The organism is Hydrogenophaga sp., assembly GCF_026125785.1.
Lineage (GTDB): Bacteria > Pseudomonadota > Gammaproteobacteria > Burkholderiales > Burkholderiaceae_C > Hydrogenophaga.
In genome coordinates this window covers 1-54865 of sequence record NZ_JAHCKL010000020.1, presented here as the reverse complement: position 1 = coordinate 54865, position 54865 = coordinate 1, and the positions used below count along the sequence as shown (strand labels likewise).

The window sequence follows — 54865 nt, the reverse complement described above, 5'->3', positions numbered from 1 at the left end:
TCTCGCGCGGCTGCAGGCGGTAGACGCAGTCGTCCGTGAAGAACTCGGGCCACAGGTCCCACTGGCCGGAGTCCACGGCGGCGGCGTAGTCGGCATAGAGCTGGGTCAGGGCCAGCCAGTCGTCGAAGTTCATGGCGGCGTTGCGGCTCATTCCGGGGCCTCCATCACCTCGCGCCAGTAGCGGTACATGCCGCGGATCAGCGTCTCCGTCACCATGTGCTCGGTGTTCTCCACCTCCTTGCCACCCAGCTCGGCGACCACGCGGTGGAAAGGCTTGCTCTCGAAAGCCTGCTGCGAGAACTCGATCACCTCGCCGTCGTCCGCGCTCACGAAGCCGGCCGGGCCGAACAGGTTGGCCTGGCGCAAGCGGCGCTGCGTCATCTCCTCGGTGTCGTCCTCGAAGCCGAAGTGCGTCCACACGAAATCGAAGCTGCCGTGGCCGTTGGGCTGGATGTGCCGGGTGGACACGCTGTTGACCTGCTGCTGCAGGATCACACTGGGAAAGATGGTGGTCATCACCGCCGTGGGGCCGCCCCACCAGGGCTCGGGCACGATGTCCAGGAAGCTCGCGTCGTGCAGTTGCATGCTCTCCTTGAAGCTGGACACCTGCGTGACCTGCTCGGCCTTGCCGGCGGTGCCGCGCGTGCTGATCATGGCCGCGTGGCGGAAGCGATCGTCCATGCGCAACTGCGACTTGTTGTCCGCTCGCCAGAGCCCGAAGGTGACGAACCAGGTGTGCAGAAGGCCCGGGTGGTACGGGTCCTTGATGTTCTCCTGCATCAGCTTCCAGTTGCCCGGAATGCGCTGGCGGTTGTAGCCCAGGATGGTGAGCCTGCGGCCGTTGAACAGGCGGTCGAAATAGCCCAGGATGGCCGGCCCCAGGTAGTCCTCCAACGGTTCCACCTCGGGGTCGAACGAGGCGAACACCACGCCGCCACGCACCGCCACCTGGAGTTTGGTGAGCCCGTGGTCGGCGGTCTTGAAGTCCGCCGGCATGCCACCGTGCACCTGGCCGTCCTGCTTCACGCCCCGGCGGAACGGCACGCCCTGCAGGTCGCCCTTGAGGGTGTAGCTCCACTGGTGGTAAGGGCAGACGAACTCCTTGCGGTTGCCATGGCGCTCGCGGCAGAAGCGCATGCCCCGGTGGGCGCAGACGTTCTCCACCACGTGGATCTCGCCGTCCGCATCGCGCGTGAGGATGACCGAGCGCTCCCCCACCACGGTGCGCTTGAAATCACCCGGTTTGGGCACCTCGGCTTCCAGGCCGACGTAACACCAGTGGCCCTTGTAGAAGAAGCGTTCCAGCTCGCGCCGGTAGAGTTCTTCGTCCGTGTAAGCCATGAAGGGAATGCGGTGCGTGCCTTCGGTCTCCCATTGGGGCTGCCGGGGAAACACCGGGCTGCTGGTGCGGGTGTCCATCGTGGTCTGTCTCCTGTGAAATCGGGGCGAAATCGTGGGTGGCTCAGTGGCCTTGCGGGTAGAAAGCGTCGGCGTACACGTGCTCGGCGGCCATGCCTTTCTGGCGCACCACGCGCGTGGCCGCCTCCACCATGGGCGGCGATCCGCACAGGTAGCCGCGCCAGCCCGAGAGCTCGCCCAGGTCCTGTTCCATGGCCTGCGTCACCAGCCCGCTGCGGTGCACCGCCGGGTCCGCACCGCTGGCCACCACCACCTGCACGCGCAGCGCGGGGTGTACCGCCTGCAGTTGCGCCAGCGCGTCCAGGCCGTAGACGTCGTGCGGGGAGCGCACGCCGAAGTACAGGTGAACGGGATTGGTCATGCCGCCCTGCACCGCGCCCCGCAGGATGGACAGGATGGGCGCCAGCCCCGTGCCGCCCGCCACGCAAAGCATCGGGCCCTCGTGCTTACGGCGCAGATAGGCCGAACCCAGCGGGCCGCTCACGCGCACCGCGTCGCCCACCTTCAGCGTGTTCGCCACATAGTGCGTGACGCGGCCGTCCGGCACCAGGCGCACATGGAATTCAAAGCTGCCGTCTTCGCACAGCCCGGCCATGGAATAGGGGCGGATGTGCTCCGGCGTGAACTGGAGCTGCACGTACTGCCCCGGCGAGAACACGATGGGCTTGGCCGGACGCAGCACCAGCCGCAGGATGTCGTGCGTGAGCGGCTCCACACGCTCTACCGTGGCCTTGACGATGCGCGCCGGGTGCACCACCACCTCGTCCGGCTCGGGGATCTCTATGGTGCAGGGCTCGGTGAGAAAGGTCTGGCAGGCCAGCACGTAGGCGTCGCGCCCATGGGCACCGGGCTGGCCCGCGCCCTGCGCGCCGCCCTCCAGCACCTCGCCATCCAGCAGCTTGCAGCGGCAGGTGCCGCAGCGCCCCGCCATGCAGGAGTACGACATCGGGATCTGCGCCGCGCGCAGCGCATCCAGCAGGTTGGCACCGGGCTCGACCTGGATGGTGCGCTGCAAAGGCTGGACAAGAACTTCCATGGCGTGGCGTGGGGCTGTCGGGCGGGCTGTCTCCGTGGACCGCATGATCCCTGTCCACACGCAATCAGCCAATAGAATCCCGTGAATGTTCATCATCACATCTGGTGATGGTCGAAAGCGAGGCGCCACCCCACCATGGAACTGACCGACATCGACCTCAACCAGCTCGTGCTGTTCCAGCAGCTCATGACCGAGCGCAAGGTTTCCCGCGTGGCCGACAACCTGGGCCTGACGCAGCCCGCCGTGAGCAACGCCCTGGCCAAACTGCGCCGGGCCCTGGGCGACGAACTCTTTCTGCGCACGCCCCAAGGCATGGTGCCCACGCCCTACGCCGAACAACTGGCCGAGCCCGTGGGCTACGCGCTGGGCATGATCCACAGCGGGCTCAACCAGCAGACCCGCTTCGAACCCGGCAAGGTCAAGGGCAGCATCACCATCGCCATGACCGACATCGGCGAGATCGTCTTCCTGCCCGCGCTGGTGGAACGCCTGGCCCGCGAAGCCCCCGGCCTGGTGGTCAACACCGTGCGCAACACCGCGGTGAACCTGCGCGAAGACATGGAGTCCGGCCGCGTGGACCTCGCCATCGGCCTGCTGCCCCAGCTCAAGTCCGGCTTCTTCCAGCGCCGGCTGTTCATGCAGCGCTACGTGTGCCTGTTGCGCAAGGGCCATCCGCTGGCGGTGGCAGCGGCCGCCAGGGCCAGGAGCCAGAAGAAGGCCCAGGCCCCGTTGAGCCTGGCCGAGTTTCGCGCCGCCGAACACCTGGTCATCGTCTCCGCCGGCACCGGCCACGGCAAGGTGGACGACGTGATGCGCCGCGCCGGCATAGACCGCACCGCCCGCCTCACCGTGCCGCACTTCGTCAGCGTGGGCCACATCCTGCAAGGCTCCGACCTCATCGCCACCGTGCCCGAACGCCTGGCCCACAAGCTGGCCAAGCCCTTCGGCCTCGTCGCCCTGCCGCACCCCGTGAAGCTCCCCGACATCGCCATCAACGTCTTCTGGCATGCCAAGGTGCACCGGTCGCCTGCGCACCAGTGGTGGCGGGGGGTGTTGTTCGATATGTTTGGAGAGGGTGGCGGGGGTTGAACCAGCGAATGAATGCCTGGGCGGGCGGATGCCGCGCCGCCGTTGGATGCGCCAAGCCCTGCGCACCCGTTGCATGCCGGCGCCATCGCAGGTAACCTCGCAGAGCGATGTGATCCGGGGTGTTTTCTCAAACATGCTTTTTTCCAGGGAGGGACCGATGCGCAAAGGCTTTCTTCATTGCTGTGTGGCCATTGCATTCGTGGCATGGGGTACGGTCGCGCACGCGCAGACCTCCCCCACGAGCCCGGGCCTCCCGAACGCCGCTGACGACGCCGACAGCCGCCTGCGCAGAATCATGGAAGCGACCCAAAGGGTGGGCCAATCACCCGGCGGCAACTGCGAAACCTGCCCGCAAGCCTGCGAGACGCGCTGCGCCCAGCCAGGCGATACGAAGTGCGAGGCCGAGCTGCGCAAGGAGAGAGCGAAAATGTTCGCGGCCTGCCGCGCCAACAAGAAGTACTGACGGCGCCACCTCTGAACCCCGTGAGATCCAGATGAAAACGACTTGGGTGATCTTCTTCTTGAGTCTCTTGTTCATGGCGCCACTACAGGTGGCGACGGCCAGTCCAGTCGCCAACATTCCCTGGGCCATCCAGAAGGCGCATCAACAGCAAGCCGCCGAAGATCTCGCGGCATGGAAATCGCAGTGGCCGCTGGGCTACAACCCGGCGGCCAGTGTCGTCATGCTGCCGCTGACACCCCTGTCACCCACCTCGGCAGAAGAGTGCAGCCGGTACAAAGACAACAGCACGGACATGATCAAGGACGTGGCGGTGCACCACGCGGCGTGCCTGAACTCCACCGCCTCGGACAGACGCCCCTACTCCTGGACCGACTTCAAAGAGCGCGAGTGCTCCAACTCGAGGTGCGAGTCGCTGCACAGGGCCATGGGCAGGTTGTCAGACCAGGCCAACGCCGGATTCGAGAGGTGCATGAAGGCGTTGCAGGGTCGCCGGTAGCCGCACCCAGAAGCGCGAGGCGCGCCATTGAAGGCGGGCATGCCTCGACACAAGACTACCGAACCCAGACACTGCTGCCAAATACCAAGGGCTCGCCATCGGGGCACGCGGTCGGGTAGCCAAGCGTGACCCGCACCGTTCGTGGCCGCGCCCCGCCCACCAACTGCAACTCGGCATGAATGTTCACCTTCAGCCGGGTTCTCGATGAACTTTGAAACCCGTAATCGGCCGGCGGCCCCTCGTCCACCTCGAGTTTGAGCAGCCCCCCCTCGTTGGACCGCTCCAGCGACTGCCCCCATTTGTTGATGTCCGCGAGGACCCGCCGCATGCCACTCTCCAGCAAGCTCAAGCCCATCGAATTGCCCGTCCCGCATCGGATGTTGGAAGGCTGTTCGCAACCTCCGGGACCGCACTGAAGAGACTGCCGTATGGGAACGGCCCGCGCCAGAAGGGTCAGCGAAAGGGCCCTGGCGGCGGCCTCTCGGACGGATCGGTCATCGGAATTCACGCGGTCCTGCGCTTCAAACATCAGCGCGTAGGACCCGCAGGTAAACGCGGTGGGGCTGTTGATGCACAGATCGACATGGCGGTACGGATCGTCCAGGAACCGCAACTCCTCTGGCGACAGATCCTGCGCATGCACGGCCGTTGTCATCGCATGCACCGCCACTGCCGCCCACAGGAACCGCTTGATGCTTTTCATGGCAAGACCCTCCGTCCGAAAGTTGTGTCGATTTCTCTGGCTCGCTACCGTAGCGGATTCGTCGAGAGAAGTCCACGAATTTGGGCAACGCCATGGCCAACGGCCCGCAGCTTGCCCTTCGCCCACTTGATGAAGCCAAGCTGCACCGGTCACCCGCGCCGCCCGTACGGCGACCGATCCACCACACAGTTGCGACCGTGGAAGAAGCTGTTGCACGCGCTGGCCATACACCGTGCCAGCCGTTCCGCTGTGCGCGCAGCAAGAATTCGTCGGACGCGGCGTTGATCATGGATGCGATGGAGCGTATCCAGCGGCGCTGCGTGGAGGGCCTCTGCATCGTGTCTTCGGACAGCGACTTCACCGGGCGAGCGGGCGCGGGAGGCGGGGCAGGCGGTGTATGGCTTTAGCCAGCGGGAGACGTCGCTGGCGTTCGTGGCGGCATGCGATGTGTTCGCGCTCCTGGACGAGGCCAGCACTGCGGCGGAGGCTGCTGCCACAGACACCGCCGCCGCGGCCACCCGATGGGCGGCACAGGGCGGCGTGGGTGCATGCATGGCTCAGCGCAGGACGCCAGCGAAGAAGGCCGAGAGTTCGTCGTAGCCGTTGAGGGGCAGCACGTTGGCGATGTACTGGTCCGGGCGGACGACGATGATGCAGCCGGTGTCGCGGTTGATGCCGCGCATGTCGAAGATGTCGCCAAGGCCTTTGTGGTCCACGCAGAAGATCTTTTCGTGGTCCTGCAGGCCGAGGCGGCCGGTCTTGGGTTTCAGCAGGGAGGGCATGTGCTCGTAGGCGAGCTGCTCGAAGGTCTGCTGGAACACGGCGCGGAAGTCGATGATGGCGTCGACGTCTTCACCGGGGCGGGTGTGCCTGACCACGGGGGACTTCGGGTTGGTCTCCAGCCAGTCGGCGAGCTGGTGGATGGCCGAGCCGGGGTTGGAGCTGTCCGCCCTGGCGGCGAAGGCGTAGATGCGCCAGCGCGCGTCGGCTTCGGCCACGTGGCCAAGCTGCATCTGCTTGGCGTCGGACAGGCGCACGACCGGCGCAGAGTGGAAGCGGCGGCCGATCTCTTCGCCTCGGGCGAGCGCCTGGTGCTGGCCGGTGCCGATGAGTGCGGAGGGGTCGTACTTGACGGCGTTGCCGCCGGTGAATTCCAGGTTCTGCTTGAACTGGCGGATGATGCGCGGCTCTTCGGTGCCGTCGCGTTCGGCCTGGGTGGTGGGGGCGGACATGACGCGCGCCCACTGGTGGTCGGTCTCGACGAGGCGCTTGGCTTCGGTGAGGCGCTCGCGGGAGTAGGTGCGCAGCAGGCTGGCGTCGGCACGGCCCTGGAGCACGTGCACCAGTTTCCAGCCGAGGTTGAAGGTGTCCTGCATGGAGACGTTCATGCCCTGGCCGGCCTTGGGTGAGTGGGTGTGGCAGGCATCACCAGCGGTGAACACACGGGGGTTGCGGTTTTCGCCGGGGGGCACGTCGTCGAACTTGTCGGTGATGCTGTGCCCGATGTCGTAGATGGACCACCAGACGACTTCCTTCACGTCGATGGCGTAAGGGCGGATGATGCGGTTCGCGGCGGCGATCATGTCGTCCTGGGTGAACTTGCGGCTGGCGGCTTTTTCGTCGGGCCGGAGTTTGTCGAGTTCCACGTACATGCGGAACACGTAGCCGCCCTCGCGCGGGAGGATCAGCACGTTGCCTTCGTTGGCGGAGGAGATGAGGCACTTCTGCCGCACGTCGGGGAAGTCGGTGTTGGCGAGGATGTCCATGACGCCCCAGGCCTGGTGCGCGGCGTCGCCGTGCAGCACGCCGCCGATGGCCTTGCGCACGGCCGAGTGGGCGCCGTCGCAGCCGACCACGTAGTTGGCGCGCACGGTGCGGGTGATGCCCCAGTTGATGCCGGTGGCGTCCTTGAGGGTCACCGTCACAGGGTGGTCGTCGGTGGTGGTGTCCACCGTCAGGCCCACGATCTCCCAGCCGTAGTCGGGCTCCAGGCGGGACGGCGAGTTTTTCATCACCTCCAGAAAGAGCTCGTGCAGGCGAGCCTGGTTGATGAGGATGTGCGGCATTTCCGAGCTGTCGTCGGCCACGTCCTGCACCCGGCCCACGCGCTTGATGTGGTCGGGGTTGGCGGGGTCGGGCATCCAGAACGCGGTCTGGTTCACCCAGTAGGTTTCGCGCTTGACCTTGTCGGCGAAGCCGAAGGCCTGGAACATTTCCATGGTGCGCGTGTTGATGCCGTCGGCCTTGCCCTTGATGATGTTGCTGGGCATGCGCTCGATGATCATGGTCTCGATCTCGGGGAACTGCGAGAGCTGCGCGGCCAGGCACAGGCCGGCCGGGCCGGTGCCAGCGATCAGCACGTCCACCTGCTCGGGCAGCGGCTCGTGGGTACCCCGGTTGCGCCGGTTGGGCGCCGCCTGCCTGATGTCGGGGTTGCCGCCCCTGAAGCCATTCTTGTAGAACTGCATGACGCGTCTCCTGGATATGAATGAACTGCGCCATGAGCGACTGCCGGCGCTAGGCCAGATAATAACTACACTTATCATCAGACGTCAACATGATATGTATACTTATCAGAAAGCGCCCCGAGCGGCGCTGCCTCTATGGACTTGACCTTTGAGATGGAGCACGGGGATGGACTCACTCGACATGGCGGGGCACCTGATTCGGCGCATGCACCAGCAGTCCACCCAGGTGTTTGCCCAGCGCACCCAGGCGGCGGGTTTTGACCTGACGTCGGTTCAGTTCGCCGCGCTGGACGCGATCCACACCCAGCCGGGCATAGACCAGGCACGGGTGGCGGAGATGATCGGCTACGACCGGGCCACCATCGGCGGCGTGATCGACCGGCTGGAGCAGAAGGGCTGGATCCTGCGCGTGGTCAGCGAACGCGACCGGCGTGCGCGCGAGCTGTCGCTGACCGATGAGGGCGAGCGCATCCGCTCGGCGCTGCTGCCCATCGTGCGCGACCTGCAGGACGAGATCCTCGCGCCGCTGGGCAGCGCGGACCGTGCGCGCTTTCTGGAGCTCGCGCGTCAGGTCGTGCGGCCTTAGCCCTGCCCGGCCTCAATCCGGAAAGGGTTCGGTGTGCGTCTCGCCCTTGCGGCCGAAGTAGGTCACATGGCGGCCAGCGATCCAGACCGTGTAGCCCGTGCAGCCAGCGCGCTGTGACAAGCGTTTGAATTCGGGGTACATCACCCGGCCCTGCTGAGCGCCCAGGATGGCCGCGCGCACGGCGGCAGCGTCGAAAGCGTCGGGGATGTCCTCAGGCCGCGACCGATCGAAGCCCAGGTCCAGGGTGGCGCCGTCGGGCAGGTAGCAGGTGGCACGGCCAGCGCGGTAGTCGACGTGATAGGACTCGACCTGCACCTCCATGAGCCGACCGACCACCTCGCCGAAGTGAAGGCGGCCTTGGTTGGAAGCGTCGAAGGTGGCCTGCAGGGTGGCACGGGTGTGTTCGTTCATGCGGTGGGGAGCTCTTTGAGCTGGTGGTGCCGCACCAGGGCCTGCATGGCGTTCATCAGGGCCTGGCGCTCTGCGGCGGGGAGGTGGCGAAAAAAATGCTCGTCGTTGGCGTCGGCCAGCTTCGCCAGTTGTGGCACCAGAGCCTGGCCCGCAGAGGTCAGCACCACAGCTTGGTCGCGTGCACCTCGGCCTTCGGCCAGTTGGCGTTCGACCAGGCCTTTCTCCTCCAGCCGGGACACCACCTTGGAAGCAGCGCCCTTGGTCAAGCCTAGGGCCTGGATGAGGTCGGCGTGGCTGCCATCGGGCCGTGCCCACAGTGTGCGCAACGCCACCCATTCGGTCACGGTCACGCCTTTCTCCTCCAGCCGTTGTCGAAAACGCATGGACACGTGGTTGGAGACGAAGCGCAGCCAGAAGCCGAGATGGGCTTCGAGCGGAGCGGGCGAAGGTGTGCGGGGTCGGGTAGCCACTTGGTTTCCTTGGAAACTTTCTTCAGTCTAGTTTCCACGGAAACCCGTGTCAAGCCGTCTTCAGAGTCCGCTCCCGCGGGTTGCCACGCGTGCGGCCTCAGGGTTGAGCGGGCGGCTTGAGGATCTGGTCGCGCGGGCCGGCGGCGACGATCCGCCCTCTTTCCAGTACCACGATGCGGTCGACAAAACCCAGCAAGGCCGTGCTGTGGGTGGCCATGACGACGGTCTTGCCCTGGGTCAGGCGTTTCACGGCTTCGGCCAGCCGCTGTTCGGTCTGTGCGTCGACGCCGACGGTGGGTTCGTCCAGCAGGACGACGGCGGCGGGCGAGGCCAGTGCGCGGGCGAGCGCGATCATCTGCCGCTGCCCTCCCGAGAGGCCATAGCCACCGGCCGTCACGGCCTGGTCGCGCCGCAACTCGCCGCTGCGCAGTGCGTCGAGCAGGCCGGTGAGCTCCAGCGCGGACACCGCGGCAGCGGCGTGCTCGCCGTTTTCGGCGGGGAGATCGTCCTGCAGCGCGGGGCCGATGAGCACCGGATCCTGCGGCTTGTAGGCCAGCCACTGGGCGCGTGCATCCGCCGGCACGGCGCCGATGCGCGTGCCTTCCACCAGGACCATGCCGGCGTCGGGGGTCTGCACGCCGGCCATGCAGCGCAGCAAGGTGGATTTGCCGGAGCCGGGGCGGCCCACCACGGCCACGCGCTCGCCGCGCTGGACCAGGAGGCTGAGGTCGTCCAGAACGGCTGCGCCGGCGTCGTCGTGGCACGCGAGGTGCTGCACGGTGATTTCCAGTGCGTCGGTGGCGGGCAGGGTGATCCCCTGGACGGGCGGCGGGTCTGCCGGGGCCTTTTCGGGTTGCGCGGCGGCGTCCAGTTCGGCCTGCGTGCGGGAGAGGTCGCGCCAGCAGGTAGTCAGGGCCGCCACAGAGGAGATCTGCACCATGGCGCGCAACTGGACCAGGGAGCACGCGATGAGGGCGCCCACGCTCATCGCGCCGGCTTCGATGCGGTAGACCCCGGCCACGAGCAGGGCGACAGACGCCAGCCCTATGCACAGGCCCGCCCAGGACTGGGCCAGTGTCTGCCAGTAGCGCTGGCGCCCGCGCAGCAGGGCGGCTTCGGAGGCCTGGGTCTCCCAGCGGTCGGCCAGGGTGTGGCGCAAGGGCGTGGTCTGGAAATAGGGCAGGCCCCCGACGAGCATGGCGAGCAAACCGGTCTTGCCGGCGGTGGCGGTCTGGCCGAGCACGCCGTAGTCGCGCTGGGGCCGGTACAGCAGCCACTGCCCGGCGAGGAGCGGCACGGCGCTGACCACGGCCACCAGAACAAGAGGGCCGCCCATGAAGGCCAGCGCACCGAGGAAGAGCAGCAGGAAGGGCAGATCGGCGGCCAGCACGGCGTACTGCGAGAACAGGGCGTCGCGCGCGCCGGTGCTGTCCCGGTAGCGGGACATCAGCACGCCCGCGCCAGCGGTCCGCGCGGGGTTGGCCTCGAGCAGGCGGTCGAACATGCGGGCGTCCATGCGGATGTCGGCGATCGCGGCGAGCCGCTCCACGGAGTAGCCCCGAATGAGACGCAGGCAGAACTCGAGCAGCAGCACCAGCAGCATGCCCGTGGCGAGTGCCCACAGGGTCTCGTTGTTGCCGTTGCCGACGACCTTGTCGTACACGAGCATCGAGAAGACGGGCATGAGCAGGCCGCACCCGTTGATCAGCAGGCTGCTCAGACAGATCTCCACCACATGCGGCCCGAGCGCACGGACCAGCCGGAGGTAGCGCGGCTGCACGGGGTCGGCGGGTTCAGGCTGTGGTGACATTGAGCTGGGCTATCTGCGTGGCGTCGCCCAGCGTGGGGTCCGAGTTGTAGAAGGCATAGACCACGCCCGAGCTGCCGGCGTTCACGGCGTAGTGTTCGCCGGCCTGGATCACGATGCGGTCGTTGGCGTCCAGCCGCAGCGTGAGGACGGAGCTGTCGCCCTGCCCCACGATGCTCTGGATGGCGGCGGAGCCCACGGAGAGGAATTCGCTGACCGAGTCCTTGACGTCGATCGTCTCGGTGTTGGTCACGCGGCCTGTGAGGCTGTTGAGGTTGAGCACGGTGTTGGCCACCAGGCCGGTGATGCGCAGGGTGTCGGTGCCGTCGCCGCCGTCGGCGCGCGCGCCGAGGTAGTTGTCCTTGTTGAAGACCATGATGTCGTTGCCGCTGGCGCCAAGCAGCGTATCGGCAAAGGTGCTGGCGGTGAGCACGTTGTCCAGCGCATTGCCGGTGAGCGTGCGGGCCGCAGCGTTGGACGCGACGGTGGCGTTCTCGACGTTGGCGGCCAGCGTGTAATCGATGGACGTGTAGACGAGGTCGGTGCCTGCTCCAGCAGCCTCGCTGACCACGTCGAGGGCGTTGTCGACGTAGTAGGTGTCGTCGCCCGCGCCGCCGGCCATGACGTCGGCGCCGGTGCCGCCGTCCAGCGTGTCGTTGCCCGTGCCGCCGTTGAGGGTGTCGTTGCCGTCCATGCCTTTGAGGCTGCTGCCGGCGTTGTTGGCGGTGAGCACGTTGTCCAGCGTGTTGCCGGTGGCGACCAATGCCGCCGTGGCACCGGTGAGCGTGAGGTTCTCGACGTGGGACGACAGGGTGTAGGACACGGAGGAACGCACCAGGTCCGTGCCTTCCGCTGCGTTCTCGGTCACCACGTCGAGCACGTTGTCGACGACATACACATCGTCACCCTGGCCGCCGATGAGCACGTCCGCGCCGGCACCGCCATCGAGCGTGTCGTTGCCGTCGCCGCCGGTCAACGTGTTGGCGGCGCTGTTGCCCAGGATGAGGTTGTTCAGTTCGTTGCCGGTGCCGTTGATGGCGGACGAACCGCCCAGGGTGAGGTTCTCGACGTTGTTGCCGGCGGCGAGCACGTAGGTGATGGTGGCCACCACGGTGTCGGTGCCCTCGCCGGGCGCTTCGACGACGACGTCGCCAGCCGCGTCGACGTAGTAGGTATCGTCACCCGCGCCGCCGGTCATGAGGTCGTTGCCGGTGCCGCCATCGAGCGTGTCGTTGCCATTGCCGCCGATCAGCGTGTCGTTGCCGTCCATGCCGCGCAGGCTGCCGGCGATGTTGCTCGCGGTGAGCACGTTGTCCAGCGCGTTGCCTGTGGCAACCATGCCGGCCAGTGTGGCAATCAACGTGAGGTTCTCGACGTTGGCCGACAGGGTGTGGGAGACGGTGCTGTAGACCAGATCGGTGCCGAAGCCGGCCGCTTCGACGATCACGTCTCCTACGTTGTCCACGTAGTAGGTATCGTCGCCCTGGCCGCCTGCCATGGAGTCGCTGCCGCTCCCGCCATCCAGCGTGTCGTTGCCCGCACCGCCCAGCAGCGTGTCGTTACCCAGATCGCCGCGCAGAACGCTCCCCACGCCGTTGGCGATCAGCACATTGTTCAGCGCGTTTCCGGTGCCGATGAACCCCCAGATGTCGTTGCCCGCTCCGCCGTTGAGGGCGTCGTTGCTGGCCCCACCTTCCAGCGTGTCGGCGAGGGTGCTGCCGGTCAGCGTGTCGTTGCCCGCCAAACCTTTGAGCGTATTGGCGTAGCCGCTGAGACCGGTCATGGTGTCGTTGCCGGTCGTGCCGCTTTGCACGAGCCGGGCTATCAGGTCTGCGAACTTCCAGTTCACGCCTTCGGCGAAGACCACGGTTTCCACGGCGTTGGCGGTCACCACCGTGCTGCCGTTGAACACACCCTTGACCGTGATTGAGTCGGTGGTGTTGCCGGTCCACTTGAGCACCATGTCGTTGCCCGCACGGCTGACCTCGGTCTTGGCGACCGTAAGGCCCGTACCCAGGCGCAAGGTGTCGTTGTTAGCCGCTCAGGCCAGCCATGGTGTCGTTGCCAGTCGTGCCGCTCTGCACCAGCTTGCCCATCAGGTCCGCGAACGTCCAGTTCACACCTTCGGCAGCAAAGGCCACGGTTTCGACGGCGTTGGCGGTGATCACCGCGCTGCCGTTGAAAACGCCCTTGACTGCCTGTGGTGGCGTCGGCGTCGGTGATGCTGTCCGCACCGTCACCGGCATTGAAGACGTAGATGGTGCCCGTGTCGTTGCCGTCCGCTCCCGCCAGCAGGCTGCCGGCGTTGTTGGCGATGAGCACGTTGGCCAGGCCGTTGCCAGTGGCCGTGAGGCCGGCGGTGCTGCCGGTGAGGGTGAGGTTTTCCACATTGGCCGACAGCGCGTGGCTCACGGAGGCCAGCACGAGGTCGGTGCCTTCTCCTGCGCTCTCTGTCACGGTATCACCCACGTTGTCGACGACGTAGGTGTCGTCGCCGCTGCCACCGGCCATGGCATCGGCACCGGTGCCCCCGTCCAGCGTGTCGTTGCCGCCACCACCCGACAAGGTGTCAACGCCTGCGCCGCCCGACAACAGGTTCGCGCCGTCGTTGCCTATCAGGACATTGATGTCGTCGTTGCCCGTGCCGTTGACGTTGTTGCTGCCCGTCAGGATGAGGTTTTCGACATTGCTGTCCTGTGTGAGGGTGTAGCTGAGCCCGGTCATGACCGTGTCGGTGCCCTCGCCTGGCAACTCCAGCACCACATCACCCGGGTCATCGACCACATAGACGTCGTCGCCCCGGCCGCCGACCATGAGGTCCTCGCCGGTTCCCCCGTCCAGCGTGTCCGCGCCCGCACCGCCGTAGAGGCTGTCGTTTTCGGCGCCGCCCTCCAGACGGCTACCGGCGTCGTTGGCCCGCAGCACGTTGGCCTGCGCGTTGCCCACCGCGTGCAAGCCAGAAGCGGCGCCCGTCAGCGTCAGGTTCTCGACGTTGTCGGACAGGCTGAAGCTCACCGAGGACAACACCAGGTCCGTTCCTTCGCCGACCCGTTCGATCACGGTGTCGCCGATGTCATCGACCACATACGTGTCGTTGCCGGCACCGCCGGCCATGACGTCCGCGCCTGCGCCGCCGTCCAGCGTGTCGTGGGCCATGGCGCCATACAGGGTGTCGTTGCCATCCCCTCCCTCGATGACGTTGGAGAGACCGCGCGCGGGCAGCACCAGGGTGAAGTGGGTGTCCGGCGAGTTGATCAGCAGGTCGTTCGCCGTGTTCACGTCCTTGACCATCACGGTGACCGTGCGGGTGTAGTGGATCGAATCGCCCTTGTAGCCTGTCACGACAAGGTCGATGGACAGGATGAACGACTGGGCGAGCCCGGATTCGTCCATGGCCAGCGTGGTGGGGTAGAGCAGCTTGTTCGTGATCGCGTAGGTGCCCTCGAAGTTCTCCGTGGTCACCGTGGCGGGCACCTCCATGTGCCAGACGCCGCTGGCATCGCGCGTGCCGCCCTCAAAGGAGAAATCGTCGGGCATGCCCGTGATGGTGTAGCTGTTGACGCTCTTGGAATTGCCCACCGTGAGCGTCATCATCTTGGCGAACCCGGCGCCCAGACGGGTCGGGTCGTCACCGTACAGCACGTCGTTTCCAGCCGTGCCCTGGAGATGCTCGGCCGCCGCCTGCACCCGGGCGCTGGCGTCGGTGGCGGAAATCGCATCGCCGCCGGCACCATAGAGGGCAGCGCCCTCCTGGCGCTGGCCCGTGACGTTGGTCAACGCCAGGCTCCGGAACTCGGACCCTCCCATGAAGCCAATGGCCACGGGAATGCTGCCGGGCCGTTCGGGCGGCGCGGAGATCTGTGCGGGTTGCGCGGTTTCGGCGATGGAGGGAGGTGAAATGGCCTCCGCACGGCTGACCTGTTTTTCCACCGCCTGCAGCGACTGGGCCACCACGTCCTGCTGCGACGCCACGGGCAACTGGGCGGTCGCGGCGTCCGCATCGGTTGGTGCGGCGGCCGGATCGACCTGGGGCGTCGTCGCACCCTGCTCGCCCGGCGACTCCTGCGGCGACTGGCTGGACTGCGGCGTGGTCAGGGGCGAGTCGGGTGTGGAGACCGACGCGGAAAACTCAGGGACCTGGCGCAGAAGCAGGTTGGCAGACACCACACTGCCGTCGGCGAACACGATCTCCGGCGGCTGGCCCGACATGGCGTCGAGCGCACCGCCCAGGAGCACCACCCGTTCACCGTTCTTGAGAACGAAGACCAGATCGATGTCCGACACGGACACCTTCCCCACGTCCTCACGGCCGATGGCGAGCTTGAACTGACCGCCTTGGCGATTGACTACGGAAACTGCAGGATGGGCCATGATCAACCACCGTTGGGTTTGTTACGCCGGATCGGCTTGCGTGTCGCGGAGAACCTCGCGCTGGGTCGCCAGGACGGCGGAGATGCCCACCCTGACTTCACGTTCGAGGCGCTCGGTGGCGCGAACGACCTCCCGCACCAGCTTCGTCTCGGCATCACCGATGCCCATGGAAGAGAGGGTCGCGAGCACACGCTCGCCCCTCACGCGCTCGTCCTCGGCCGACTTCGCCACCGTCTGCATGAGGTCGCGCACGGCCTGGGAGTGGCGATCGGCGGACTCCCGGAGGTCCTTGATCACCGAGGACATCGAAAGACTGGTCTCGGAGAACGCGGCCAGCATCTGCTGTTGCAGGTCACGCTGGGCCACCGCGGAACGCTGGTCGTCCTGCGCACGCTCGCTGTCTTTCTGCTGGGAAGCAAGGCGCTGGTCGATCAACTCTTCAAGCGCCACACGGGAGGCGCGAGCTTCGTCCTGCAGGCTGCGGTCGATCCGCGCGGAGAAACCAATCATGTTCTCCACCAGGTCCTTGGCGAACGCCTGGCGCTGCACCTCGGCCAGCCGGTTCTTCTGCGACATGGTCTCCATCCAGAGGCTCACGGTGCGACCGGCCTGTTCCACGGCGCTGAACAGGCCGGGCAACGCGGCCAGGTGCGCGGCGGCGTCGGTCGACCGGCGCTCGCCGTCTTCGAGCAGCAGAAGGACGCGCTCCATGGTGGTTCCCAGGACGCGCTGCCGATCCTCGTTGGCGCGCGACTGCGCGGCAAGCTCCTGCAGGTGGTCGTTGATGGCCTGTTGCGAGTCCTGCAGTTCGGCCATGCGGTGGTCCCACAGCGCGTGGATCTCCGGATCGGCCCCAGGCGTGGCTGCGGCGGCCGGCGCCACCAGCAGGCCCGCGGTGACCTGGTCGACCACACTGCGCGCGGACTGCAGGAAGTCGGTCTGGAAGGCCCGGACGGAAAGCATCATCAAGCCCAGGGTGAGCGACCCCAGCAGGCCGAACATGGACGCACTGAAGGCCATGCCCATCGCGCTGAGCGGGTACTGCAGGTTGCCCACGAGCTTCGTCAGAGCGCCGTCCAGGTCGGTGATCTGCCCGGCGTTGGCGAACCCGCCGATGAGGTCGCCGACCGCCACCAGGGTTTCGAGCAGGCCGATGAAGGTCCCCAGCAGCCCCAGCGCGATCATGAGGCCGACGACGTATTGCGCGACCTCCTGGCGGCTCTCGAGCACGCGGCGCACGTCCTCCAGCTCTTCCTGGATCTGCGTCTGCTCGACCGCCGTGACGCGGCGCCGCGTTCGGGCCGACGCCAGGTGGCCCAGCAGGCGGGTCGCATTCGCGTGGCTCTCCAGGTAACGCTCGTCCCCGTCATTGGCGGCGAAGCTCTCGAAGAGCCGCCACTCCCGCCGAACCGACCAGATGCGATGCAGCATCAGTGCCGCACCGATGGCCGCCGTCGCCAGGATGATGCCGTTGAGCACCACGTTGGTCCGGATGGCGTGAAGAACAAACGTGTGGAAGCTCAGCGCGCCGCCCGCCGTGACCAGCAGCGGAAGCGCGACAAGCAACAGGTACTTTCTGTAGATCGTCTTGGGCGTTCTCATGATCATCTTCTCCTTCAGAGGGGTTCACTCAAAGCGGCACGCGAAATGCGGTTGAGGGGGGACAGCAGATAGGCCAGCACAGTCCGCCGGCCGACGACGACCTCGGCGGTGGCCACCATGCCGGGGACGATGGGACGGCCCGCGAACGGATGGCGTTCGCCATCGAGCGCGACCCGGATGCGGTAGAAGCGGTCGCCGCGTTCGTCCGGCATGGTGTCGGGGCTGACTTCGGTCAGGCGCCCTTCGGCGACCCCGAAGGACGCGTAGTCGTAGGCGGACAGGCGGACGTGAACAGGTTGCCCCGGGTGCAGCTCGGCGCGGTCGGCGGGCCGGACCTTGGCCTCCACGAGGATCTTCTCGTCCGCCGGGGTGATCTCCACCACCGCCTCGCCGGGGCGGATCACGCCGCCCACGGTCGTCACATTGATCCGGTTCACGACGCCGGCCACGGGCGCACGCAGTTCCGTCCGCTCGACGCGGTCGCTGCTGGCCTTGAGCTCTTCGGCCACGCGCTGCAGGTCGGTCTGCGCGGCGGTCAGCTCCGTCCGGGCATCGGCACGAAACCGCGACTCGATCTCGCGCGCGCGGCCTTCGATCTCGGCGATGGCGGCGCGCACGCGGGGCGAGGACGCGTCCACGTCGGCGATCATGGTGCGCAGGCGTTGCACCTTGGCCTGGGCATCCAGGTGCTCCAGCTTGGAGGCGGCCTCGCGCTGCACCATGTCCGCCGCGATCTGCAACTGCCGCTGGGCCAGGTCCAGCTCGGCCAGCAGGTGCGTCCTCCGCGAACCCAGTTCGGCCAGCTCGGCGCGCTTCTGCGCGATCTGTTCACCGGCGACGCGCAGGTCCTGCTCGATGCGCAACCGCCTGGCCACGAAGGCGTCGTGCTCGGCCCGCGCGACGGCCGTGCCGCCGGTCCCCACCGTGTTCAGCGTGCCGGCTCCCGTGGCCTCGGCGCTGAGCCGGGCCACCTTGGCCCGCAGGGCTTCCTCGCGCACGCGCCGCTCGCCCATCTGCGAGTTCGCCTGCACGTCGCTCACACGCGCCAGCAGGTCGCCCTGCCGGACCACATCGCCCTCGGCCACGTTGATGGAAAGCACCACGCCACCTTCCAGGTGCTGCACAACCTGGTTGCGTGTGGAGGGCATCACCCGACCTTCGGCCCGCACGATCATGCTCAAGGGAGCGTAGGCCGTCCAGGTCACCGCCAGCAGCACAATCAGGGCGAGACAAAGAATCCACCGCCGAGGCGCGCGCAGTTCGTGCAATGCCGCCGCGATGCGCTGCTCGCGTTGCGCGGAGCGCTCGCGCGAAGCCGGCGATGTGAAGGTGTTCACGGCAGCTTCCTCAGTTCCACCGACACCTGGCTGCGGCCCATGGTGCTCGGGTTGTCGAGGATCACCGTCTCGATGCGGGCAGGATCGACGCCCCGGGCAACGAGGTGATCGCGCAGGACCGCGAGCCGGTAGAAGGCCAGGCGCCGCGCCTCGCTGGGCGAATCCTCGGCCATGCGCGCCTGCATCCTCACCTGCCAGGCTCCGGCCCCTTCGTAGCCGGCCACGGCGCCATCGAAAGCCTCCAGCAGCTTTTTCTCCAGAGTGGTCACGCCGGCCGCGTAGCTCACCAGAATGGACGGCGAGGCACCCGAGATGGTCACCGGCGGCAACTCGGCCGGCGACCGCCGCGGCGTGGCGGGCTGCCCCCCGGCCCGCACCGCTTGAGCCGGCGGTGTTCGCAGCGATACCGTCAATTGCTTGAGCTGCTGCTCAAGCTTTTCCGCGCGCCGCCGCTCCGAATCGACCTCCGCCAAGGACTTGGACAGGCGCTCGTCGGTCGCCTGCAGGCGTGCTTCCGCCTCTTGCACGCGGGCGTCCGCCGTCCGGATGTGGTTCTCGACCTGCGCCTCCACCTGCGTCTTGATCTGGAGTCTGGCCAGCTTCATCGTCCCGGTGAGCATGGAGATGGCAAAGATGACGACCACGAGAACCATCACCAACACCACGTTGGTGAGGGCGTCGACAAAACCGGGCCAGAAGTTTTGTTCTCTAGACGTGCTTGCGGCTGCCATGTGTCACTCCTTGGTGTCGGTCCCGGCCTCGGCCACGCGCCATTGCCCGGTGAGGCGCAGAACCTGGTGGTTCAGCAGGATGGCCTGGACACAGGTCCTCAGCAGGTCCATCTGGGACTGGTGGTATTGCTGGTACGCGTCGAAGACGTCCAGCAGGTTGCGGCTGGCGGCATTCAGCTGCGCGTCAAATGCCTGGACGACGCGGGCCTGTGCCTGTGCCTGGTGGCGCAGAGAGTCGATCTTTTGCCTGGCCAGCGTCAACCCGTTGAACGCGACCTCCAGGCCATGCCGCGCGCTGCGCTCAGCCTCCTGCCGCTCGAACGCGTACTGCTCCTGCCTGGCCAGCGCGGCGCGCTGGCGGAAGTAGTCCCCGCCGCCCGAGAACAAGGGCATGGAGAGGATCACCATGGCGCGCTTGTCTTCCTTCCAGCCCATGATGCCGCCCGAGTTCTTCGACTTTGAGTTCGACAGCTCGAACTTGACGGTGGGGGAGAACCGCGCGAGTTGGGCCCGGCGCTCTTCACGGGCAGTCTCTTCATTGGCCATCGCGGTCACCACCGCGGCGTTGCCCGAGGACACCAGGGTGAGCGCATCCTCCAGCGAGGCGATGCCCGGTGCGTCTTCCGCGTCGGGGAGAACGACGGCGTGCGGCGCGACGCCCGTCAACCGGCGCAGCGACAGGCCCGCCTGCGTCAACTGCGCGGTGGCGTCCTCCACGGAAGCCTGTGCGGACAGCATGCGCGCGCGAATGCGCTCGCGGTCGGCCACACTGGCACCGCCTGCGTCGGCCCGGGAGGAGACCCAGTTCCAGAGGCGGTTCAGGCGATCCAGCTGGTTCTGGGTGAGCTTGAGCGCCAACGAAGCTTCGATGGCGCCAAAGTACGACGCCGTGAGTTCGTAGCCCAGGTCACCACGCACACCGACTTCGTCGGCCAGAGAGGCTCGGTGCGCAGAACGGGCACGGCGAAGCTCCGCCACGGCCGCCAGGTCGAACAGGGGCTGGCTCAGCACGGCGTAGGCCTCGCCACGGCTTTGGGAGCTGGTGGGCAGCGGCTGCCCGGTCAAGGTGTCCAACCGTGAGGAAGGGGTCGAGGTCTCGTGGCCGGCCCCCACGCGGATCTCGACCGACGGCAGCAAGCCGGACAGGGCGGCCCTGGAGAGCTCGTAGGCGACCTGCGACTTGGACTGGGATGCGCCGAGCACGTAGCTCTTCTGACGGGCCCACTCCTGCGCCTCCGAGAACCGCATGGCCTCCACCGGGGTGGAGCCGTCCGCCGCGTCGATGGCCGGGTTGCCGGGCCGCAGGGCCACACTGCCATCCGTGGTATCGCTGATGGCCCACAACTGCTTGAGGGCGAAACCAGCCCCCGCAGCCCCTGCGTCTCCCTGGACTGCCTGCGCCGACGCGGCCATGGCTGCCGTCAGCAGCCACGCCAGCATCACCATCTGCCCCAACCTTCTGTTTCGCCGAGCCTGTTCCGTGCGCATGAATTTCTCCTGTGGCAGCACGCCTGGAAGAGATCACTCCGTGCGTCTGCCTGTGAGCCATTGTTCCGGCGACCGCGCTGGGCAAACGGAACTTGGAACCAAGGAGAACGATGGCGAAACAGATGACGAGAGGCCGGGAATCGACCGCTCCGGCGAGCACCAGGCAACCCCACTCGGCCGGTGTGAATCGGCTCAGTGGCTGGCGCGCGCGAATCCCATGTCCCTGCCCAGCAACTGGGTTTTCAGGCCGGGGTCCGCGGGTTTGTCGCCCAACCAGATGTTGAGCAAGGCGTGGTAGAAGTCGGCGCCTCTCACGGGCTCCAGGACGGCGCGGTTGTTGATGCCGACCACAGTGCCGGTACCGGGCACCCAGTCAAAGGTCAGGACGTCGCCGTTGCGCAGGCCCTGCGGCCGCGCGCCCAGGAGTTGCGCGAGCTGCGCCAGGTTCTGGATGACGTGAGGAGGCAGGGCCGCGCCGTCGGTTCTGGCGTAGTCTCCCATCATGGCGTTGAAGCTGGACCCATCGACGTCGCGCAACAGCCGGATCACCAGCCGTCGGGGTTCGTCCTGGCGAAGGATGTCCTGCACGGTGTTGCGGCGGTCCGGCAGGTACAGGCCCATCGCATAGATCTTGAACATCAGGCGCGAACTCACGCCTGCGCCATTGAGCTTGAGGTTGTGGCCGGCCACCTGCACGGATGACGCATCCACCGTGAAGCTCACGGGTTCGATGTCGGCCATGGCGGATACACCGGCGAGAGACAGCGCGCCCAGCGCGGCCATTGTTCTGATCGTACGTGGCATGAGGTGGTGCTCCCTGGGTTGCGTCACCAGATGGACAGCGTGTTGTTGAAAAGCCGCTGCAGCCAGTTCCGCGAGGTGCCATCCGCCATGTCGCCCTGACCCACGACTTCCATGCGGGCGTTGACGACGTCGCCGGAGCGCACGACGTTGCCGTCCTTGATATCGCGGGGGTCGACCACACCGGAGAATCGCAGCGTGCTGGCGTTGCCATTGAGCGCGACGGTGCGCTCGCCGGCCACCACGAGGTTGCCGTTGGCCAGCACGTTGATGACGGAGGCGGCGATCTGGCCGTTGAAACTGCTGTCGTTCGATGTGGCGCCGTTCCCCTTGAACGAGGAGCTTCCGGAGGCGGCGATGTCCTGGTTGAGCAGGTCACGGAAGATGGCGCCGGTGCTGGTGGTTCCCGGCCCCTTGGACTTGAGCGAAGTGTCCCGGTTGATATCGGTCTTGGCGGTGCTGGTGGCACTGAGACTTTCCGAAATGTCAACCTTGAGGGTGTCGCCGATGGCACCTGGCTTGCGGCGGCCGGAGAACAGTGACCCGGCCTGCGCGTTGAAGAGCGAGCCGTTGGGCACGCGCTCCACGTTGGCGGGGCGCGCCACGGGCGGCACGAAGGTGGGGCCGTCCACCACTTTCTGTGGTGCACCGGCACAGCCGGCGAGCAACAGGACGAGCAAGGCACCGAGCCGCGAAGGCAGGGTGGCAAAAGATGTGCGCATGGCGGTCTCCGGTCAGAGCAGGGCGGTGGTGGTTCGGGGTGGCATGCCGCCGACCAGGGCGGCCACGGTGGCGGCGAGCTTGTCGTAGGTTGTCGCCCACTTGCTGCGCACGGTGTCCGTGATGTCGTACTGGCTGGTGGCCAGCACCTCGCCTTGAGCGCGTTGCAGGGTCAGTGCGGCATGGCTCAGGTAGGGACGTTGCTCGTCCGCCGGCCAGCGCCGGCCCCATTGCATCTGCGTGCTGTAGCGCAGCCAGACCTGGCAGTGCGCGCCGGTGACCGGACTGTCGTAGACGCGGCTGGCCATGCCGTGGGTGAGCAGTGCACGCTGCAGCGCGGGCAGCACGTCGGGAACCTGGGTCCTGGCGTCGAGTTCAATGCAGACGTCAGGCACGGGCCAAGGCGCTGCTACGGCAGGAGTGAGCACCGTATGGCTGGCCACGCCAGGCTCGGACTGCAGCGAAGCAGTGACCATGCCACCGGTGAGCTTGGCCAACTCCCACAGTGGCGCGGGACTGATAACGGAGCAACCCTGCAAAGCGAGACCGACGGGCGCGAGCAGGCATGCCTGAGTGAACCACCGTCCCATGTCAGGCCACCTCATTGAGCAGCTTGCCAGCCGCTGCCGCTGCCAGCGCGCCGTAGCTGGCCACACGGCCGACGGCGGTACCGATGCCGCTGGCGGTGGAGGAGACCGCGTCGCCGACGGAGGACATGGCATCGGTGACGGCATCCACGCCGCTTTCGGCCAGATCGGCCACTTCCTCGTAGAGCGAGGCAACGCCGCTGGAGGCGTTGCCCACGGCATCGCCTATCCATTCGCCGGCGTCGTTCAGTGCGCCGCTCACCGCACCGTAGCCAGCCTCGACCGCTTCGCCGAGCAGACCAAGACCTTCGGCACTGAAAGAGCAGATGGCGCTGGCGGGAACAGCGGCCGCGCCAGTGGCGCTGGTCAGCGCGGTGCAGGCGGCCTTGGAGACAGCCTCCTTGCCACCGGCGGCCGCGCCGAGCTGCTGCATGCCCGAGCTCACGAGGTACGAGCCGGCGGAACCTAGATCAATCATGACGAACTCCTGTGTGTTGAGGGACGTCTTCATGCTAGGTGGCGCCGCGCGGCGCAAAACGCTCAATACCGCCGCGCGTCGCGCGCAGTTCCATCACCGGAAAAGATGGCGGCAATCTGCAGACACACAACAGATGCAAAGACAAGAAAGCGACTTGTCCGCGATGCGTGCCGGAAACATTGACCGCAGACTCAGGGAAGACCGCCACGCACGGGGGTGACGTCGAGCATGTAGCCGCGCCCCCGTATGGTCTTGATCATGTCGGCGTAGTCGTCGGCATGCGCCAGCTTCTGCCGCAGGCGGGAGACAAGCAGGTCGATGCTGCGTTCGCCCTGCCCGGCCGCGTGGCCGCTGAGCGCCAGACGCAGCTGATGGCGGCTCAACAAGCGGCGAGGGTGTTTCAGGAGGGTGCCCAGCAACTGGAACTCGGCCTTGGAGAGCGCCACATGCATGCCGCCGGGTGCCATGAGCACGTGCCCTTCGGGATCGAAGCGCCAGCCGTCGAAATGAACGATGTGCGCGTCCACCGGCGTGGACACAGGTGGCGCGACGGCGGTCCGGCGCAGCACCGCCTGGATGCGGGCAACCAGTTCGCGCGGCTCGAAGGGCTTGATGACATAGTCGTCCGCGCCGCACTCCAGGCCGACGATACGGTCGAAGTGATCCGCTCGTGCCGACAACATGATGATGGGCAGACGCGAGTGCTGGCGCAGCTCTCTGGTGAGAACGATGCCACTGGTCTCGGGCAGCATGACATCCATGATGATGACGTCCACCGGCTCTTTCTCCATGATGGCCCGCATTTCCGCGCCGTGGGCGGCCACGTGCGCAACGAAGTCGTAGGACATCAGGAAGCGCGCGAGCAGGCGCGCAATATCGTCGTCGTCGTCCACGATCAGGACATGGCATTTCGGTTTCATGCGGGAAGTCTGCGGCGGCCGCGTGAACACACTTGATCCAGTTTGTGTCAACCCAGACACAAAGCTCGCGTTGAGGCGGGAAACCGGAAAGAATCGGGGCCCTCTCCGACGCCAACCCGCACCCGACGCTGATGAAGCCTGACCCTTTTCCCCAAGACACCGACCCAGTCCGTTCGCCACGGATCCCTGCAAAGGCCCCAGAAAGCGCGCGATGACACGGTGGCTTCCGAAGACGCTGTTCGGCCGGCTGGTCCTGCTGCTGGCGGTGGCCGTGATCGCGAGCCATTTCCTGGCACTGACGCTGTTGTTCGAATTGCGGCCACCCCCACGCCCGCTGCCGCCGGAGCTGATGCAATTCCCCATGCCCCGGCGCGTGCCGCGTTTCCTGATGCCGGGCCCCGGGCTCTGGATCGACATCGGCATCCGTCTCGGGGTGCTGATCGTCGCGGCCTGGATCGGTGCGCGCTGGCTCTCCGAGCCCATACGCCAACTGGCGAAATCGGCCCAGGAGCTGGGCGACAACCTCGACCGTCCCCCCATACAAGTCGGTGGCCTGCAGGAGTGCGTGGATGCGTCACGGGTGCTGAACCGGATGCAGCAGCGCATCCACACGCAGATCGCCGAACGCGAGCGCTTCCTGGCCGCGGTGTCACACGACCTTCGGACACCGCTCACGCGACTGAAGCTGAGGCTGGAGTCGGTGACGGACGAAGCCTTCGCGCAAGGTGTGCGCAAGGACGTGGCGGACATGGACACGCTGATCGGCGCCACGCTGGAGTACCTGCGCGGCAGCATGGCGCCGGAGGAGACGGTGCTCACCGATGTGCACAGCCTGGTCCAGAGCCTGGTGGACGACGAGGTCGAGGTGGGCCACAAGGTGAGCATGGAGGGCCGCGCGCGGCCACTGCCGGCCCAGCCACGCGCGCTGCGCCGCTGCCTGGACAACCTGGTGGGCAATGCCATCCGCTATGGATCCGAGGCCCACATCACGCTCAAGGACCGGGACGATGCGCTGGACATCCTGATCCAGGACCAGGGTCCCGGTCTCACGCCAGCGGAAATGGGCAGGGTGATGGAGCCCTTCTACCGCGTGGAAGGCTCGCGCAGCCGCGAGCACGGCGGCGTGGGGCTGGGCCTGGCCATTGCCAGCGACATCGCCCGGCGTCACGGCGGCACGCTGCGTCTGGACAAGGGCGATCCGCAAGGCTTGCTGGTCACGCTTACGCTGCCGCGCTAAGGCCCTGCCCGCCTGGGGATGATGCGGGAGTGGTCAAATGCCACCATGGACTATGCGATCGAACACGAGGAAAGCGGCACCCGCGGCGTCTTCCATCTGCGCACGCAGGGCCGGCGCGTTGGCGAACTGACCTACAGGCGCACAGGGCCTGCCCAGGTGGTGGCGGATCACACCTGGGTGGACCCCTCCCTGCGCGGACAGGGCGCGGCGCGCCATCTGCAGGACGCCCTGGTGGCCTGGGCGCGCAGCACGCAGACCAAGGTGGTGCCGCAGTGTTCCTATGTGCGGGTGCAGTTCGAACGCAACGCCGACATGCGCGACGTGCGGGCCTGAGCCAGACCGCCGTTTTCTCTTCAGGGCTCCAGCAAGGTAACCACCATGACGTCTCCCATTTCCGTCGGCCACGAGGAAGCCGCTTCGCGCGGCGCTTTCTTCTACCAGCCGGATGGCGGTCAGCGATTGGCCGAAATGACCTACAGCCGCACCAATGCCACGCTCATCGTGATCGACCACACGGAGGTGGACGAGAGCCTCAAGGGCCAGGGCGTCGGGCGCCAGTTGCTGGATGCGCTGGTGGCCTGGGCGCGCACCACCGGCACGAAGGTGATCGCGCTGTGCCCGTTCGCCAAGGCACAGTTCGACAAGGACGCGTCGATACGGGACGTGCTGCGCTAGCGCGGCGCCTTCAGGCCGGCGAGGCCATCACGCCGCGCAGCAGCTCGCTCACGCCGTCCCACACGATCTGCACGCCCAGGCAGAGCAGGATGAAGGCGGACAGGCGCAGAAAAATGACGGAGCCGGCCTCCCCCAGAGGCTTCAGCAGGCGCTCGGCGTAGCGGAACGCCAGGTAGAGCAGCACGCCGATGGCCAGCAAGGCCAGGATGCCACCGCCCATGCGGGCCACGGAGATGGCCAGGCGCTGGTCGTGCAGGGCCACGCCCACGGTGATGGCCGCGGCGATGGACCCCGGCCCGCAGCTGATGGGAAAGGTGAGCGGGTAGAACGCCTGGCGCCGCGCATGTTCGGGTGTGAATGCCTCGGCCAGCGCGGTGCGCCGGTCTTCGGTGGCATGGTTGGTGTTGAGCAGGCGCCAGGCGGCGGACGCCACGATCAGACCACCGCCCACGCGCACGATGGGCAGCGAGATGCCGAAGAAGTCCAGCACGTAGCTGCCCACCAGCATGGATCCGGCCATGAGCGCGAACATGTTGCGTGCGATGCGCCGCGCCAGCAGCGCGCGCGTGCCGCGGCTGGCGCCCTCGGTGAGGCCAAGGAAGATGGGAGCGGTCGCCGCCGGGTTGAGGATGGGCAGAATCGCCGCGAAGGCGAAGAGAAAGCTCTTGCCCAAAGCGAGCAGCAGTTCGGCGGTCATGGTCCGGTCGTCAGGGTGCGCGCGGCGGCTGTTGTTCCACCATGTCGCGCACGCGGCGGCGCAGAGCTCGGTCGCGGCGAAGCTCCTCGGCATGGTCGTCGCGCACACCGCGCCACAAGGCCACGGCCATGAGCACGATCACCACCGTGAAAGGCAAGGCGAACACGATGGTGGCGGTCTGAACGGCTTTGAGGCCGCCCGCCAGCAGCAGGCTGATGGCGATGCCGGAGATCAGCACACCCCAGACGATCTTGACGCGGGTCGGCGGGTTTTCGTGGCCACCGCTGCTCATCATGCCCAGCACCAGGGTCGCCGAGTCGCCGGAGGTGACGAAGAACATCACCACCAGGATGGTGGCGATACCGGACATGAGCGCGGTCATGGGCAGCGCATCGAAGAGCGCGAAGAGTGCGGTGGACACGTCGGCACCGACGGCCTCGGCCATGGGAACGCCTTGCATGATCTCCAGGTTGAGCGCGGCGCCGCCGAACACGGAGAACCAGACGAAGGCGGCCAGCGAGGGCGCCAGCATGGTGCCCAGCACGAACTCGCGCACGGTGCGGCCGCGCGAGACACGCGCGATGAACAGGCCCACGAAGGGCGACCAGCTCACCCACCAGGCCCAGTAGAAGATGGTCCAGCCGCTCACCCAGCCGCTGTCGCGGAAGGGGGTCATGCGCAAGCTCATGCGCACGAACTCGCTCACGTAGCTGCCCAGCGTGGTGGTGAAGGTGTCGATGATGGCCACGGTGGGACCGAAGACGAAAACCACCAGCGCGAGTCCGGCCGCGAGCAGCAGGTTGATGTTGGAGAGCCATTTGATGCCACGCGTAACACCGCTGACGGCGGACGCGAGGAACAGCACGGTGGTGACGAGGATGATGCCGACCTGCGAGGTCTCGCTCACAGGAAGGCCCAGCAGCGCGCCCAGGCCGCTGTTGATCTGCAGCGCCCCCATGCCCAGCGAAGCGGCCACGCCAAAGGCGGTGGCGATGACGGCCAGCACGTTGACCACGGGCCCGAGCCGGTTCAGCGGGGCCCAGGGCAGGGCCTGCACGGCGGTGCTGACCAGCGCGGAGCCGCCCTTGCGGAACTGGAAGAAAGCGATGGCCAGCGCCACGATGCTGTAGACCGCCCAGGGGTGCAGGCCCCAGTGGAAGAAGCTGTAGCGCATGGCGGCGTTGGCGGCCTCGGGCGTATTGGCGGCGATGCCGGGTGGCGGCGCGCCATAGTGGGAGATGGGTTCGGCCACGCCCCAGAACACCAGGCCAATGCCCATGCCGGCGGCGAACAGCATGGAGAACCACGACGCGACCGAGAACTCGGGCTCGTCGTCTTCGCCACCGAGCTTGAGATCGCCGTAGCGGCTGAAGGCCAGGACAAGGGCGAAGACGACCAGCGCGAGCACCACCCAGAGGTAGAACCAGCCGAAGTCGCGGGTGATGGTGACCAGGGCGGCATCGAACGTCGACGACAGCGACGCCGGTGCGAGCACGCCCCAGAGGACGATGGCCAGGATGATGCCGGCCGAGACAATGAGCTGCATGGAAGACTCCTCCAGGAAAGGGGTGCGTCGCCAGAGGCCGGTCTGTGGTCTTGAAGGACGACCGATCGGACCCGCGCGCACAAGGCAACGCGGGAGGCGGTGGGGCACCGGTTCGGTGGTGAGGGGAACGACAGCGGCGGTGGCCCGATGTGTCAGGGTCGTCCCCGCATGGGCGGGGCGCTGTCAGCAAGGGCCGGCACCGCCGGCGCTGCGAGGGCGCGCCAGCCGTGCTGTCGGTGAGAAGCCGTGATTATCGCCCGGATGAAATGGGCGCGTGGGTCCAATGCGTCATGACCCGATGGCCCCAAAGGTGTTCGTGCGCGGCCTGTCAGTCGCCGCCGTCGGTGGTGGGTGGCAGGGCCTCGTGCCAGTTCGCCACCATGCGGCCGGCTTCGGCCTGCAGTGTGTCGACCATGCGGTCCAGTGCGGCACGCTCACTGTCGCTGAAGGCGGCGACGAGTTCACGGTTGAGTGCCGCCACACGCGGAAATATCTCGGCGTACAGACGGCGCCCCTCCTCGGTGAGGAAGACATGCACCTCGCGCCGGTCGGACGGCCGAGGCTGGCGCGAGACCAGCTTCTTGGTGGCCAGCGAAGTCAGCGTGCGCGAGGTGCGTGCACGGTCCAGCATGGCGTGCTCGGCCAGTTGTGAAGACAGCGCGCCTTCGCGTTCGGCCAGGAAGGAGAGAAGGCGCCACTCGCGCCGGGTGATGCCGTAGTCGCTCTCGCACATGTGCACCACCATGCGGCCAGCCGTCACATGGATGCGGTAGAGGCGGTAGAGCAGCAGGTCGGCCTGGTGGCGAGGCTCGGCCAGGCGGTCGGAGGCGGTCATAGGGAAAACACCCGCAATGATTGATTTCTGCAATTGATTGTCTCTGCATAGCATGGTGGGTTCCACGGGAAAACCCTGATTCGATCGGAGACAAGCACCATGACGCACACCACCCGCCGACAACTGCTGCTCGCCACCGGCGCCGCCTCGCTGGCGAGCGCCCTGCCTCTGGGCGCACTGGCGCAAGAAGGGCCGCTTCGCATTGTGGTGCCCTATGCGCCCGGTGGATCCACCGACCGCGTGGCGCGCCTGGTGGCCGACAAGCTCGGCGCCCGCCTCGGGGGCACGACCGTGTTGGTGGAGAACCGCGCTGGCGCCGGCGGCCGCCTCGCGGCGCAACAGTTGCGCGGTGCGGCCCCGAACCAGAATGTGCTGCTGATGGCCAACCCGGCCGTGATGGTGGTGGCGCCGCTGGTCTTCAAGGACGCGGGCTACGACCCGGAGAAAGACTTCCAGCCGGTCTCGCAGGCCAATGCCTACGAATTCGGCGTGGCGGTGGGCGCGGGCGTGCCCGTGCGCGAACTCAACCACCTGCTGGCCTGGCTGCGTGCGAACCCTGAACAGGCCAATTTTGGCGTGCCCGCCACCGGCAGTCTGCCGCACTTCTTTGGCCTGATGGTGGGCGAGAAAGCGGGCGTGAAGGCGCAGGTGGTGGGCTACCGGGGCTCAGGCCCGCTGCTGACCGACCTCATGGGCGGTCAGGTCCCGGTGGCGTTCGACACCTTCGACACGCTGCTGCCGCAGCACGAGGCCGGCAAGATCCGCATCCTCGCGGTGTCCAGCGCGAAGCGCTCGCCGTTCGCACCGGCCATTCCCACGTTCCGGGAAGCGGGGCTGGACCTCAGCGCCGACGGATGGAACACCTTCTTCGCCCCGGCCAGCACACCCGCCGCGCGGGTGGAGCAGTTGGGCCAGGCCATCCGTGCGGTGATGCAGGACCCCGAGACCGTGCGCAGATTCCAGGAGGCGCGCATGGCCCCGGTGGCCAGCACGCCTGCGCAGACGCGGGCCTCTCTGGCGGCCTACCGCGCGCAGTGGGCGCCGGTGGTGCAGAAGTCGGGCTATCAGCCCTGACCCTTTCGCCATTCCTCTTTCGCCATTCCTTCTTGTCACGCTCCTCATCTCTCATGAAACTTTCCGCTCTCCGCATCGCCCTGGCCTTCTTCACCGCGACGGTCGCGCTGCCCCTGGCCGCCCATGCGCAGGATGCCTATCCCTCCAAGCCGGTGCGCTTCGTCAACAACTTCCCGCCCGGCGGCCCTTCGGACCTGCTGGCGCGCTCGGTGGCCGCCGTGCTGCAGGAGACGCTCAAGCAGTCCTTCGTGGTGGAGAACAAGGCCGGTGCGGCGGGCAACATCGGCGCGGCGGACGTGGCCAAGGCCCCGGCCGATGGCTACACGGTGCTGTTCGGCATCGACACCACCTTCACCGTCAACCCCTACCTGTACGGCAACATGCCGTTCAAGCGCAGCGACTTCAAGCCGGTGGTGGTGATGGCCTCCTCGGGCCTGCTGGTCGGTGTGAACCCGGGCACGGGCATCAAGACCCTGCCTGGGATGATCGAAGCAGCGAAGACCAAGGGCTTGAACTTCAGTTCGGCGGGCAGCGGCAGCCCCGGCCACCTGGCGGTGGAGGTCATCAAGGAAGCCACGCCGGCCAAGATCACCCACGTGCCCTACCGCGGCAACACGCCGGCCGTGACGGCGGTGCTCTCCGGCGAAGTGGACGGTGGCGTGCTGGCCACGCCCGGCATGCTGCCGCACGTGCAGAGCGGCAAGATCACCGCGCTGGCCGTCACCAGCCGCCAGCGCTCGCGCCTGGCGCCGGAGCTGCCCACGGTGGCCGAGGCCGGTCTGAAGAGCCTGGAGCAGGAGGTGCTCTACCTCGTGATGGTGCCCGCGGCCACGCCCGATGCCGTGGTGCAGGTGCTGCAGAAAGGCATCGTCGATGCGCTCAAGCGGCCCGACGTGCAGACCCGCATGAACAACCTGGACCTGTTCTACGAAGGCCTGACCGGCGCGGCAGCGAGCCAGCGCATCGATGCCCTCTACAACCGCTATGGCCCGATCGTGAAGGCCACCGGCATGAAAGTGGAGTGAGGTTCCCCGCATGCCGCAACGCCCCAATCTCATCTACATCGTCTGCGATGACCTGGGCTATGCCGACCTGGGCTGCTACGGTGGCCGCGCGGCGGACTTCGGCCCGGTCTCGCCGAACATCGACCGCCTTGCCGCAGGCGGTGTGAAGTTCACGCAGGGCTACGCGAATTCGCCCGTGTGCTCGCCCACGCGCTTCGCACTCATCACCATGCGCTACCAGTACCGCCTGCGGGGCGCGATGGAGGAACCGATCAACAGCCGCAGCAAGGGCAGCACCACGCTGGGCCTGCCGGCGGAAGTGCCCACCCTGCCCTCGCTGCTCAAACAAGCCGGCTACCACACGGCCTTGATCGGCAAATGGCACCTGGGCTACCCGCCCGCGTTCGGGCCACGCCGATCAGGGTACGACGAGTTCTTCGGCATCATGGCCGGCGGCGTGGACTACTTCACCCACTGCACCTCCACCGGCGACCACGACCTCTACATCGACGAGGAGGAACACCACGAGGTGGGCTACCTCACCGATGTGCTTTCGCAGCGCGCGGTGGACCACGTGCACCGGCGCGCGGCGGACGCGCGGGCGGGCAAGCCGTTTCTGCTGAGCCTGCACTACACCGCGCCGCACTGGCCCTGGGAAACGCGCGACGACGCGCACGTGGCCGGCGACGTGGCGAAGAACCTGTTCCATCTGCACGGCGGCGACGTGCAGACCTACCGCCGCATGATCCACCACATGGACGAAGGCATAGGCCACCTGATGGCGGCGCTGCGCGAAGAGGGCCTGGACGAGAACACGCTGGTGGTCTTCACCAGCGACAACGGCGGCGAGCGCTTTTCGGACAACTGGCCGCTGGTGGGCGGCAAGATGGACCTCACCGAAGGCGGCATCCGCGTGCCCTGGATCGCCCACTGGCCCGCCGTCATTCCCGCCGGCACCACCAGCGCGCAGCACTGCATGACCATGGACTGGTCCGCCACGATGCTGGAAGCCGGCGGCGGCCAGGCCCATCCCGACTGGCCACTGGACGGCGTGAGCCTGCTGCAGGTGCTGCGCGACCCGGCGGCGCACCGCTTCGAACGGCCGCTGTACTGGCGCATGAACCACCGCAACCAGCGCGCGCTGCGCGAAGGCGACTGGAAGTACCTGCAGGTGGATGGCCACGAGTACCTGTTCAACGTGCAGAAGGACGAACGCGAACGCGCCAACCTGGCCAGCCGCGAACCCGGGCGCCTCGAACGCATGCGCGCGCAATGGCTGGCCTGGAACGACAGCGTCCCGCCGATCCCGGCCGACGCCACCGTCAGCCTCGGCTATTCGGCCAAGGACATGCCGCAGCGCTGACCCCCGCCTTGGACAGCGGGTACGATCCAGCCATGTCCCGCGCAACCCGGCTGCTTCCCTTCCTCTCCTGGCCCCGCCCCGATGCCGCCCTGCTGCGTGGCGAGGCCATGGCAGGCCTGACGGTGGGGCTGATGGTGATTCCGCAGGGCGTGGCCTATGCCGCTCTGGCGGGCATGCCGCTGATCACCGGCATCTACGCCTCGCTGCTACCGGCGCTGATCGCGGTGCTGTTCAGCGCCTCGCCACGCCTTTCGGTGGGACCCACCGCGCTGACCTGCCTGCTGGTGAGCGCATCCCTCTCAGGTCTGGCCGAGCCGGGCAGCGCGCAGTGGATCACGCTGGCGGTCTGGCTGGCCCTGCTCTCGGGCCTGCTGCAGATCGCGCTGGGCTTCGCACGCTTTGGCTGGCTGCTCAATCTGGTGAATTCGCCGGTGCTCATGGCCTTCACGCAGGCGGCGGCGGTGCTGATCATCGCCTCGCAACTGCCCGCGCTGCTGGGCTTCGCGGCCTGGGACGCGCTGCTGACGCAGCCCCGCATCCACTGGCCGTCCATGGCCTTCGGCCTGGGCAGCCTGGCGCTGCTGGTGCTGGCGCGCCGCTGGCGCCCTGGCTTCCCGACCGTGCTCACCGTGGTGGTGGTCAGTGCGGCGCTCAGCTATGCCCTGGGTTTCGAGGCACGCGGGGGCACGGTCATCGGCGCGCTGCCGCAAGGCCTGCCTGCGCTGTACTGGCCCGGTTGGCCGGGCTGGGCCACACTGGGCCATCTGGTGGTGCCCACGCTGGTGATCACACTGGTGAGTTTTTTGGAAACCGCCTCCAGCGCGAAAGTGGACAACGGGCAGCGCGGGCAACGCTGGGACCAGGACCAGGACCTGATCGGCCAGGGCCTGGCCAAGATGGCCTCGGGCCTGACCGGCGCCTTCCCGACCAGTTCCTCCTTCTCGCGCTCGGCGCTGAACCTGTATGCCGGCGCCAGGACCGGCTGGGCGACCGTCTTCTCGGTGGTGGTGGTGCTGCTGGCGCTGGTGTTCTTCGTGCCCATGCTGCACCACGTGCCCATGGCGGTGCTGGCGGCCATTGTGCTGGTGGCGGTGATCGGGCTGATCAAGCCGCGCGCCTTCACCTACCTGTGGAGGCTCTCGCGCGTGGAGGCCGTGATTGCCGGCATCACCTTCGCGGTGACGGTACTGGCCGCGCCGCGCCTGTACTGGGGCGTGCTCGCCGGCGTGCTGATGGCGCTTTCGCATTTCCTCTACCTGCGCCTGCATCCGCGCATCATCGAAGTGGGCCTGCACCCGGACGGCAGCCTGCGCGACCGCCACCTGTGGAAACTGCCGCCCCTGGCGCCCGACCTGTACGCGCTGCGCATGGACGCGGCGCTGGATTTCGCGACGGCCAATGGCCTGGAGCGCGCGATCGCCGAGCACATCGCCGCCCATCCAGCGACGCGCCACGTCATGCTGATCGCGCACCCGATCAACTGGATAGACGCCACCGGCGCCGAGGTCTTCGGCCGGCTGCGCGAGCAACTGGACGACCGGCGCATCGAGCTGCACCTGGTGGGCATCAAGCTGCCCGTGGAGCAGGTGCTGCGCGCCGCCGGCCACCTGACCGACAGCCCCAGGCTGCACCTCTACCGCACCGAGGCCGATGCGTTGCGCGTGACCGACGCACTCAGTGCCGCGACAGACGACCCGACTTGACCCACCCCACCATGGAACTGCCCAGACACCAGCTCAGCATGACCGTGCTGATGACGCCAGACACCGCCAACTTCTCGGGCAAGGTGCATGGCGGCACCATCCTCAAGCTGCTCGACCAAGTGGCCTACGCCTGCGCCAGCCGCTACGCCGCCGCCTACGTGGTCACGCTCAGCGTGGACCAGGTGATGTTCCGCCAGCCCATCCACGTGGGCGAGCTGGTGACCTTCCTCGCCTCGGTCAACCACACGGGCACCTCGTCGATGGAGGTGGGCATCAAGGTGCTGGCGGAGAACATCCGCACCCAGGCACAGCGCCACGTCAACAGCTGCTTCTTCACCATGGTGGCGGTCGATGCCCAAGGCACGCCCACGCCGGTGCCGCGCCTGGAGCCCGGCACGCCCGATGAACAGCGCCGCCATGCGGCTGCGTTGGTGCGCCGTGCCATGCGCCAGGAAATGGAACAACGTTTCTCCGCCATCCGATGAGCGCCCACACCCGCCGATCCGTTTCGCTGGGCTTGGCCGGCGCCTTGCTGGCATTGACCGGCTGCGGCAAGGACGATCCCCAGGCCAGGCTTGAGGCCGCCGTGCACCGGCTGCAAGACCACGTGGAGAACCGCAAGACGAGCGCCGTCATGGACATGCTGCACGCCCGGTTCCGTGCGCAGGGTGAGCTCGATCGCGAATGGGCGCAGCGCACCATGACGCTGCTGTTCCTGCGCTACCCGAACGTGAAAGTGGTTGCCATCACCCGCAACACCCGCCTGGACCCGGACACGCCGCTCACCGGCACCACCGAGGCCCAGGTGCTGATGACGGGCGCGCAGGGTCTGATTCCCGAGCGGGTGGAGCCCTATGCCATCACGCTGCGCTGGCGGCGCGAGGGCGACGACTGGAAGCTGATCGACCTGGAATGGCGGTAGGGGTGTGTTCAGCCGCGCTGGCGGGCATGCAGCACCAGTTGCGCGCTCACCGCACACAGCGTGAAGCCGAGCATGATCCAGCCCAGGTTGACCGCACCATGGTGCGGCACCAGCCCCACCGAATAGCCGCTGACCGCCCCCATGAGCTGCTGCATCAGCCCGGCCACCGCAGCGGCCGAGCCGGCCAGCGCGGGCAACAGCCCCACCGTGCCCACCAACGCGGCCGGCACCAGCAGGCCATGGCCCAGACCCACCAGGATCAGCGGCAGGGAGAACGCCAGCGGCGTGGCCAGGCCTGAGAGGCCCAGCACCAGCACCAGCACCAGGCCGCTGACGGTGCTGGCCTGGCCCAGCCGCATCATGGTGCGGTCCCCCGCGCGGCTGGCCATGTGGGTGATCAGGTAGTTGCCCACGATGTAGGACAGCGGCACGCACATGATGTAGTAGCCGATGCGGTCCGGGCCCACGCCATAGCTGCCGAGCACAATGGGCGCGCCAGCCAGAAAGGCGTAGAAGGTTGCGGTGGTCATCGACAGGATCGCCACGTACAGCAGAAACCCCGGCTCGCGCGCCAGGCGGGCGTAGGCGGCCAACATGTCCCGCAGCCAGTGCGCCTGCTGCGCCGGTGGCTCGCGCCTCAGGTCGGGCAGGCCGCGCCACGCCGCGGCAAACAGCAGTGCCGACAACACCGCCACCAGCACGAAGTTGGCCTGCCAGCCCAGGCGCACATGCAACTGGCCACCGATGATGGTGGCCAGCGGCGGGCACAGGCCCATGGCCATGCCGACATAGGCCATCACCCGGGTGCGCTCGGGTCCGTGGAACAGGTCCTGCACCATGGCCCGGCCAACCACCATGCCGGCGGCGCTGCCCGCACCCTGCAGCACACGCGCCGCCGTCAGCAGCGCGAGGTCGCTGGCCAGCGCGCCGAGTACCGAGCCCAGGCCGGTCAACGCAATACCGAACAGCAGCACCGGCTTGCGGCCCAGCCGGTCCGACAGCGGCCCATACAGCAATTGCAGCCCGCCATAGGCCGCAACGTAGGCGCTGAAGGTGAGCTGCACCGCAGCCTGGCTGGCGCCGAACTGGCCGCCCCATTCCTGCATGGAGGGGATGCAGATGGTCATCACCACCAGACCGAGGGCGAGCTGGGCCAGCAGGTTGGCAATGAGGGGACCGTGCGACGGGCGCGCGGCGGAAGCGTCAGAAGTCATGGGCCTGGTCCGTCGTCAAGGCTGGCGCCCGCTCGCGGCAGGTGGGGTCATCCAGCACCGGCATTCTGGCAGAGGGGCCATACCCGTCGTGCGTGACCCGATTTCCCCGACTGGGCCTTGCATGCTCGCAGCCGGTGAACAGGAGACCTGCTCCGCGCCGCGCGGCACTATGCTGGCGGACCTTGCGCGCAACGCCGCCGCCTTCCCATGCAGACCGACTGGTTGATCGACTTCATGACGCTTGCGCAGACACGCAGCTTCAGCCGCGCGGCACAACTTCGGCGCATCACCCAGCCCGCGTTCTCGCGCCGCATCCGCGCCCTCGAATCCTGGGCGATGGCCACGCTGGTGGACCGGGTCGCCCACCCGCTGCAGCTCACGCCCGCGGGTCAGCGCCTGCTGGCCGACGCGCCCGCGCTGACCAACAGGGTGCGGCGCACGCAGGCCATGCTGGAGGCTCACATCGGCGAACGCCGCGAGGAGGTGCGCATCGCGGCGCCGCACCTGCTGGCTCAAGGCTTTCTGCCCGCCTGGATACAGGAACGGGAGAACCTGCTCGGCAACTTGAACGTCCGCCTCCTGGCGCATGGCCCACCTGCGGATGTGGCCGGCCTCGTTCAGGGCGACCTCGACGTGCTCCTGACCTGGCGCTGGGCCGGCAGCGCTCCCGAGCCGCAGGACCCGCGCTGGGAGGCCTGGCCATTGGGCCAGGAACGCCTGCTGCCATGCTCGCGCCCCGGCCCGGACGGTCTGCCGCTGCATGGGATGGCGGACGGCACTGCGGCGTCGACACCGTATCTGGCGCATGCACCGTCCACCGGGATCGACACCGCGATCCGCCAGTCGCTGGCCACGCGCGGTCTGGAGCGGACCATCCGGACCGCCGCCACCGCCGACGACTGCACCGTTCTCAAGGCCCTGACCCAGGCCGGGCTGGGGGTGGCGTTCCTGCCCGCCCGGTGCGTGCAGCCCGAACTGGACGATGGCCGATTGCTGCCGGTGCCCGCGTGGCCGCAGCTCACGCTTGATGTGGCGGCGCTGCGCCTGCGCCCAGACCCTTCCAGACGTTGCCAGCCAGCGGTGGATCGCCTGTGGCTTGCGCTCAAACGCAGTCCCCAGAATGGGCCCCCGCCGAACGGCGCCTCGTCCCAAAAGACGCCGGCGCGCGCATTCCGCAACGACGGCATTTCCGCTACATTGCTTCCGGGGTGATACCGCGCCGTCGCACAAAAGGCCGCACGAAGTGGCTGCACCAGAAGAGGATGGCGTACGAAGTGGGGTGATGACATGGCCGCAGCCAGAGGTCCGAACCACGACGGGGGCGCCGATGCCAGGCCGGGGGGCGAGAGCACGGTCGCCCGCCTGGGGCTTTCCGATGCAGAACTGCAATCGGCCCTGGAATACCTCGACGTCGACCAGTCCATGGCTGGCGCCAGGGGTGTGGTCATTCCCTACACCATCGTCCTGATCGCCCTGTTTGCGTTGATGCAGCCGTTTTCTCCCCTGCTGCCGAGCCTGGTGTGGGCCGGCAGCTTCGCCACCTACATCCTGACCCGCCACCGCATGAACCGCGTCTATGCGAGCTGGAGCGAAGCGGAGCGAAAGGAGCGGCTTCGAAGCTGGCACCGGACCTTGGTGGTCACGTCCATGGTCTTCGGCGGACTGTGGGGATCGGCCGTGTTCATTGCCTTCCCCGGGTCGCCCAACAGCATTCACCTGCTGTGGACGGTGGCGGTGACCACCATGGTCGCCGGCGCGCCCAGGCTGTTGACCATGCCCCAGTTCGTGGCCCTGGTCTCGACCATGCTGCTGTTCACCGGCGCCGCCTGGTTGGCCTGGGGCGGTTGGCTGGGCTCGTTCATGGCCGTGGCGCTGACGGTGCTCGCCGGCCTCTTCGTCGTGATGGCGCGCCACTTCCACCGCGGCCTGCGCGAGAAGTTCGAGTTGCAGTTGCGCAACCAGCATCTGGCCCGCGAACTGTCCAAACGCAACACCACCCTGGAGCAGATGGCACAGTCCAAGACCCTTCTGCTGGCGGCCGCCAGCCATGACCTGCGCCAACCGGTGCACGCCTTGGGGCTGCTCATGGAAATCGTGCGGCGCACCCAGGAGCCACAAACCCTGCGACGCCGGCTGACCATGGCCACGGACTGCGTGGAATCACTCTCCGAGATGCTCACCAATCTGCTGGATTTCACGCGCATGGACGCTGGCCAGTTCCCCGTGGCGCTGCGCAGCGTCCCTTTGCAGGAGGTGCTGGACGAGACGATGCGCACCTTCGGCCCCATCGCACGCCGCAAGGGCCTGACGCTGCGCATTGTCCAGACCTCCGCGTCGGTGCGGTCCGACGCGCACCTGCTGCACCGCATGCTCTTCAACCTGGTGTCCAACGCCATCAAGTACACCCACAAGGGCTGGGTCAGGGTGTACGTGGAGCAGCGCGACGACCAGGTCTTTCTGCACGTGCAGGACTCTGGCTCAGGCATAGCCGCCGACCGGCTGGACGAAGTGTTCAAGGACTACGTGACCAGCGATGCGCAGTCCCTGCGCTTTGACGTCGGCATCGGCCTGGGCCTGGGCATCGTGCGGCGCTGCGCGGCGCTCCTCGGCCATGCGTTGGAGGTACAGTCGATGCCCGGCGAGGGCAGCCGTTTCTCCATTCACCTCGGCGAACGCCTGCTGGCAGGCAAGACCCAAGCCCCCGAGATCGCCGACGCGGTGGCGTTGCACGGCGTGGTCGCCGTCATCGAGAACGACCCCGTGATCCTGGAGGGCTTGAGCGAGATGTTGCGAACCTGGGGCTGCCAGCCGGTGGCAGGTGCCACGCCCCATGAAGTGCTGGCACTGCTGGATCGCCTGCACATCACCCCCAAGCTGATTCTCTCGGACCTGCACCTGAGCCTGCCCGAGTCCGGCTTCGACGCCATAGGCTCGCTGCGGCAACGGATGGGCGTGGACCATCTGCCCGCGGTGATGCTGACCGGTGACCTCAACCCGGCGCACCAGCAACGCGCCCGAAGCGAGCAGATCCGCCTTGAACACAAACCCCTTCGCCCCGCGCGCCTGCGCGAGGTGCTGGGCGCCATGCTGGAGCAGCCCTGAGCAGGTCGACGGGCGGCTTAAAAACTGCCGGTGAAACGGTACCGTGACGCGGGGTGCCACATGGTGGCGACGGCGGCGACCTGTCCCATCGAGCGCGTCTGGCGGTGCAGCAACAGGCAAGGCTCTTCGCGCGGCATGTGCAACATCTCGCGCACCTCGGGAGGCGGCAGGCGGGCTTCGATCGAGAACTGCACGCCTTGCAAGGGCGCCACGCGCATCAGGTAGGCGTTGGGCGTGAGGCAGGAGAAATCCTGCTGCATGTAGTGCGGCGCCACCGCCGGGTTGACGTAGCGGTCCTCCACCTGGATCGGCTTTTCGTTCTCCAGGTGCACCACCACCGAATGGAACAGCGGGTCGCCAACCGGCAGGTGAAACTCGTGCGCCAGGGTGTCCGTTGCCTTGACCCGCTCCAGGCGGTGCAGGTCGCTGCGGTGCGCGTGGCCGCGCGCCGCGATTTCCTCGGCAATGTTGCGGATGGCCACCAGCGTGGACTGGTACTTCTGCTGCGCCACGTAGGTGCCTGAGCCCTGCACCCGCTCCACCGTCTGTTCATCGCTGAGCTCGCGAATGGCCCGGTTGACGGTCATGCGGGAAACGCCGAATTCGCGCGCCAGGGCTTCTTCCCCGGGGATGAGATCCCCCTCCTTCCACAAACCATTGTGGATATGGGCCAGGACATGGGCCTTGATCCGCTGGTAGGCGGGCTCGCGGGGATTGGTCGACAAAGGCTCTCCTTTCGGACCCAGGGTTTTCACCAGTGAAATAGCCGCTCCATTGTATTTACGAACCTGACCGACGGCCACCATAATGTATATACGACTTAGGCAAACGCATCTGAATTTGTACAGATTTCAACCCACATCGAATACCAAAGGCGTACCGCCCCACAGCCATGAACACCAACACCGACCCCCGCCTGGACCCGACCCGCACCATCCGCGCCCCTCGCGGACCCGATCTGGCGTGCAAGAACTGGGTGGCAGAAGCCGCGTACCGGATGCTGCAGAACAACCTCGACCCGGAGGTGGCGGAGAACCCCCAGCATCTGGTGGTCTACGGCGGCATCGGGCGTGCGGCGCGCGACTGGGCCTGCTTTGACCAGATCCTGGCGTCGCTGCGCGAACTGGAAGAGGACGAAACGCTGTTGGTGCAGTCGGGCAAGCCGGTCGGTGTGTTCAAGACACATGCCCATGCGCCGCGCGTCCTGATCGCCAACGCCAACCTGGTACCCAAGTGGGCGAACTGGGACCACTTCAACGAACTCGACCGCAAGGGCCTGTTCATGTATGGCCAGATGACCGCGGGCAGCTGGATCTACATCGGCAGCCAGGGCATCGTGCAGGGTACTTTCGAGACCTTCGTGGAAGCGGGGCGGCAGCACTACGGCAACGACTGGAGTGGACGCTGGATCCTCACCGCAGGGCTCGGCGGCATGGGTGGCGCGCAACCGCTGGCCGCCACGCTGGCGGGCGCGGTGTCCCTGACCATCGAATGCCAGCAAAGCAGCATCGACTTTCGCCTGCGCACGCGCTACGTGGACAAGCAGGCGCGCGACCTCGACGAAGCGCTGGCCCTGGTGACCGTGATCGAATCCGCCTGGCTCAACAAGCTCGACACGCCGGCATCGCGCTCGGCCGCGCGGCAGGCGGCTTCGATCAGTTGCATGGGTGAACGCGCTTGCGCCACGGGCGTGCTCGCGTCGTTCATCTGCCCGACGCCCACGATGACCGGCCTTTCGCTTCTCTTCACGATCTTGTCTCCATGTTTATTTGTTTCGTACAAACATTATATTCATGACAATCAAATCGCTGCAACAAGAAATTGCACAGCGCGCACGCAAGTCGGTGGAGCGCTCGACGCAACATGCGTGTCGCTAGAATCATTTGCATCTACAAAGCAACCACGGCTCACCTGTGACGAAGTTGATCTCGATTCGCGACCTGCAGACTTCGCCCGTGGCGTTGCTCAGAAGGGCGTACAACGCCACGACCACCGTGGCCGCACAACATCTGGCGCCGTTCAATCTCACTGCGTCGCAGTTCGGCATTCTTGTAGCGGCTAAGGAAGAACCCGGTGTGGACGCCACGCGGATCGCTCAGTTGCTCTCCTTCGACCGCCCCACTCTGACCGGCGTGTTGGATCGCCTGGAGCAAAAGAAGCTGTTGACGCGCGAGCCGCACGAAGTGGACCGACGGGCGCGTGCACTCTACGTGACCAGTGCCGGCGAGCGTCTACTGGAAGAGGTGGCCGAAGCCGCTTGGGATATTCGCAACGATGCTCTTTCGAAGCTCGCGCCCGAGGAGCGGAAGGTGCTGATCCGCCTCCTTCTCAAGCTCATCGATTGAACGCGAGCAAGAATGAACCGCCCCGGAAATCGTGGAGGCCGGTTGGTTTAAGTCAGGTCGACGTTGCGGCCTGATTGGCGAATTGCCGGTAGTAGTTTGCCTCAGCCTCGGCGGGCGGGATGTAGCCGATGGGCTCAAGCAACCGGTGGTGGTTGAACCATGACACCCATTCGAGGGTGGCCAGCTCCACCGACTCCTTGGTCTTCCAGGGTGCCCGCCGGTGGATCAATTCGGCCTTGTACAGCCCGTTGATCGTCTCGGCCAGGGCGTTGTCGTAGCTGTCGCCCTTGCTGCCCACTGAGGGCTCGATGCCTGCCTCGGCCAGTCGCTCGGTGTAGCGGATGCTGACGTATTGCGATCCCCTGTCGGAGTGACAGACCAGGCTGCCGTCGCGCTCAGGCTGGCGGGCGTACAGCGCCTGCTCCAGCGCATCAAGCACGAAGTCCGTGCGCATCGAACTGCTCACCCGCCAGCCCACGATGCGCCGTGCGTACACGTCGATCACGAAGGCCACATACAGCCAGCCTTGCCAGGTGGAGACGTAGGTGAAGTCCGAGACCCAGAGCAGGTTGGGACGGTCTGCTCGGAACACACGGTTGACCCGGTCCAGCGGGCATGGCGCCCGAGCGTCGCTGACGGTGGTGCGCACCACCTGCCACGGCGCACGCCCTGCAAACCCAAGCGCCGCATCAGCCGTTCTACCGTGCAGCGGGCAATCGTGATGCCTTCGCGATTGAGCTGCTTCCAGACCTTGTCGGCGCCGTAGACCTGCATGTTGGCGTGCCACACGCGCTGGATGTGCGGCACCAAGGCATCGTCGCGTTGAGATCTGGCGCAACGTCGCTCGGGGTTGCGCTGCTCGGCGGCGTGGCGCCAATAGCCTGACGGGGCGACCTGCAACACCTTGCAGATCGACTCGACCCCGTAGGCCTGTCGATGCTGGTCGATGAAGCCCTTCAGGACTTCAGACGGCGGTCGAGCTCCGCCTGGGCGAAAAACGCGCTGGCCAGCTTGAGGATCTCGTTGGCCTTGCGCAGCTCTTTGACCTCGCGCTCCAGCGCCTTCATCTGCTCATGTTCGGATGTCGTGATGCCGTCACGCATGCCGGTATCGATCTGGTCACGCTTGACCCATTCGTGGAGGGTCTGGGGCACGCAGCCGATCTTGGGCGCGATGGATTCGATGGCAGCCCACAGCGAGGGGTACTCGCCACGGTGCTCGCGCACCATGCGAACAGCGCGTTCGCGGACCTCAGGTGAAAACTGGTTCGACTTCTTGCTCATGGCTCAATCCTCTCAGGGAAAAGAGCCTCCTCAAAACCCGGGGCGGTTCAAAGAGTCTTCTGAGATCTGGTGCGGCTGGCGGGGATCGAACCCACGACCCTTGGCTTCGGAGGCCAATACTCTATCCACTGAGCTACAGCCGCAACGCCGCGCATTCTATCAGGCGGGGGTCGGCGAAAGCTCGGCCCCAGGGGGCTTGGCTATAATCATGGGCTGTTTGCCGGCCCCACGACCGGCGAGGCCTTTCCTGCCCCGGCACCGTTTCGCACCCCTGAGGACACCATGAGCGACCACGCGCACGAAGAACACACCGGACCGATCAAGACGCCGACCCAATTGCTGTGGACGTCTTTCTTTGCGTTCGTCGTCCCCGTCTTCATCATCATCGGCCTCGTGCAGTTCGTGACCTCCGGCCAGAAGCCTGCCGCTGGCGCGGTGGACCAGGAACTGGCCACCGCACAGCGCATTCAGCGCGTGGGGACGGTGGAGTTGCGCGACGCCAACCGTCCTCCGCAGTTGGGCGAAGCCGTGTATGCCGCCCAATGCGTTACCTGCCACGGTGCAGGGCTGGCCGGCGCGCCCAAGTTTGGCGACGCCAGTGCCTGGGCCCCTCGCATCGCCACGGGCTATGCCGCTCTGTTGAATTCGGTGCTCAAGGGCAAGGGCGCCATGGGCGCGCAGTCCGGTGGCGCATTCACCGATCTGGAACTGGGCCGCGCGGTGGTGCATATGGCCAATGCGGGTGGCGCCAAGTTCGAAGTGCCGCAGGCTCCGGCTGCTGCTGCTCCCGCTGCCGAAGCACCCAAGGCCGCCGAGGCTGCCGCACCTGTGGCCGCCGCACCTGCTGCCGCGACGCCCGCCGCTGCTGCCCCTGCGGCACCTGCCGCAGCGGCGTCCACGGCCGCGGCTGGAGAAGCCCTGTACAAGCAATCCTGCGCCATGTGCCACGCCGCCGGCGTGGCTGGTGCGCCGAAGTTCGGCGACAAGGCAGCCTGGGCGCCTCGCCTCGCACAGGGTGTCGATGCCATGACGGCCAACGTCATCAAGGGCAAGGGTGCCATGCCGCCCAAGGGCGCCGCAGCCGCCGCTTCGGATGCGGACATTCATGCCGCCGTCGAGTACTTGGTGAAGGCCGCCAAGTAGGCCTTCCCAGCGGGGTTCATGTCCGCACAGCAGCCGGTCCTCGTGGCCGGCTTTTTTGTGCCCGCGGCTCAGGCGGCGTTGCGGGCTTGCGGACTGAGCACGAAACCGAACCGCGATGGCAGGTCCTCGAACCGCGCGTCCTGGGGCATCCAGCAGCCGGCCTCCACCCTGTCGGCCGCCAGGGCCATGTCGGCGCTGTGCACCAGGCCCAGGCCGAGGTCGGTGTGGAGGTACAGACGCCCCGCCTCGTCAAGCAAGGTGTCCTGCACGGCGGCTACCGGGCGGCCGGTGTGGCTGAGCACACGCCCGTCCGGCTGCAGGCGCCAGATCCAGGGTGCGGATTCGAGTTCGACATAGACGCGCTGCGGGCCGTTCTGGAAGTACCACTGGCCCTGTGCGTCGGCCGCATAGTTGCGGTGGATGAACTCGATGAGCTTGTCGTGCCGCAGCAGCGAACCTTTGGCCAGGGGGAATGGGCCCGCCCCCTGGACACGGTCGTCGCGCATGTACCACTGGCCGCGCGCATCAAGGCCCAGCCAGCCATGGCAGTGCGGCACATGGGGCCATTTGGCCATGGCGGCCTTCACGATGTCGTCCATGCTGCGCGGCTCTTCTCAGACGTGGGAGAGCAGCCAGTGTCCCACAGCCTGGGGCATGGCGCACACATGGCCCGGCACACCCAACAGGCCCGACGACACGGGAAAGCCAACATGCCCGCCCTGTGCGGGCTGCCACAGCGTCACATGGCTCCCGCTCTCCAAGGCGCCGGGCAGGGAAAACGCCGGGACAAACGGGTCGTTGCGCGCGTTGAGTGCCAACGCAGGTACACGGATGTTCTGCAGAACCGGCTTCGCCGAAGCCCGCCGCCAGTAGTCGTCGACATCACGAAAGCCGTGGAGTGGCGCAGTGAACACATTGTCGAACTCATAGAGATCACGGGCCGCGAGCAATGTGTCCTTGTCGAACAGGCCGGGATGCTGGGCCAGTTTGAGCAGGGCTTTGGGGACCATGCTGCGCATGAACATGCGCGTATAGATTTGGCGGTTGAAGCCGCGGCCAATGGCATGCCCACCGGCGGCCAGGTCCAGCGGCGAGCAGACCGCCGCCACCGCACGCACGCGGCCTGCCGCCGCCTCCCCCACTTCTCCTGCCCAGCGCAGCAGGGCATTGCCCCCCAGGGAAACGCCCACCGCCAGCAAGGGACGACCGGGGTTGTCGGCCGCAAAGCGCTGCAGTATCCAATCCACCTCGGCAAAGTCGCCGGAGTGGTAGGCGCGTGGTGCCAGATTGAGTTCGCCGGAGCATCCCCGAAAATGGGGCACGGCCAAGACCAGGCCTTGCTTGGCCGCGAAGTCCGCGAAGGCAATGGCGTACTGGCTGGCAGAAGAGCCCTCCAGCCCATGGAACAGAACCAGCAGCGGGGCCTGCGCGGCCGCGGCGTGAACCGTGCGGTCGACATCAATGAAGTCTCCATCCGGCGTGGTCCAGCGCTCACGCTGCCAGCGAGGCACCTCGCCGAGATGGCGGCGGCTCGCCAGCGCGGCCCATATCGTCTGCGCATTGCCGCCCGGCAACCACCACGGCGGGCGGTAGGAGAATGGGGGCGAGTTCAATGCAGCAGCGGCTTGGTGGTGAGCACTTCCGGCGGCTCCACACGGGTGCCTGGGCTGGCATGGTGCGCCACCAGACGCCAGCCCTGCGAGGTCTTGGTATAGACATTGGTCGCCACGACCCACGCCTGCTGCGGCCCGTCGTCGGTCATGATGGTCACGCGCTCGACCACGCTGTGCACACTGCAGGTGCCGGCGTCAAGACGGCGTACCTTTTCAGGGTGGGCTTGCACGCTGCCGTTGGTGAACAAACCTTCGAAAGCGGCCCGCACTGCCGCATACCCAACCAGACGTGGACCGCCCGGATGCACGCACACCACATCCTCGTCGTCGGCCCAGCAGGCCATCAGACGGTCCAGGTCCGCGTGCTGGAGCGCGTCGTAAAAGGCGGCCTCGGTGTCGTCGGCGGAGCCGGGGGGCAGTTTGGGTTTTCGCATGGCGGGTATTGTGCCGCCGCGGGCGAGGCCCAAGCGGGTGGCGGGGGTATAGTGCCGCAGGGCTCCTGCTGAGATGCCCTGTTCCCTGCAACGCTATGGCCACACCGGCCTGTGGAGGTTTCATGCAACTTTCCTACCGATCCATTGGCACCTGGATGACCGCCCTGCTGCTGGCGGCAACGCTCAGTGGCTGCGGCTACAACGATTTCCAGCGTCTGGACGAACAGAGCCGTTCGGCCTGGTCCGAGGTGCTGAACCAGTACCAGCGTCGCGCCGACCTGATTCCGAACATCGTGGCCACGGTCAAGGGTGAAGCGAACTTCGAGCAGGAAACGCTGACACGCGTGATCGAGGCGCGTTCCAAGGCCACGGCCATCCAGGTCACCCCGGAGATGGTCAACAACCCCGCAGCCATGCAGCAGTTCCAGGCCGCCCAGGGCGAGCTCGGCAGCGCGCTGAGCCGCCTCATGGTGGTGGTGGAGCAGTACCCGAACCTCAAGGCCAACCAGGGCTTCAGCGACCTGCGCGTTCAACTCGAAGGCACCGAGAACAGGATCACCGTGGCGCGCAACCGCTATATCCAGACCGTGCAGGAGTACAACGTGCTGGCGCGCAGCTTTCCCACCAACCTGACTGCCATGGTGTTTGGCTACCAGCCCAAGGCCAACTTCCAGGTGGCCAACGAGGCCGCCATCTCGGCACCACCGACGGTGGACTTCGAGAAGAAATAATGGGCTTCAACGCCCGCCGCCCGAAGCCAGCGCGCGCGGGTGCGCTCACAGCGTGGCTGCTCAACCTGCTGGCTGCGTCAGCGCTCGCGTTCTGGGCCTTTGCCAGCCACGCCCAGGGCTTGTTGCCGGTCCCCGAGCTGGACGCGCGCGTGATCGACCAGACCGGCACACTCGACGCGCCCGCCAAGGCCGCGCTCGAGGAGCGCCTCGCCGCGTTCGAGCAGAGCCGCGGCAGCCAGGTGGTGGTGGTCATGGTGCCGACGACGGCACCGGAAGACATCGCCGACTACACGCAGCGCCTTGGCGACGCCTGGAAGATCGGCCGCCGCGACGTTGGCGATGGCGTGCTGTTCGTGATCGCCAAGGACGACCGGCGCATGCGCATCGCGCCCGCGAAGACGCTCGAAGGAGCCATTCCCGATCTCATGGCCCGCCGCATCCTGGACCAGGCCGTCGCACCGGCGTTCCGCCGTGGCGACTATGCGGGCGGCATTCAGGCGGGCGTGGACCAGATTCTGGCGCGCATCCGCGGCGAGGACTTGCCCTTGCCTGCCGCAGATAGCGGGTCCGGGAACCGCAGCGGGGGCTTCGAGTGGATGGATCTGGTGATCTTCATGGTGTTCGCCGTGCCCTTCATCTCGCTGGCGCTGCGCCAGATGTTTGGCAACAAGCTGGGCACCTTGCTCACCGGGCTCGGCGCGGGGGGCTTGGCCTGGTCGCTGACATCGGTGCTCTGGATCGCCATCGGCGCCGGTCTCATCGGCATGCTCGCGGCGCTCTTCATGCAGTTCATGCCGGCGTCGACGCCATCTTCCGGACGGCGCGGCGGAGGCCACTGGGGAGGGCCTGGCGGCGGCTGGGGTGGAGGTGGTCGGGGCGGCGGTGGCCTGGGAGGCGGCGGCTTCGGTTCAGGAGGGGGCGGCAACTTCGGTGGCGGCGGCGCCTCGGGTGGATGGTGATGAAAGAGATGCTCGCATGAACCCACTCATCCGCCTCCTCAAGCACCGCTGGTTCGACCGGGCCGACAGCCACCGAGCCGTACCCGACGACATGGCGGAGCGGCTGGCTCGCCGTGTGGCAGCCAGCGAGAGCCGCCATACCGGCGAGGTACGTCTGTGCGTGGAAGCATCGCTGCCCACGAGCTACCTCTGGCGCATCCGACCTGGACATTCGGTGCAGGCGGTGGTGCGAGAGCGCGCCCTCACCTGGTTCGGCCGCTTGCGCATCTGGGACACCGAGCACAACAACGGCGTGCTCATCTATGTGCTGCTGGCCGAACACGCCATCGAGTTCGTGGCCGACCGGGCTCTGGCCCGTCGCGTCGGGGCCAGCGAATGGCAGGCCATTGTCGACAGGCTCGGTGCACGCCTGCGCGAGAACGCCTTTGAGGATGGCCTTACCGCAGCGTTGGAAGAGGTGTCCGCGCTGCTGGTGGCCCATTTCCCTGCACAGGAGGACGCCACGCACGTGAATGAATTGCCCAATGCCGTGGTGCGCTGTTAGGCCTGCAACGCCGCGCAGGCCAGCATTCAGGGCGGCTTGCGTTTGAACAGCCCGGTGCGGTTGTTGTTGAGCGCGACGTTGAGTTCCTGCTGCAAGGCCCGGTTCATCTGCGCGAAGGTCTTGAGCTTGCGGGTGGTCTCGCGCAGACGATCGGCCATGCGCTTGGAGATGGCGAGCAGCAAGCGCGAACCCAGCTTGGGATCTTCCTTGAGCAGGCGCATGAGCGCCGTGCGTGAAAGCACGGCGGCCGCAATGTCGGTGTTGGCGGTGCAGGTGGCTGAACGTGGTGCGCCGTCGAGCACGCCCATTTCGCCAATGAGGTGGCCTGGCCCCATGATGTTCACCACCATGTTCTCGTGCAAGCCGGGCAGTTCGTTCTCCACGGCGATGTCCCCTTCCAGCACGAGCAGCATGTAGTCGTTCTGCCTGACCTCACCTTCCTGGATGATCACCGTGCCTGCCTTGATCAGCTTGGGCCGCATATAGCCAACGATCTTCAGCGCGTCGCCCAGGGTCAGATCGGCCAATGCCGAAGAGGTGACCAGCAGGCGCGCTGCGACCTCCTCGGGCGCCAGATCCGGGCTCTCAAATATCGATGACATCAGTCACTCCCGACTTTTTGTAACGTCATCATATGCGCCTCATCGACAGCCCGTCCGGGAAGACCGACAAAAAAAGACCGGCACAGGGCCGGTCTTTCTGTGAGCCAGGGCGCATGCCCTGCCGTCACTCATTTCTTCTGGCGGTATTTGCGCAGCGCCGCGATTTGCGCCGCCATGACGGCCAGCTCGGAAGTCGCCTTGGCCAGATCGAGATCGCTCTGGGCATTCTTGACGGCTTCCTCCGCCTGACGGCGTGCCTCGGTGGCCTTGGCCTCGTCCAGGTCGTGGCCGCGAATGGCGGTGTCGGACAGAACCGTGATGTGGTGGGGCTGGACTTCCAGAATGCCACCAGCCACGAACACGAACTCTTCGCCACCGTCGGCCTTCTCGATGCGAACGGGGCCGGGCTTGATGCGGGTGATCAGTGGAATGTGGCCAGGCAGGATGCCCAGCTCACCCGCTTCACCCGGCAGCGCCACGAATTTGGCGTCGCCGGAGAAGATGGACTCCTCGGCGCTGACCACATCGACGCGGATGGTACTCATGGTGTTTCCTTGGGTTGCGCGTTGGGCATTGAGCGAAGTTGTGCGGCCAGAGGCCTCTTCTTCCACTCAACGCCCGACGCCGGACGCTGAACCGTTGGCCGATCAGGCGACCTTCTTGGCCTTTTCAAAAGCTTCGTCGATGGTGCCGACCATGTAGAACGCCTGCTCGGGCAGGTGATCGCACTCGCCAGCGGTGATCATCTTGAAACCACGGATGGTTTCAGCCAGCGGCACGTACTTGCCGGGCGAGCCGGTGAACACCTCGGCCACGTGGAAGGGCTGCGACAGGAAACGCTGGATCTTGCGGGCGCGGGCCACGGCCAGCTTGTCTTCCGGTGCCAGTTCGTCCATGCCCAGGATGGCGATGATGTCGCGCAGTTCCTTGTAGCGCTGCAGCGTGCCTTGCACGGCACGGGCGGTCTCGTAGTGGTCTTGGCCCACCACCAGCGGGTCGAGCTGGCGGCTGGTGGAGTCCAGCGGGTCCACGGCGGGGTAGATGCCCAGGGCGGCGATGTCACGGCTCAGCACCACGGTGGAGTCCAGGTGGGCGAAGGTGGTGGCAGGCGACGGATCGGTCAAGTCATCGGCCGGCACGTACACGGCCTGGATGGAGGTGATGGAACCGACCTTGGTGGAGGTGATGCGCTCTTGCAGGCGGCCCATTTCCTCGGCCAGCGTCGGCTGGTAGCCCACGGCGGAGGGCATGCGGCCCAGCAGGGCGGACACTTCGGTACCGGCCAGCGTGTAGCGGTAGATGTTGTCCACGAAGAACAGCACGTCGCGGCCTTCGTCGCGGAACGACTCGGCGATGGTCAGGCCGGTCAGGGCCACGCGCAGACGGTTGCCCGGGGGCTCGTTCATCTGGCCGTAGACCATGGCCACTTTCGAGTCTTCGAGCTTCTCCAGGTTCACGACGCCGGAGTCGGCCATCTCGTGGTAGAAGTCGTTGCCTTCACGGGTGCGCTCACCCACGCCGGCGAACACCGACAGACCACTGTGTGCCTTGGCGATGTTGTTGATGAGTTCCATCATGTTCACGGTCTTGCCCACGCCGGCACCACCGAACAGGCCCACCTTGCCGCCCTTGGCGAACGGGCACACCAGGTCGATCACCTTGATGCCGGTTTCGAGCAGTTCCTGGGAAGGAGACAGCTCGTCGTAGGCCGGGGCCTTGCGGTGGATGGACGCCGTCAGCGTCTGGTCGACAGGACCGCGCTCGTCGATGGGCGCGCCCAGCACGTCCATGATGCGGCCCAGGGTGGCCTTGCCCACGGGCACGGTGATGGGAGCACTGGTGTTGCTCACCACCATGCCGCGGCGCAGGCCGTCGGACGAGCCCAGCGCAATGGTCCGGACCACGCCGTCACCCAACTGCTGCTGGACTTCCAGCGTCAGGCTGGAGCCTTCCATTTTCAGTGCGTCATACACGCGCGGCATCTGGTCGCGCGGAAATTCCACGTCCACGACGGCGCCGATGCACTGGACGATCTTGCCTTGTACTTGAGACATGATGGGTACCTTCTGTTTTCTCTGGATTCGGTTGAACGGCTGCTTCAGACTGCGGCGGCGCCGGCGACGATTTCCGAAAGCTCTTTCGTGATCGCGGCCTGACGGGTCTTGTTGTAGACCAGCTTAAGTTCGCCGATGACGCTGCCAGCGTTGTCGGTGGCGGCTTTCATGGCCACCATGCGGGCGGACTGCTCGGACGCCATGTTCTCTGCGACCGCCTGGTACACCTGGGCTTCCACATAGCGCAGCAACAGTTCGTCGATGACGGTGGCTGCATCGGGTTCGTAGATGTAGTCCCAGTCCCGGCCACCCGCATTTTCCTGCAGGGTTCCAGCGCTCAGTGGCAGCAGTTGCTCGATCACCGACTCCTGCTTCATCGTGTTGATGAACTTGGTGTAGGCGATGTAGACCGCGTTGATGCGGCCTTCGGTGTACGCGTCAAGCAGCACCTTGACGGGGCCGATCAGCTTTTCCAGGTGGGGCGTGTCGCCCAACCCGGTCACGCTGGACACCACCTTGGCGCCAATGCGGTTCATGAAGCCCAGGCCCTTGTTGCCGACGGCAACCACCTCGGCATTCACGCCCTGCCCCTGCAGTTCCTTGAGCTGGGTCGTGACCGCACGCAACACGTTGGTGTTGAGACCACCGCACAGCCCCTTGTCGGTCGTGACGACGACAAAACCAGCGGTCTTGGCATCGTTGATCTGCATGAACGGGTGCGTGTATTCCGGATTGGCCCGGCTCAGGTTGCCAGCGATCTGGCGCACCTTCTCGGCATAAGGACGCGCGGACCGCATGCGATCCTGCGCCTTGCGCATCTTGGAAGCGGCGACCATTTCCATGGCTTTGGTGATCTTCTTGGTGTTCTCCACCGATTTGATCTTGCCGCGTATTTCCTTGCCTGCTGCCATTGTGTTTCCTTTAAGAAGTCAATGGGCCGGGTCAGTAGGTGCCGGTCTTCTTGAAATCCGCGATGGCGGCCGCCAGTTGGGCCTCGGCTTCCTTGTCCTTGTCCAACGCCTTCCCGCTTTCCATCTTCTGCAGCAGGGCGGCGTGCTTGTCCTTCAGGAAAGCGTGCAGACCGGCCTCGAAAGGCAGCACCTTCTTGACATCCACATCGTCCAGGTAGCCCTTGTTCACGGCGAACAGGGAAGCAGCCATCAGGCTGATGGACAGCGGTGCGTACTGGGCCTGCTTGAGCAACTCCGTCACACGGGCGCCACGGTCGAGCTGCTTGCGGGTGGCTTCGTCGAGGTCAGAGGCGAACTGCGCGAAAGCGGCCAGTTCACGGTACTGCGCCAGGTCGGTACGGATACCGCCGGACTGCTTCTTGATCAGATCGGTCTGGGCCGCGCCACCGACGCGCGACACGGAGATACCGGCGTTGATGGCGGGACGGATACCGGCGTTGAACAGGTTGGTTTCCAGGAAGATCTGGCCGTCGGTGATCGAGATCACGTTGGTCGGCACGAAGGCGGACACGTCGCCGGCCTGCGTTTCGATGATGGGCAGCGCGGTCAGTGAACCGGTCTTGCCCTTGACTTCACCCTTGGTGAAGGCTTCGACGTAGTCCGCGTTCACGCGGGCTGCGCGCTCCAGCAGGCGGCTGTGGAGGTAGAACACGTCGCCCGGGTAGGCTTCGCGGCCCGGCGGGCGGCGCAGCAGCAGCGAGACCTGGCGGTAAGCAACGGCCTGCTTGGACAGATCGTCATAAACGATCAGCGCGTCCTGGCCGCGATCGCGGAAGTACTCGCCCATGGTGCAGCCGGAGTAGGCCGACAGGTACTGCATGGCGGCGGATTCGGAAGCCGAGGCGGCCACGACGATGGTGTAGTCCATCGCACCGGCCTGCTCCAGGGCGCGCACCACGTTCTTGATGGACGACGCCTTCTGGCCAATGGCGACGTACACGCAGGTCATGTTCTGACCCTTCTGGTTGATGATGGCGTCGATCGCCACCGCCGTCTTGCCGGTCTGGCGGTCGCCGATGATCAGCTCGCGCTGGCCACGGCCGACGGGCACCATGGAGTCGATCGACTTCAGGCCGGTCTGAACCGGCTGGTCCACCGATTTGCGAGCGATCACGCCCGGAGCGACCTTCTCGATCACGTCGGTCAGCTTGGCGTTGACCGGGCCTTTGCCGTCAATGGGCTGGCCCAGCGCATTGACCACACGGCCCACCAGTTCGGGACCGACCGGCACTTCCAGAATGCGGCCCGTGCACTTGACGGTGTTGCCTTCGGAGATGTGCTCGTACTCGCCCAGAATCACGGCGCCCACGGAGTCGCGTTCCAGGTTCAGGGCCAGACCAAAGGACGGCACGCCGTCCTTGTTGGCCGGAAATTCCAGCATTTCGCCCTGCATCACGTCGGACAGGCCGTGAACGCGGACGATACCGTCGGTCACCGACACCACGGTGCCCTGGTTGCGCACATCGCTGGATGCGCCCAGCCCCTCGATGCGGGACTTGATCAGTTCGGAGATTTCAGCGGGATTGAGCTGCATGACTCTTTCCTTCTTTCGTTAAATGATGTGCAGGGCGCGCCCAGAATGACCGCCATCAGGCGGTCAGGGCAACTTTCATTTGTTCCAGACGGGCTTTGACCGAGGTGTCCAGCACCTCGTCACCCACCACCACGCGGATGCCACCGATCAGCTCGGGCTGCAGTTCCACCTTGAGGTTGAGCTTGCGGCCAAAACGCTTCTCCAATACACCGGAAAGATCGGCGAGAACGTCATCTTCCACGCGAAAGGCGCTGTAGACCGTTGCGTCGTACGAGCCCAGTTGCGCGTTCTTGAGCGCACGGAACTGGCTGGCGATCTCGGGCAACGCTTCCAGGCGGCCGTTGTCGAGCACGGCGCGCAGGAAGTTCTGCGCCTTGGGCGACAGGCTGGTCTTGAGCACCCCGGTGATGAGCGCCACCACCTGGTCGGGCGAGGTCTTGGGGTTGTCGGCGAACTGGCGCAACTGGTCGTTGCCCGCCACGGCTGCCAGCTCGTCAAGCCAGGCGGCGGTGCCGGCGACGTCTGACCCCGCGGCCTTGAACAGCGCTTCCGCGTAAGGGCGTGCAATGGTGGCGATTTCGGCCATGGTTTACCTTTGATTGCCGGTTCGGTGGCGTCGGGCTGTGCGATCAGAGCTCGGTCTTGAGGCGACCCAGCAACTCGGCGTGGACACTGGCGTCAATTTCGTGACGCAGGATCTGCTCCGCACCCTTGACGGCGAGAACGGCCACTTGCTCACGCAAGGCCTCGCGGGCCTTGACGACCTGCTGCTCGGCATCCTGGCGCGCGGCTGCCACGATCTTGGCGGCCTCGTCGTTGGCACGCGCCTTGGCTTCCTCGATCAGGGCCTGGGCACGGCGCTCGGCGTCGGCCAGACGGGTGGCAGACTCGTTGCGCGACTGGCTCAACTCGGCTTCGACCCGCTTGTTGGCCAAGGCCAGTTCGGACTTGGCCTTCTCGGCGGAGGCTAGACCTTCGGAGATCTTCAGCGCACGTTCATCCAGTGCCTTGGCGATCGGGGGCCACACGAACTTCATCGTGAACCACACCAGGATCGCGAAGACGATGATCTGCGCGAAGAGGGTTGCATTGATATTCATCGCAACGCCTTTCTGTGTAGGGACAGGAGGTGAGACGTACCTGCTGCAGCGTCAGCGTATGGCCTATGGGCGGCCTGGCGATCGTCGGCCAGTCCGCAGAGGCGCCGCTGCGCGGCAGCAAGACCGATGATCAAGCCAGCGTGAAGGGGTTGGCGAAGGCGAACAGCAGCGCGATGGCCACACCGATCAGGAAGGCC

At 66.6% G+C, this 54865-nt stretch carries 55 protein-coding genes, 1 tRNA gene, 3 pseudogenes and 1 other annotated feature (1 of these 60 cut by a window edge); of the genes and pseudogenes, 22 read left to right on the top strand and 37 right to left on the bottom strand.

All coding sequences use genetic code 11. The annotated features are described in order from the left end of the window. The 3 genes in view from KIT53_RS16250 to KIT53_RS16240 are tightly spaced (at most 43 nt apart) and all read right to left on the bottom strand, a layout consistent with a single transcriptional unit that may run on beyond the window. A protein-coding gene (locus KIT53_RS16250; RefSeq protein ID WP_297754630.1) for an aromatic-ring-hydroxylating dioxygenase subunit beta crosses the window boundary here: on the bottom strand, positions 1–151 show its 5' end (the start). 338 nt of this gene lie to the left of the window's left edge; only the first 151 of its 489 coding nucleotides appear in the window; its start codon is at positions 149–151; its stop codon lies beyond the left edge, outside the window. Further along, a complete protein-coding gene (locus KIT53_RS16245; protein WP_297754626.1) occupies positions 148–1419 on the bottom strand; it encodes an aromatic ring-hydroxylating dioxygenase subunit alpha in 1272 nt (423 codons plus the stop codon). The genes KIT53_RS16250 and KIT53_RS16245 overlap by 4 nt, the downstream gene beginning before the upstream one ends. A gap of 43 nt (positions 1420–1462) precedes the next feature. After that, the gene (locus KIT53_RS16240; protein ID WP_297754623.1) at positions 1463–2455 is read right to left on the bottom strand and encodes a 2Fe-2S iron-sulfur cluster-binding protein; all 993 of its coding nucleotides are present in this window, start codon (positions 2453–2455) and stop codon (positions 1463–1465) included. A 135-nt stretch (positions 2456–2590) separates the two neighbouring features. Here KIT53_RS16240 and KIT53_RS16235 point away from each other — a divergent pair, with 135 nt between their 5' ends. From KIT53_RS16235 to KIT53_RS16225, 3 genes are all read left to right on the top strand, one after another. Beyond that, the gene (locus tag KIT53_RS16235) at positions 2591–3544 is read left to right on the top strand and encodes a LysR family transcriptional regulator (protein ID WP_297754620.1); all 954 of its coding nucleotides are present in this window, start codon (positions 2591–2593) and stop codon (positions 3542–3544) included. Between the two features lie 46 nt (positions 3545–3590). Further along, on the top strand, positions 3591–4007 hold the full coding sequence (locus tag KIT53_RS16230) for a hypothetical protein (RefSeq protein ID WP_297754617.1): 417 nt from the start codon (positions 3591–3593) through the stop codon (positions 4005–4007). A gap of 73 nt (positions 4008–4080) precedes the next feature. Continuing rightward, complete coding sequence (locus tag KIT53_RS16225) at positions 4081–4503, top strand: hypothetical protein (RefSeq protein ID WP_297754614.1); 423 nt, start codon at positions 4081–4083, stop codon at positions 4501–4503. 55 nt (positions 4504–4558) lie between these two features. Here the strand turns inward: KIT53_RS16225 and KIT53_RS16220 are convergent, their stop codons facing one another. Beyond that, on the bottom strand, positions 4559–5206 hold the full coding sequence (locus tag KIT53_RS16220) for a hypothetical protein (protein ID WP_297754612.1): 648 nt from the start codon (positions 5204–5206) through the stop codon (positions 4559–4561). 92 nt (positions 5207–5298) lie between these two features. Here KIT53_RS16220 and KIT53_RS20300 point away from each other — a divergent pair, with 92 nt between their 5' ends. Next, positions 5299–5613: an NYN domain-containing protein gene (locus tag KIT53_RS20300; RefSeq protein WP_366521932.1), complete on the top strand. Its 315-nt coding sequence runs from the start codon at positions 5299–5301 to the stop codon at positions 5611–5613. Positions 5614–5763: 150 nt separating this feature from the next. Here KIT53_RS20300 and KIT53_RS16215 read toward each other — a convergent pair whose 3' ends face one another. Further along, a complete protein-coding gene (locus KIT53_RS16215) occupies positions 5764–7674 on the bottom strand; it encodes an FAD-dependent monooxygenase (protein ID WP_297754609.1) in 1911 nt (636 codons plus the stop codon). A 166-nt stretch (positions 7675–7840) separates the two neighbouring features. Here KIT53_RS16215 and KIT53_RS16210 point away from each other — a divergent pair, with 166 nt between their 5' ends. Then, the gene (locus KIT53_RS16210) at positions 7841–8260 is read left to right on the top strand and encodes a MarR family transcriptional regulator (protein ID WP_297754605.1); all 420 of its coding nucleotides are present in this window, start codon (positions 7841–7843) and stop codon (positions 8258–8260) included. A 12-nt stretch (positions 8261–8272) separates the two neighbouring features. On the opposite strand, the gene KIT53_RS16205 is transcribed toward KIT53_RS16210, so the two are convergent. The 14 genes from KIT53_RS16205 to KIT53_RS16140 form a co-directional block, all read right to left on the bottom strand. Further along, positions 8273–8671, bottom strand: a complete 399-nt coding sequence (locus tag KIT53_RS16205) for a DUF1398 family protein (protein WP_297754602.1) — start codon at positions 8669–8671, stop codon at positions 8273–8275. After that, the gene (locus KIT53_RS16200; protein WP_297754599.1) at positions 8668–9141 is read right to left on the bottom strand and encodes a MarR family winged helix-turn-helix transcriptional regulator; all 474 of its coding nucleotides are present in this window, start codon (positions 9139–9141) and stop codon (positions 8668–8670) included. The genes KIT53_RS16205 and KIT53_RS16200 overlap by 4 nt, the downstream gene beginning before the upstream one ends. A 97-nt stretch (positions 9142–9238) precedes the next feature. Continuing rightward, the gene (locus tag KIT53_RS16195) at positions 9239–10951 is read right to left on the bottom strand and encodes an ATP-binding cassette domain-containing protein (RefSeq protein ID WP_297754596.1); all 1713 of its coding nucleotides are present in this window, start codon (positions 10949–10951) and stop codon (positions 9239–9241) included. After that, positions 10935–12911, bottom strand: a complete 1977-nt coding sequence (locus KIT53_RS16190) for a calcium-binding protein (protein ID WP_297754681.1) — start codon at positions 12909–12911, stop codon at positions 10935–10937. The genes KIT53_RS16195 and KIT53_RS16190 overlap by 17 nt, the downstream gene beginning before the upstream one ends. Beyond that, complete coding sequence (locus tag KIT53_RS16185; protein WP_297754593.1) at positions 12836–15319, bottom strand: calcium-binding protein; 2484 nt, start codon at positions 15317–15319, stop codon at positions 12836–12838. The genes KIT53_RS16190 and KIT53_RS16185 overlap by 76 nt, the downstream gene beginning before the upstream one ends. A 21-nt stretch (positions 15320–15340) precedes the next feature. After that, complete coding sequence (locus KIT53_RS16180; protein ID WP_297754589.1) at positions 15341–16921, bottom strand: hypothetical protein; 1581 nt, start codon at positions 16919–16921, stop codon at positions 15341–15343. 14 nt (positions 16922–16935) lie between these two features. Then, entirely contained in the window at positions 16936–18258 is a 1323-nt protein-coding gene (locus tag KIT53_RS16175; protein ID WP_297754586.1) for an HlyD family type I secretion periplasmic adaptor subunit, read from the bottom strand. Beyond that, the gene (locus tag KIT53_RS16170; RefSeq protein ID WP_297754583.1) at positions 18255–18989 is read right to left on the bottom strand and encodes a hypothetical protein; all 735 of its coding nucleotides are present in this window, start codon (positions 18987–18989) and stop codon (positions 18255–18257) included. Before KIT53_RS16170 ends, KIT53_RS16175 begins: the two co-directional genes overlap by 4 nt. Positions 18990–18992: 3 nt before the next feature. Further along, the gene (locus tag KIT53_RS16165) at positions 18993–20477 is read right to left on the bottom strand and encodes a TolC family protein (protein WP_297754581.1); all 1485 of its coding nucleotides are present in this window, start codon (positions 20475–20477) and stop codon (positions 18993–18995) included. A gap of 192 nt (positions 20478–20669) precedes the next feature. Then, positions 20670–21281, bottom strand: a complete 612-nt coding sequence (locus tag KIT53_RS16160; protein WP_297754579.1) for a chalcone isomerase family protein — start codon at positions 21279–21281, stop codon at positions 20670–20672. Between the two features lie 23 nt (positions 21282–21304). Further along, positions 21305–22000, bottom strand: a complete 696-nt coding sequence (locus KIT53_RS16155; RefSeq protein ID WP_297754576.1) for a flagellar basal body L-ring protein FlgH — start codon at positions 21998–22000, stop codon at positions 21305–21307. A gap of 12 nt (positions 22001–22012) precedes the next feature. After that, positions 22013–22495 carry a hypothetical protein gene (locus KIT53_RS16150; RefSeq protein ID WP_297754573.1) on the bottom strand — a complete coding sequence of 161 codons (483 nt, stop codon included), beginning with the start codon at positions 22493–22495 and terminating at the stop codon, positions 22013–22015. A gap of 94 nt (positions 22496–22589) precedes the next feature. Beyond that, positions 22590–23063 (bottom strand): hypothetical protein, encoded by a 474-nt coding sequence (locus KIT53_RS16145; protein ID WP_297754571.1) that lies wholly within the window; start codon positions 23061–23063, stop codon positions 22590–22592. A gap of 191 nt (positions 23064–23254) precedes the next feature. Further along, positions 23255–23983: a response regulator transcription factor gene (locus tag KIT53_RS16140; protein WP_297754568.1), complete on the bottom strand. Its 729-nt coding sequence runs from the start codon at positions 23981–23983 to the stop codon at positions 23255–23257. A gap of 211 nt (positions 23984–24194) precedes the next feature. Here KIT53_RS16140 and KIT53_RS16135 point away from each other — a divergent pair, with 211 nt between their 5' ends. Genes KIT53_RS16135 through KIT53_RS16125 form a run of 3 tightly spaced genes read left to right on the top strand, consistent with a single transcriptional unit; the run spans position 24195 to position 25895 of the window. Then, the gene (locus tag KIT53_RS16135) at positions 24195–25220 is read left to right on the top strand and encodes an ATP-binding protein (protein WP_297754566.1); all 1026 of its coding nucleotides are present in this window, start codon (positions 24195–24197) and stop codon (positions 25218–25220) included. Between the two features lie 18 nt (positions 25221–25238). Further along, positions 25239–25553 carry a GNAT family N-acetyltransferase gene (locus KIT53_RS16130; protein WP_366521931.1) on the top strand — a complete coding sequence of 105 codons (315 nt, stop codon included), beginning with the start codon at positions 25239–25241 and terminating at the stop codon, positions 25551–25553. A gap of 45 nt (positions 25554–25598) precedes the next feature. Then, on the top strand, positions 25599–25895 hold the full coding sequence (locus tag KIT53_RS16125) for a GNAT family N-acetyltransferase (protein ID WP_297754561.1): 297 nt from the start codon (positions 25599–25601) through the stop codon (positions 25893–25895). A gap of 10 nt (positions 25896–25905) precedes the next feature. Here the strand turns inward: KIT53_RS16125 and KIT53_RS16120 are convergent, their stop codons facing one another. From KIT53_RS16120 to KIT53_RS16110, 3 genes are all read right to left on the bottom strand, one after another. After that, positions 25906–26592, bottom strand: a complete 687-nt coding sequence (locus KIT53_RS16120) for a MarC family protein (protein ID WP_297754558.1) — start codon at positions 26590–26592, stop codon at positions 25906–25908. A 10-nt stretch (positions 26593–26602) separates the two neighbouring features. Then, on the bottom strand, positions 26603–28138 hold the full coding sequence (locus KIT53_RS16115) for a BCCT family transporter (protein ID WP_297754554.1): 1536 nt from the start codon (positions 28136–28138) through the stop codon (positions 26603–26605). Between the two features lie 328 nt (positions 28139–28466). Then, on the bottom strand, positions 28467–28973 hold the full coding sequence (locus KIT53_RS16110) for a MarR family transcriptional regulator (protein ID WP_297754551.1): 507 nt from the start codon (positions 28971–28973) through the stop codon (positions 28467–28469). A 99-nt stretch (positions 28974–29072) separates the two neighbouring features. Here KIT53_RS16110 and KIT53_RS16105 point away from each other — a divergent pair, with 99 nt between their 5' ends. The 6 genes from KIT53_RS16105 to KIT53_RS16080 are packed head-to-tail and all read left to right on the top strand — an operon-like array spanning position 29073 to position 35039. Beyond that, on the top strand, positions 29073–30047 hold the full coding sequence (locus tag KIT53_RS16105; protein WP_297754548.1) for a Bug family tripartite tricarboxylate transporter substrate binding protein: 975 nt from the start codon (positions 29073–29075) through the stop codon (positions 30045–30047). Positions 30048–30100: 53 nt separating this feature from the next. Beyond that, complete coding sequence (locus KIT53_RS16100) at positions 30101–31072, top strand: tripartite tricarboxylate transporter substrate binding protein (RefSeq protein WP_297754545.1); 972 nt, start codon at positions 30101–30103, stop codon at positions 31070–31072. A gap of 10 nt (positions 31073–31082) precedes the next feature. Then, positions 31083–32414 carry a sulfatase-like hydrolase/transferase gene (locus KIT53_RS16095; protein WP_297754542.1) on the top strand — a complete coding sequence of 444 codons (1332 nt, stop codon included), beginning with the start codon at positions 31083–31085 and terminating at the stop codon, positions 32412–32414. A gap of 32 nt (positions 32415–32446) precedes the next feature. Further along, positions 32447–34117, top strand: coding sequence for a SulP family inorganic anion transporter (locus KIT53_RS16090; RefSeq protein ID WP_297754540.1), 1671 nt, complete (start codon positions 32447–32449; stop codon positions 34115–34117). An 11-nt stretch (positions 34118–34128) separates the two neighbouring features. Then, positions 34129–34602 (top strand): acyl-CoA thioesterase, encoded by a 474-nt coding sequence (locus KIT53_RS16085; RefSeq protein WP_297754537.1) that lies wholly within the window; start codon positions 34129–34131, stop codon positions 34600–34602. Then, positions 34599–35039, top strand: coding sequence for a hypothetical protein (locus KIT53_RS16080; protein WP_297754534.1), 441 nt, complete (start codon positions 34599–34601; stop codon positions 35037–35039). Before KIT53_RS16085 ends, KIT53_RS16080 begins: the two co-directional genes overlap by 4 nt. Positions 35040–35047: 8 nt before the next feature. On the opposite strand, the gene KIT53_RS16075 is transcribed toward KIT53_RS16080, so the two are convergent. Beyond that, a complete protein-coding gene (locus KIT53_RS16075) occupies positions 35048–36253 on the bottom strand; it encodes a multidrug effflux MFS transporter (RefSeq protein ID WP_297754532.1) in 1206 nt (401 codons plus the stop codon). Positions 36254–36460: 207 nt separating this feature from the next. On the opposite strand from KIT53_RS16075, the gene KIT53_RS16070 reads away from it, so the two are divergent. Continuing rightward, on the top strand, positions 36461–37465 hold the full coding sequence (locus KIT53_RS16070; protein WP_297754529.1) for a LysR family transcriptional regulator: 1005 nt from the start codon (positions 36461–36463) through the stop codon (positions 37463–37465). Between the two features lie 75 nt (positions 37466–37540). Continuing rightward, positions 37541–39355 carry an ATP-binding protein gene (locus tag KIT53_RS16065; RefSeq protein WP_297754526.1) on the top strand — a complete coding sequence of 605 codons (1815 nt, stop codon included), beginning with the start codon at positions 37541–37543 and terminating at the stop codon, positions 39353–39355. Positions 39356–39372: 17 nt separating this feature from the next. Here the strand turns inward: KIT53_RS16065 and hutC are convergent, their stop codons facing one another. Next, positions 39373–40080 carry a histidine utilization repressor gene (hutC, locus tag KIT53_RS16060; protein WP_297754524.1) on the bottom strand — a complete coding sequence of 236 codons (708 nt, stop codon included), beginning with the start codon at positions 40078–40080 and terminating at the stop codon, positions 39373–39375. Between the two features lie 167 nt (positions 40081–40247). Between hutC and KIT53_RS16055 the strand changes: the two are divergent. Beyond that, positions 40248–40934, top strand: a pseudogene (locus KIT53_RS16055) (urocanate hydratase); the annotation flags it as partial. A 496-nt stretch (positions 40935–41430) separates the two neighbouring features. Then, on the top strand, positions 41431–41700 hold the full coding sequence (locus KIT53_RS16050; protein ID WP_297754521.1) for a MarR family transcriptional regulator: 270 nt from the start codon (positions 41431–41433) through the stop codon (positions 41698–41700). 52 nt (positions 41701–41752) lie between these two features. Here KIT53_RS16050 and KIT53_RS16045 read toward each other — a convergent pair. Together KIT53_RS16045 and KIT53_RS16040 are read right to left on the bottom strand one after the other, a co-directional pair. Then, a pseudogene (locus KIT53_RS16045) lies at positions 41753–42983 on the bottom strand (IS3 family transposase). Continuing rightward, positions 42586–42702 (bottom strand) — a sequence feature (AL1L pseudoknot). (Overlaps the previous pseudogene by 117 nt.) A 67-nt stretch (positions 42984–43050) precedes the next feature. Next, a tRNA-Arg gene (locus tag KIT53_RS16040) sits at positions 43051–43126 on the bottom strand. A 139-nt stretch (positions 43127–43265) separates the two neighbouring features. Here KIT53_RS16040 and KIT53_RS16035 point away from each other — a divergent pair. Further along, positions 43266–44126 (top strand): c-type cytochrome, encoded by an 861-nt coding sequence (locus tag KIT53_RS16035; protein ID WP_297754518.1) that lies wholly within the window; start codon positions 43266–43268, stop codon positions 44124–44126. 68 nt (positions 44127–44194) lie between these two features. On the opposite strand, the gene KIT53_RS16030 is transcribed toward KIT53_RS16035, so the two are convergent. From KIT53_RS16030 to KIT53_RS16020, 3 genes are read right to left on the bottom strand one after another with little or no spacing between them, the layout of a single operon-like run. Then, the gene (locus KIT53_RS16030; protein WP_297754515.1) at positions 44195–44725 is read right to left on the bottom strand and encodes a DUF2946 family protein; all 531 of its coding nucleotides are present in this window, start codon (positions 44723–44725) and stop codon (positions 44195–44197) included. A gap of 15 nt (positions 44726–44740) precedes the next feature. Next, positions 44741–45739, bottom strand: coding sequence for an alpha/beta fold hydrolase (locus KIT53_RS16025; protein ID WP_297754512.1), 999 nt, complete (start codon positions 45737–45739; stop codon positions 44741–44743). Continuing rightward, positions 45736–46173, bottom strand: coding sequence for a nuclear transport factor 2 family protein (locus KIT53_RS16020; protein WP_297754509.1), 438 nt, complete (start codon positions 46171–46173; stop codon positions 45736–45738). The genes KIT53_RS16025 and KIT53_RS16020 overlap by 4 nt, the downstream gene beginning before the upstream one ends. A gap of 122 nt (positions 46174–46295) precedes the next feature. Here KIT53_RS16020 and KIT53_RS16015 point away from each other — a divergent pair, with 122 nt between their 5' ends. Genes KIT53_RS16015 through KIT53_RS16005 form a run of 3 tightly spaced genes read left to right on the top strand, consistent with a single transcriptional unit; the run spans position 46296 to position 48407 of the window. Next, positions 46296–46904 carry a LemA family protein gene (locus tag KIT53_RS16015; protein ID WP_297754507.1) on the top strand — a complete coding sequence of 203 codons (609 nt, stop codon included), beginning with the start codon at positions 46296–46298 and terminating at the stop codon, positions 46902–46904. Beyond that, a complete protein-coding gene (locus KIT53_RS16010; RefSeq protein ID WP_297754504.1) occupies positions 46904–47863 on the top strand; it encodes a TPM domain-containing protein in 960 nt (319 codons plus the stop codon). The genes KIT53_RS16015 and KIT53_RS16010 overlap by 1 nt, the downstream gene beginning before the upstream one ends. Positions 47864–47879: 16 nt before the next feature. Continuing rightward, positions 47880–48407: a TPM domain-containing protein gene (locus KIT53_RS16005; protein WP_297754500.1), complete on the top strand. Its 528-nt coding sequence runs from the start codon at positions 47880–47882 to the stop codon at positions 48405–48407. 26 nt (positions 48408–48433) lie between these two features. On the opposite strand, the gene KIT53_RS16000 is transcribed toward KIT53_RS16005, so the two are convergent. The 8 genes and pseudogenes from KIT53_RS16000 to KIT53_RS15965 all read right to left on the bottom strand — a co-directional run. Then, complete coding sequence (locus tag KIT53_RS16000; protein WP_297754498.1) at positions 48434–49009, bottom strand: cyclic nucleotide-binding domain-containing protein; 576 nt, start codon at positions 49007–49009, stop codon at positions 48434–48436. Positions 49010–49137: 128 nt separating this feature from the next. After that, the gene (locus KIT53_RS15995) at positions 49138–49554 is read right to left on the bottom strand and encodes a F0F1 ATP synthase subunit epsilon (RefSeq protein WP_297754495.1); all 417 of its coding nucleotides are present in this window, start codon (positions 49552–49554) and stop codon (positions 49138–49140) included. Between the two features lie 102 nt (positions 49555–49656). Continuing rightward, positions 49657–51063, bottom strand: coding sequence for a F0F1 ATP synthase subunit beta (gene atpD / locus KIT53_RS15990; RefSeq protein WP_297754492.1), 1407 nt, complete (start codon positions 51061–51063; stop codon positions 49657–49659). 44 nt (positions 51064–51107) lie between these two features. Continuing rightward, positions 51108–51974: a F0F1 ATP synthase subunit gamma gene (atpG, locus tag KIT53_RS15985; protein ID WP_297754489.1), complete on the bottom strand. Its 867-nt coding sequence runs from the start codon at positions 51972–51974 to the stop codon at positions 51108–51110. 31 nt (positions 51975–52005) lie between these two features. Then, positions 52006–53568 (bottom strand): F0F1 ATP synthase subunit alpha, encoded by a 1563-nt coding sequence (gene atpA / locus KIT53_RS15980; RefSeq protein ID WP_297754486.1) that lies wholly within the window; start codon positions 53566–53568, stop codon positions 52006–52008. A 55-nt stretch (positions 53569–53623) separates the two neighbouring features. Then, positions 53624–54154, bottom strand: a complete 531-nt coding sequence (locus tag KIT53_RS15975; protein WP_297754483.1) for a F0F1 ATP synthase subunit delta — start codon at positions 54152–54154, stop codon at positions 53624–53626. A gap of 43 nt (positions 54155–54197) precedes the next feature. Continuing rightward, entirely contained in the window at positions 54198–54668 is a 471-nt protein-coding gene (locus tag KIT53_RS15970; RefSeq protein ID WP_297754481.1) for a F0F1 ATP synthase subunit B, read from the bottom strand. A 130-nt stretch (positions 54669–54798) separates the two neighbouring features. Then, positions 54799–54865: pseudogene (locus KIT53_RS15965) on the bottom strand (F0F1 ATP synthase subunit C); the annotation flags it as partial.

Coding starts and splice junctions, on each gene's coding strand:
- KIT53_RS16245 (WP_297754626.1), bottom strand. CDS start 1,419: ATGGACACCCGCACCAGCAGCCCGGTGTTTCCCCGGCAGCCCCAATGG.
- KIT53_RS16240 (WP_297754623.1), bottom strand. CDS start 2,455: ATGGAAGTTCTTGTCCAGCCTTTGCAGCGCACCATCCAGGTCGAGCCC.
- KIT53_RS16235 (WP_297754620.1), top strand. CDS start 2,591: ATGGAACTGACCGACATCGACCTCAACCAGCTCGTGCTGTTCCAGCAG.
- KIT53_RS16230 (WP_297754617.1), top strand. CDS start 3,591: ATGCGCCAAGCCCTGCGCACCCGTTGCATGCCGGCGCCATCGCAGGTA.
- KIT53_RS16225 (WP_297754614.1), top strand. CDS start 4,081: ATGGCGCCACTACAGGTGGCGACGGCCAGTCCAGTCGCCAACATTCCC.
- KIT53_RS16220 (WP_297754612.1), bottom strand. CDS start 5,206: ATGAAAAGCATCAAGCGGTTCCTGTGGGCGGCAGTGGCGGTGCATGCG.
- KIT53_RS20300 (WP_366521932.1), top strand. CDS start 5,299: ATGGCCAACGGCCCGCAGCTTGCCCTTCGCCCACTTGATGAAGCCAAG.
- KIT53_RS16215 (WP_297754609.1), bottom strand. CDS start 7,674: ATGCAGTTCTACAAGAATGGCTTCAGGGGCGGCAACCCCGACATCAGG.
- KIT53_RS16210 (WP_297754605.1), top strand. CDS start 7,841: ATGGACTCACTCGACATGGCGGGGCACCTGATTCGGCGCATGCACCAG.
- KIT53_RS16205 (WP_297754602.1), bottom strand. CDS start 8,671: ATGAACGAACACACCCGTGCCACCCTGCAGGCCACCTTCGACGCTTCC.
- KIT53_RS16195 (WP_297754596.1), bottom strand. CDS start 10,951: ATGTCACCACAGCCTGAACCCGCCGACCCCGTGCAGCCGCGCTACCTC.
- KIT53_RS16190 (WP_297754681.1), bottom strand. CDS start 12,911: ATGGTGCTCAAGTGGACCGGCAACACCACCGACTCAATCACGGTCAAG.
- KIT53_RS16185 (WP_297754593.1), bottom strand. CDS start 15,319: ATGGCCCATCCTGCAGTTTCCGTAGTCAATCGCCAAGGCGGTCAGTTC.
- KIT53_RS16180 (WP_297754589.1), bottom strand. CDS start 16,921: ATGAGAACGCCCAAGACGATCTACAGAAAGTACCTGTTGCTTGTCGCG.
- KIT53_RS16170 (WP_297754583.1), bottom strand. CDS start 18,989: ATGGCAGCCGCAAGCACGTCTAGAGAACAAAACTTCTGGCCCGGTTTT.
- KIT53_RS16165 (WP_297754581.1), bottom strand. CDS start 20,477: ATGCGCACGGAACAGGCTCGGCGAAACAGAAGGTTGGGGCAGATGGTG.
- KIT53_RS16160 (WP_297754579.1), bottom strand. CDS start 21,281: ATGCCACGTACGATCAGAACAATGGCCGCGCTGGGCGCGCTGTCTCTC.
- KIT53_RS16155 (WP_297754576.1), bottom strand. CDS start 22,000: ATGCGCACATCTTTTGCCACCCTGCCTTCGCGGCTCGGTGCCTTGCTC.
- KIT53_RS16145 (WP_297754571.1), bottom strand. CDS start 23,063: ATGATTGATCTAGGTTCCGCCGGCTCGTACCTCGTGAGCTCGGGCATG.
- KIT53_RS16140 (WP_297754568.1), bottom strand. CDS start 23,983: ATGAAACCGAAATGCCATGTCCTGATCGTGGACGACGACGACGATATT.
- KIT53_RS16135 (WP_297754566.1), top strand. CDS start 24,195: ATGACACGGTGGCTTCCGAAGACGCTGTTCGGCCGGCTGGTCCTGCTG.
- KIT53_RS16130 (WP_366521931.1), top strand. CDS start 25,239: ATGATGCGGGAGTGGTCAAATGCCACCATGGACTATGCGATCGAACAC.
- KIT53_RS16125 (WP_297754561.1), top strand. CDS start 25,599: ATGACGTCTCCCATTTCCGTCGGCCACGAGGAAGCCGCTTCGCGCGGC.
- KIT53_RS16120 (WP_297754558.1), bottom strand. CDS start 26,592: ATGACCGCCGAACTGCTGCTCGCTTTGGGCAAGAGCTTTCTCTTCGCC.
- KIT53_RS16115 (WP_297754554.1), bottom strand. CDS start 28,138: ATGCAGCTCATTGTCTCGGCCGGCATCATCCTGGCCATCGTCCTCTGG.
- KIT53_RS16110 (WP_297754551.1), bottom strand. CDS start 28,973: ATGACCGCCTCCGACCGCCTGGCCGAGCCTCGCCACCAGGCCGACCTG.
- KIT53_RS16105 (WP_297754548.1), top strand. CDS start 29,073: ATGACGCACACCACCCGCCGACAACTGCTGCTCGCCACCGGCGCCGCC.
- KIT53_RS16100 (WP_297754545.1), top strand. CDS start 30,101: ATGAAACTTTCCGCTCTCCGCATCGCCCTGGCCTTCTTCACCGCGACG.
- KIT53_RS16095 (WP_297754542.1), top strand. CDS start 31,083: ATGCCGCAACGCCCCAATCTCATCTACATCGTCTGCGATGACCTGGGC.
- KIT53_RS16090 (WP_297754540.1), top strand. CDS start 32,447: ATGTCCCGCGCAACCCGGCTGCTTCCCTTCCTCTCCTGGCCCCGCCCC.
- KIT53_RS16085 (WP_297754537.1), top strand. CDS start 34,129: ATGGAACTGCCCAGACACCAGCTCAGCATGACCGTGCTGATGACGCCA.
- KIT53_RS16080 (WP_297754534.1), top strand. CDS start 34,599: ATGAGCGCCCACACCCGCCGATCCGTTTCGCTGGGCTTGGCCGGCGCC.
- KIT53_RS16075 (WP_297754532.1), bottom strand. CDS start 36,253: ATGACTTCTGACGCTTCCGCCGCGCGCCCGTCGCACGGTCCCCTCATT.
- KIT53_RS16070 (WP_297754529.1), top strand. CDS start 36,461: ATGCAGACCGACTGGTTGATCGACTTCATGACGCTTGCGCAGACACGC.
- KIT53_RS16065 (WP_297754526.1), top strand. CDS start 37,541: ATGGCCGCAGCCAGAGGTCCGAACCACGACGGGGGCGCCGATGCCAGG.
- KIT53_RS16035 (WP_297754518.1), top strand. CDS start 43,266: ATGAGCGACCACGCGCACGAAGAACACACCGGACCGATCAAGACGCCG.
- KIT53_RS16030 (WP_297754515.1), bottom strand. CDS start 44,725: ATGGACGACATCGTGAAGGCCGCCATGGCCAAATGGCCCCATGTGCCG.
- KIT53_RS16020 (WP_297754509.1), bottom strand. CDS start 46,173: ATGCGAAAACCCAAACTGCCCCCCGGCTCCGCCGACGACACCGAGGCC.
- KIT53_RS16015 (WP_297754507.1), top strand. CDS start 46,296: ATGCAACTTTCCTACCGATCCATTGGCACCTGGATGACCGCCCTGCTG.
- KIT53_RS16010 (WP_297754504.1), top strand. CDS start 46,904: ATGGGCTTCAACGCCCGCCGCCCGAAGCCAGCGCGCGCGGGTGCGCTC.
- KIT53_RS16005 (WP_297754500.1), top strand. CDS start 47,880: ATGAACCCACTCATCCGCCTCCTCAAGCACCGCTGGTTCGACCGGGCC.
- KIT53_RS16000 (WP_297754498.1), bottom strand. CDS start 49,009: ATGTCATCGATATTTGAGAGCCCGGATCTGGCGCCCGAGGAGGTCGCA.
- KIT53_RS15995 (WP_297754495.1), bottom strand. CDS start 49,554: ATGAGTACCATCCGCGTCGATGTGGTCAGCGCCGAGGAGTCCATCTTC.
- atpD (WP_297754492.1), bottom strand. CDS start 51,063: ATGTCTCAAGTACAAGGCAAGATCGTCCAGTGCATCGGCGCCGTCGTG.
- atpG (WP_297754489.1), bottom strand. CDS start 51,974: ATGGCAGCAGGCAAGGAAATACGCGGCAAGATCAAATCGGTGGAGAAC.
- atpA (WP_297754486.1), bottom strand. CDS start 53,568: ATGCAGCTCAATCCCGCTGAAATCTCCGAACTGATCAAGTCCCGCATC.
- KIT53_RS15975 (WP_297754483.1), bottom strand. CDS start 54,154: ATGGCCGAAATCGCCACCATTGCACGCCCTTACGCGGAAGCGCTGTTC.
- KIT53_RS15970 (WP_297754481.1), bottom strand. CDS start 54,668: ATGAATATCAATGCAACCCTCTTCGCGCAGATCATCGTCTTCGCGATC.